The 54,810-nt window shown below is 62.2% G+C and carries 57 protein-coding genes and 1 tRNA gene (2 of these 58 only partly in view); 29 read left to right on the forward strand and 29 right to left on the reverse strand.

Going from position 1 to position 54,810, the window contains the following annotated elements:
- Positions 1–869, reverse strand: partial view of a GGDEF domain-containing protein gene (locus GEV02_RS10565; protein ID WP_008443834.1) — the 5' portion only. 175 nt of this gene lie to the left of the window's left edge; the window shows 869 of its 1,044 coding nt (coding positions 1–869); its start codon is at positions 867–869; its stop codon lies beyond the left edge, outside the window.
- Positions 870–1,334: 465 nt separating this feature from the next.
- Between GEV02_RS10565 and GEV02_RS10570 the strand changes: the two genes are divergently transcribed.
- The 11 genes from GEV02_RS10570 to GEV02_RS10620 all read left to right on the forward strand — a co-directional run bounded on the left by GEV02_RS10570 (position 1,335) and on the right by GEV02_RS10620 (position 11,404).
- Entirely contained in the window at positions 1,335–1,514 is a 180-nt protein-coding gene (locus GEV02_RS10570; RefSeq protein WP_152837937.1) for a Flp family type IVb pilin, read from the forward strand.
- Between the two features lie 56 nt (positions 1,515–1,570).
- Positions 1,571–2,101, forward strand: coding sequence for an A24 family peptidase (locus GEV02_RS10575; protein ID WP_152837938.1), 531 nt, complete (start codon positions 1,571–1,573; stop codon positions 2,099–2,101).
- 99 nt (positions 2,102–2,200) lie between these two features.
- A complete protein-coding gene (locus GEV02_RS10580) occupies positions 2,201–3,571 on the forward strand; it encodes an ATP-binding protein (protein WP_152837939.1) in 1,371 nt (456 codons plus the stop codon).
- On the forward strand, positions 3,568–4,410 hold the full coding sequence (gene cpaB, locus GEV02_RS10585; RefSeq protein WP_152837940.1) for a Flp pilus assembly protein CpaB: 843 nt from the start codon (positions 3,568–3,570) through the stop codon (positions 4,408–4,410). The genes GEV02_RS10580 and cpaB overlap by 4 nt, the downstream gene beginning before the upstream one ends.
- A 7-nt stretch (positions 4,411–4,417) precedes the next feature.
- Positions 4,418–5,893: a type II and III secretion system protein family protein gene (locus GEV02_RS10590; protein ID WP_152837941.1), complete on the forward strand. Its 1,476-nt coding sequence runs from the start codon at positions 4,418–4,420 to the stop codon at positions 5,891–5,893.
- Between the two features lie 13 nt (positions 5,894–5,906).
- A complete protein-coding gene (locus GEV02_RS10595; protein ID WP_152837942.1) occupies positions 5,907–6,194 on the forward strand; it encodes a hypothetical protein in 288 nt (95 codons plus the stop codon).
- A gap of 20 nt (positions 6,195–6,214) precedes the next feature.
- Complete coding sequence (locus tag GEV02_RS10600) at positions 6,215–7,387, forward strand: AAA family ATPase (protein WP_152837943.1); 1,173 nt, start codon at positions 6,215–6,217, stop codon at positions 7,385–7,387.
- 10 nt (positions 7,388–7,397) lie between these two features.
- Positions 7,398–8,744 (forward strand): CpaF family protein, encoded by a 1,347-nt coding sequence (locus GEV02_RS10605; protein ID WP_152837944.1) that lies wholly within the window; start codon positions 7,398–7,400, stop codon positions 8,742–8,744.
- A 4-nt stretch (positions 8,745–8,748) separates the two neighbouring features.
- Entirely contained in the window at positions 8,749–9,726 is a 978-nt protein-coding gene (locus GEV02_RS10610; protein ID WP_152837945.1) for a type II secretion system F family protein, read from the forward strand.
- A gap of 10 nt (positions 9,727–9,736) precedes the next feature.
- Entirely contained in the window at positions 9,737–10,672 is a 936-nt protein-coding gene (locus GEV02_RS10615) for a type II secretion system F family protein (protein ID WP_152837946.1), read from the forward strand.
- Between the two features lie 6 nt (positions 10,673–10,678).
- Positions 10,679–11,404, forward strand: a complete 726-nt coding sequence (locus GEV02_RS10620; protein WP_152837947.1) for a LytR C-terminal domain-containing protein — start codon at positions 10,679–10,681, stop codon at positions 11,402–11,404.
- Positions 11,405–11,486: 82 nt separating this feature from the next.
- Here GEV02_RS10620 and GEV02_RS10625 read toward each other — a convergent pair whose 3' ends face one another.
- The 3 genes from GEV02_RS10625 to GEV02_RS10635 all read right to left on the reverse strand — a co-directional run bounded on the left by GEV02_RS10625 (position 11,487) and on the right by GEV02_RS10635 (position 13,522).
- Positions 11,487–12,254, reverse strand: coding sequence for a GIN domain-containing protein (locus GEV02_RS10625; protein WP_152837948.1), 768 nt, complete (start codon positions 12,252–12,254; stop codon positions 11,487–11,489).
- A gap of 37 nt (positions 12,255–12,291) precedes the next feature.
- A complete protein-coding gene (locus GEV02_RS10630) occupies positions 12,292–12,495 on the reverse strand; it encodes a hypothetical protein (protein ID WP_008443885.1) in 204 nt (67 codons plus the stop codon).
- A gap of 124 nt (positions 12,496–12,619) precedes the next feature.
- Positions 12,620–13,522 (reverse strand): LysR family transcriptional regulator, encoded by a 903-nt coding sequence (locus tag GEV02_RS10635; protein WP_152837949.1) that lies wholly within the window; start codon positions 13,520–13,522, stop codon positions 12,620–12,622.
- Between the two features lie 314 nt (positions 13,523–13,836).
- Here GEV02_RS10635 and GEV02_RS10640 point away from each other — a divergent pair, with 314 nt between their 5' ends.
- On the forward strand, positions 13,837–14,832 hold the full coding sequence (locus GEV02_RS10640) for an alpha/beta fold hydrolase (RefSeq protein ID WP_152837950.1): 996 nt from the start codon (positions 13,837–13,839) through the stop codon (positions 14,830–14,832).
- A gap of 48 nt (positions 14,833–14,880) precedes the next feature.
- On the opposite strand, the gene GEV02_RS33535 is transcribed toward GEV02_RS10640, so the two are convergent.
- Together GEV02_RS33535 and GEV02_RS10645 are read right to left on the reverse strand one after the other, a co-directional pair.
- A complete protein-coding gene (locus GEV02_RS33535) occupies positions 14,881–15,012 on the reverse strand; it encodes a hypothetical protein (protein WP_268878626.1) in 132 nt (43 codons plus the stop codon).
- Positions 15,013–15,066: 54 nt separating this feature from the next.
- Positions 15,067–15,333: a hypothetical protein gene (locus GEV02_RS10645; protein ID WP_152837951.1), complete on the reverse strand. Its 267-nt coding sequence runs from the start codon at positions 15,331–15,333 to the stop codon at positions 15,067–15,069.
- A 63-nt stretch (positions 15,334–15,396) separates the two neighbouring features.
- Here GEV02_RS10645 and GEV02_RS10650 point away from each other — a divergent pair, with 63 nt between their 5' ends.
- Positions 15,397–16,140 (forward strand): substrate-binding periplasmic protein, encoded by a 744-nt coding sequence (locus GEV02_RS10650; RefSeq protein ID WP_152837952.1) that lies wholly within the window; start codon positions 15,397–15,399, stop codon positions 16,138–16,140.
- A gap of 13 nt (positions 16,141–16,153) precedes the next feature.
- Here GEV02_RS10650 and GEV02_RS10655 read toward each other — a convergent pair whose 3' ends face one another.
- Both GEV02_RS10655 and GEV02_RS10660 read right to left on the reverse strand, forming a co-directional pair.
- Positions 16,154–17,038 (reverse strand): dienelactone hydrolase family protein, encoded by an 885-nt coding sequence (locus GEV02_RS10655; protein ID WP_152837953.1) that lies wholly within the window; start codon positions 17,036–17,038, stop codon positions 16,154–16,156.
- Positions 17,039–17,152: 114 nt separating this feature from the next.
- Complete coding sequence (locus GEV02_RS10660) at positions 17,153–18,223, reverse strand: S41 family peptidase (RefSeq protein ID WP_152837954.1); 1,071 nt, start codon at positions 18,221–18,223, stop codon at positions 17,153–17,155.
- A 187-nt stretch (positions 18,224–18,410) separates the two neighbouring features.
- Between GEV02_RS10660 and GEV02_RS10665 the strand changes: the two genes are divergently transcribed.
- Together GEV02_RS10665 and GEV02_RS10670 are read left to right on the forward strand one after the other, a co-directional pair.
- The gene (locus GEV02_RS10665; RefSeq protein WP_174999041.1) at positions 18,411–20,633 is read left to right on the forward strand and encodes a TonB-dependent receptor; all 2,223 of its coding nucleotides are present in this window, start codon (positions 18,411–18,413) and stop codon (positions 20,631–20,633) included.
- 20 nt (positions 20,634–20,653) lie between these two features.
- Entirely contained in the window at positions 20,654–21,700 is a 1,047-nt protein-coding gene (locus tag GEV02_RS10670; protein WP_152837956.1) for an enolase C-terminal domain-like protein, read from the forward strand.
- On the opposite strand, the gene GEV02_RS10675 is transcribed toward GEV02_RS10670, so the two are convergent.
- Entirely contained in the window at positions 21,627–22,256 is a 630-nt protein-coding gene (locus tag GEV02_RS10675; protein WP_174999043.1) for a TetR/AcrR family transcriptional regulator, read from the reverse strand. The genes GEV02_RS10670 and GEV02_RS10675 overlap by 74 nt on opposite strands.
- 51 nt (positions 22,257–22,307) lie before the next feature.
- Here GEV02_RS10675 and GEV02_RS10680 point away from each other — a divergent pair, with 51 nt between their 5' ends.
- The 7 genes from GEV02_RS10680 to GEV02_RS10710 are packed head-to-tail and all read left to right on the forward strand — an operon-like array spanning position 22,308 to position 30,433.
- Positions 22,308–23,912, forward strand: a complete 1,605-nt coding sequence (locus GEV02_RS10680) for a serine hydrolase domain-containing protein (RefSeq protein ID WP_174999045.1) — start codon at positions 22,308–22,310, stop codon at positions 23,910–23,912.
- Positions 23,905–25,230, forward strand: a complete 1,326-nt coding sequence (locus GEV02_RS10685) for an MFS transporter (protein ID WP_152837959.1) — start codon at positions 23,905–23,907, stop codon at positions 25,228–25,230. The genes GEV02_RS10680 and GEV02_RS10685 overlap by 8 nt, the downstream gene beginning before the upstream one ends.
- The gene (locus GEV02_RS10690) at positions 25,227–26,687 is read left to right on the forward strand and encodes a M81 family metallopeptidase (RefSeq protein ID WP_152837960.1); all 1,461 of its coding nucleotides are present in this window, start codon (positions 25,227–25,229) and stop codon (positions 26,685–26,687) included. The genes GEV02_RS10685 and GEV02_RS10690 overlap by 4 nt, the downstream gene beginning before the upstream one ends.
- Positions 26,688–26,701: 14 nt before the next feature.
- Positions 26,702–27,955 carry a kynureninase gene (kynU, locus tag GEV02_RS10695; RefSeq protein WP_152838082.1) on the forward strand — a complete coding sequence of 418 codons (1,254 nt, stop codon included), beginning with the start codon at positions 26,702–26,704 and terminating at the stop codon, positions 27,953–27,955.
- Positions 27,952–28,791: a tryptophan 2,3-dioxygenase gene (kynA, locus tag GEV02_RS10700; protein ID WP_328595780.1), complete on the forward strand. Its 840-nt coding sequence runs from the start codon at positions 27,952–27,954 to the stop codon at positions 28,789–28,791. The genes kynU and kynA overlap by 4 nt, the downstream gene beginning before the upstream one ends.
- A 31-nt stretch (positions 28,792–28,822) precedes the next feature.
- Positions 28,823–29,182: a RidA family protein gene (locus GEV02_RS10705; RefSeq protein ID WP_152837961.1), complete on the forward strand. Its 360-nt coding sequence runs from the start codon at positions 28,823–28,825 to the stop codon at positions 29,180–29,182.
- Between the two features lie 9 nt (positions 29,183–29,191).
- Complete coding sequence (locus tag GEV02_RS10710; protein WP_152837962.1) at positions 29,192–30,433, forward strand: NAD(P)/FAD-dependent oxidoreductase; 1,242 nt, start codon at positions 29,192–29,194, stop codon at positions 30,431–30,433.
- Positions 30,434–30,545: 112 nt separating this feature from the next.
- On the opposite strand, the gene GEV02_RS10715 is transcribed toward GEV02_RS10710, so the two are convergent.
- Positions 30,546–31,346: a hypothetical protein gene (locus GEV02_RS10715; protein ID WP_152837963.1), complete on the reverse strand. Its 801-nt coding sequence runs from the start codon at positions 31,344–31,346 to the stop codon at positions 30,546–30,548.
- 62 nt (positions 31,347–31,408) lie between these two features.
- Positions 31,409–32,017, reverse strand: coding sequence for a hypothetical protein (locus tag GEV02_RS10720; protein ID WP_152837964.1), 609 nt, complete (start codon positions 32,015–32,017; stop codon positions 31,409–31,411).
- A gap of 437 nt (positions 32,018–32,454) precedes the next feature.
- Here GEV02_RS10720 and GEV02_RS10725 point away from each other — a divergent pair, with 437 nt between their 5' ends.
- On the forward strand, positions 32,455–33,816 hold the full coding sequence (locus GEV02_RS10725) for an integrase family protein (RefSeq protein ID WP_328595781.1): 1,362 nt from the start codon (positions 32,455–32,457) through the stop codon (positions 33,814–33,816).
- Between the two features lie 15 nt (positions 33,817–33,831).
- Here the strand turns inward: GEV02_RS10725 and GEV02_RS10730 are convergent, their stop codons facing one another.
- The 5 genes from GEV02_RS10730 to GEV02_RS10755 form a co-directional block, all read right to left on the reverse strand.
- Positions 33,832–36,756 (reverse strand): bifunctional DNA primase/polymerase, encoded by a 2,925-nt coding sequence (locus tag GEV02_RS10730; protein WP_174999047.1) that lies wholly within the window; start codon positions 36,754–36,756, stop codon positions 33,832–33,834.
- On the reverse strand, positions 36,753–37,109 hold the full coding sequence (locus GEV02_RS33670; protein ID WP_328595782.1) for a hypothetical protein: 357 nt from the start codon (positions 37,107–37,109) through the stop codon (positions 36,753–36,755). Before GEV02_RS33670 ends, GEV02_RS10730 begins: the two co-directional genes overlap by 4 nt.
- Positions 37,110–37,238: 129 nt before the next feature.
- The gene (locus GEV02_RS10740) at positions 37,239–37,985 is read right to left on the reverse strand and encodes a hypothetical protein (RefSeq protein WP_152837967.1); all 747 of its coding nucleotides are present in this window, start codon (positions 37,983–37,985) and stop codon (positions 37,239–37,241) included.
- A 509-nt stretch (positions 37,986–38,494) separates the two neighbouring features.
- The gene (locus GEV02_RS10745; protein WP_152837968.1) at positions 38,495–39,181 is read right to left on the reverse strand and encodes a hypothetical protein; all 687 of its coding nucleotides are present in this window, start codon (positions 39,179–39,181) and stop codon (positions 38,495–38,497) included.
- 620 nt (positions 39,182–39,801) lie between these two features.
- The gene (locus GEV02_RS10755; RefSeq protein WP_152837970.1) at positions 39,802–40,230 is read right to left on the reverse strand and encodes a hypothetical protein; all 429 of its coding nucleotides are present in this window, start codon (positions 40,228–40,230) and stop codon (positions 39,802–39,804) included.
- Positions 40,231–40,747: 517 nt separating this feature from the next.
- On the opposite strand from GEV02_RS10755, the gene GEV02_RS10760 reads away from it, so the two are divergent.
- Positions 40,748–41,659 carry a hypothetical protein gene (locus tag GEV02_RS10760; RefSeq protein WP_152837971.1) on the forward strand — a complete coding sequence of 304 codons (912 nt, stop codon included), beginning with the start codon at positions 40,748–40,750 and terminating at the stop codon, positions 41,657–41,659.
- A 131-nt stretch (positions 41,660–41,790) separates the two neighbouring features.
- Here GEV02_RS10760 and GEV02_RS10765 read toward each other — a convergent pair whose 3' ends face one another.
- Positions 41,791–42,600: a DUF5677 domain-containing protein gene (locus GEV02_RS10765; protein WP_152837972.1), complete on the reverse strand. Its 810-nt coding sequence runs from the start codon at positions 42,598–42,600 to the stop codon at positions 41,791–41,793.
- A 226-nt stretch (positions 42,601–42,826) separates the two neighbouring features.
- Between GEV02_RS10765 and GEV02_RS32825 the strand changes: the two genes are divergently transcribed.
- Entirely contained in the window at positions 42,827–42,967 is a 141-nt protein-coding gene (locus tag GEV02_RS32825) for a hypothetical protein (RefSeq protein WP_174999049.1), read from the forward strand.
- Between the two features lie 14 nt (positions 42,968–42,981).
- Here the strand turns inward: GEV02_RS32825 and GEV02_RS10770 are convergent, their stop codons facing one another.
- The 6 genes from GEV02_RS10770 to GEV02_RS10795 form a co-directional block, all read right to left on the reverse strand.
- Positions 42,982–44,058 (reverse strand): type VI immunity family protein, encoded by a 1,077-nt coding sequence (locus tag GEV02_RS10770; protein ID WP_152837973.1) that lies wholly within the window; start codon positions 44,056–44,058, stop codon positions 42,982–42,984.
- A gap of 13 nt (positions 44,059–44,071) precedes the next feature.
- Complete coding sequence (locus GEV02_RS10775; protein WP_152837974.1) at positions 44,072–44,797, reverse strand: VRR-NUC domain-containing protein; 726 nt, start codon at positions 44,795–44,797, stop codon at positions 44,072–44,074.
- Complete coding sequence (locus GEV02_RS10780) at positions 44,794–45,396, reverse strand: PAAR domain-containing protein (protein ID WP_235922731.1); 603 nt, start codon at positions 45,394–45,396, stop codon at positions 44,794–44,796. Before GEV02_RS10780 ends, GEV02_RS10775 begins: the two co-directional genes overlap by 4 nt.
- 173 nt (positions 45,397–45,569) lie before the next feature.
- The gene (locus GEV02_RS10785; protein ID WP_152837975.1) at positions 45,570–46,304 is read right to left on the reverse strand and encodes a hypothetical protein; all 735 of its coding nucleotides are present in this window, start codon (positions 46,302–46,304) and stop codon (positions 45,570–45,572) included.
- 41 nt (positions 46,305–46,345) lie between these two features.
- Entirely contained in the window at positions 46,346–47,125 is a 780-nt protein-coding gene (locus GEV02_RS10790; RefSeq protein WP_152837976.1) for a RepB family plasmid replication initiator protein, read from the reverse strand.
- A gap of 3 nt (positions 47,126–47,128) precedes the next feature.
- Positions 47,129–47,485 carry a hypothetical protein gene (locus GEV02_RS10795; protein ID WP_152837977.1) on the reverse strand — a complete coding sequence of 119 codons (357 nt, stop codon included), beginning with the start codon at positions 47,483–47,485 and terminating at the stop codon, positions 47,129–47,131.
- A gap of 112 nt (positions 47,486–47,597) precedes the next feature.
- Between GEV02_RS10795 and GEV02_RS10800 the strand changes: the two genes are divergently transcribed.
- Positions 47,598–47,906, forward strand: a complete 309-nt coding sequence (locus GEV02_RS10800; protein WP_152837978.1) for a helix-turn-helix domain-containing protein — start codon at positions 47,598–47,600, stop codon at positions 47,904–47,906.
- A 146-nt stretch (positions 47,907–48,052) separates the two neighbouring features.
- Here GEV02_RS10800 and GEV02_RS10805 read toward each other — a convergent pair.
- The 6 genes from GEV02_RS10805 to petA form a co-directional block, all read right to left on the reverse strand.
- A tRNA-Thr gene (locus GEV02_RS10805) sits at positions 48,053–48,128 on the reverse strand.
- A 26-nt stretch (positions 48,129–48,154) separates the two neighbouring features.
- Positions 48,155–48,634, reverse strand: a complete 480-nt coding sequence (locus tag GEV02_RS10810) for a ClpXP protease specificity-enhancing factor (protein ID WP_008443911.1) — start codon at positions 48,632–48,634, stop codon at positions 48,155–48,157.
- A 91-nt stretch (positions 48,635–48,725) separates the two neighbouring features.
- On the reverse strand, positions 48,726–49,337 hold the full coding sequence (locus GEV02_RS10815) for a glutathione S-transferase N-terminal domain-containing protein (protein WP_008443913.1): 612 nt from the start codon (positions 49,335–49,337) through the stop codon (positions 48,726–48,728).
- 114 nt (positions 49,338–49,451) lie between these two features.
- A complete protein-coding gene (locus tag GEV02_RS10820; protein ID WP_152837979.1) occupies positions 49,452–50,216 on the reverse strand; it encodes a cytochrome c1 in 765 nt (254 codons plus the stop codon).
- A 35-nt stretch (positions 50,217–50,251) separates the two neighbouring features.
- Positions 50,252–51,664 carry a cytochrome b gene (locus tag GEV02_RS10825; RefSeq protein ID WP_008443917.1) on the reverse strand — a complete coding sequence of 471 codons (1,413 nt, stop codon included), beginning with the start codon at positions 51,662–51,664 and terminating at the stop codon, positions 50,252–50,254.
- Positions 51,665–51,667: 3 nt separating this feature from the next.
- The gene (gene petA, locus GEV02_RS10830; protein ID WP_008443934.1) at positions 51,668–52,276 is read right to left on the reverse strand and encodes a ubiquinol-cytochrome c reductase iron-sulfur subunit; all 609 of its coding nucleotides are present in this window, start codon (positions 52,274–52,276) and stop codon (positions 51,668–51,670) included.
- Positions 52,277–52,638: 362 nt separating this feature from the next.
- Here petA and mscL point away from each other — a divergent pair, with 362 nt between their 5' ends.
- The 3 genes in view from mscL to GEV02_RS10845 are tightly spaced (at most 36 nt apart) and all read left to right on the forward strand, a layout consistent with a single transcriptional unit that may run on beyond the window.
- Positions 52,639–53,073 carry a large conductance mechanosensitive channel protein MscL gene (mscL, locus tag GEV02_RS10835; RefSeq protein ID WP_008443937.1) on the forward strand — a complete coding sequence of 145 codons (435 nt, stop codon included), beginning with the start codon at positions 52,639–52,641 and terminating at the stop codon, positions 53,071–53,073.
- 36 nt (positions 53,074–53,109) lie between these two features.
- Positions 53,110–54,279, forward strand: a complete 1,170-nt coding sequence (locus GEV02_RS10840) for a Do family serine endopeptidase (RefSeq protein WP_152837980.1) — start codon at positions 53,110–53,112, stop codon at positions 54,277–54,279.
- 10 nt (positions 54,280–54,289) lie between these two features.
- On the forward strand, positions 54,290–54,810 hold the 5' portion of the coding sequence (locus GEV02_RS10845) for a DUF2461 domain-containing protein (RefSeq protein WP_152837981.1). The gene runs 169 nt beyond the window's last position; only the first 521 of its 690 coding nucleotides appear in the window; it begins with the start codon at positions 54,290–54,292; the stop codon falls past the right edge of the window.

Raw genomic sequence — 54,810 nt, forward strand, 5'->3', positions numbered from 1 at the left:
ACACTCACCGTCACCTTGCCCACCTGCGGGAAATCGTGGGAAGCCACATTCGTCCGGAAGCGGTCGATGATTTTCTTGGCGTTGTCCAGGGTGGTCGAACGCAGCAGCACGACGAATTCCTCGCCGCCGAAACGGAACACGCGGTCTTGCGCGCGGAACGAGGAGGTCAGCAGGTTGGCGATCAGTATCAATACCTCATCGCCGTATAAATGGCCGAAACGGTCGTTAACATGCTTGAAATGGTCCACATCGACCACGGCCAGCCATTGTTTTTCTTCATCGTGGTGGCTGCGGCGCTCCGGTTCGCCCGGCAGCGTGATCGCATCCTGCTCGGTGCTGGCGGCCAGCATCTTGGCCAGCTGGTCGTCGAAGGTCTTGCGGTTGAGCAGGCCGGTCAGCGAGTCGCGTTCGCTGTAGTCCAGCAAGTTCTGGAAGTTGCGGTAGACGCTGACGATGCCGCCGATGACGTGGATGGTGTCGCTGGTGTAGGGCGTCGGGTTGACGATTTCCAGGCAGGTGTCGGCCTTGTCGCCCAGCCAGATCGGCAGCCACAGCGTGTGCTCGCCCGCCTCGTTGGCGACATCGGCGCCCGATTCGTGGTTGGCGATGCACTGGGCCAGGGCCGGGATGTTTTCGATCGGTTCGCCGGGATTGTGCAGGTCCGAGGTGTCGACCATGCGCGCCGCTTCGCCGGCGCAGATGATGGCGCGCGGTCGGACGAAAATTTTCCCCCTGACTGTCGCCAGCGTCAGCACGCGGGCCTGACTGGCGCGGGCAAGCTCCTGCACCGCCGAGATCACTGAGATGTCGAGCATCGTGTGATCGCGGTGGCCGGTCATGTCCACCATGTGTTTCAGTAGGGAATCCATTTTCTTCTCTGGAAAATAATCACACAACCTTGCGTCGAGCCACGTTTTGTTCACGCCTATCAAGCCAATATCTTTGATAGTCAGGCGCACAGTGAAGCTGCAACACGGGGCCTTTCCAAAGAACAGCTAAGCAGGATAATAGCTTTTTGCAATCAAGGCAATTCATGTGTGCGAAAAAAAACATTCCTTGCAACTTATGCGACCTTTTTCCGACAGCCGGACCATCCCGTTCCAGCTTAATGATCAGGAAACTGATGCAGTTTGACATAAGCCAGCCGCGATGTCTGTCCCGCACGAACATTTTCATCATACCCCTAAAATAATGCCGCACGGAAAACTTGCGTCGCGTCAACTCTCAGAAAACTCCGATCCGTATAGTTGGTCCTAATGGTGAAGCGAAGGCGATCCGGGCAGTCCGCCAAGCCGCGCCAGGGGTAGTTGTTCAACTTAATCCGGGAGTAAATCATGAACGCACTGATTGCAGCAGCAAAGGTGTTTGCGCACGACGAAGAGGGGATCACCGCCATTGAATATGGCTTGATCGCGGCAACGATGGTGGTGGCGGTCGGTACGGCCTTCGCCTTGTTGGGGCCGGCGCTGAGGACCGCTTTCACCACGATCGCGACCGCCATCACCACCCCGTAAGCACCAGGCTTTCCAGCCGCAGTCGGGCTGGAAAGCCTTTTGTTGGAGAGACCGTCATGCTGAATGCGATCGAACTGATATTGATCTGCCTGGTGGCGCAAGCGGCCGTGACTGACCTGGCCCTGCGCAAGATTCCGAATGTACTGATCCTCAGCGGCCTGTTGCTGGCGCTGATGTTGCACGTGCTGGGCGGACAGCACTGGGCGCCCTTGACGTACTGGCTGGCCGGCAGCTTGGCCGGCTTTTTTTTATTCTTGCCGCTGTATTTATTGCGCGGCATGGCCGCCGGCGACGTCAAGCTGATGGCCATGGTCGGCGCTTTCGTCGGCCCGCTGGCGGCGCTGCAGGTAGCCGCGCTGACCACGCTGATCGGTGGCGTGATGGCCTTGCTGATGCTGCTGTGGAGCGGCCGCTGGCGCGATGGCTGGCGCAACCTGTCCACGATCTGCCAGCCGCTGCTGTGGCGCTGCTTCGGCATACCGTTGCAAGCGGTGCCGCTGGAGCCCGGCACCAGCGTCGGCGGCATCCCCTACGGCCTGGCGATCGCGCTGGCAACGATGGCGGTTGTCGCGCTGGCGCATCGCTGACCTGCCGCTTGCCGCGCCTTTGCTGCGCGTCAATGTCCACAAAGTGCGGGCCGATAGACTTGATTCCTCAACGTAACTTATTCAACGCTGGAGAACGCCATGCTCGCAGTCGAATCGCCTTCCTCCGCCCATGATGCCGGCCTCGCCGGCGAGCTGCCGGCGCAGCCGAAATCGGTGCGCGACACCGGCTTGTCGCAGCAGCTGATCGTCGAGCTGATCGCCAAGGCCATCTTTGTCAACGGCAAAAGTCATCTGCCGGTGCTGACCACACGGCTGCACCTGTCGATCAATGTGCTGCGCGAGGTGCTGGAGCTCATGCTGGCCGAACACGTGGTCGAAGTGGCCTGGCGCGGCGAGTCGGACATCGACGTGCAGTACCAGCTGACGGCGGCGGGCCGCCTGCGCGCCAGCGCCTGGATGGACCGCTGCCCCTACGTCGGCCCGGCGCCGGTCACGCTGGAAGCCTACCGCGCCGTGGTCGAACGCCAGGCCGCCCAGGTGCCGCAGCTGTGCGCCGATGAACTGGCGGCCGAATTCGCCGACGACTTCCTCAGCGCCGCCGTGCAGCGCATGCTGGGCGCGGCCATGTACGCGGGCCGCACGGTGCTGCTGCATGGGCCGTCCGGCAGCGGCAAGTCGGTGCTGGCGCGCCGCCTGGGGAGCCTGCAGCAGGGCGTGATCGCGGTGCCGCATGCGCTGGTGGTGGGGCAGGAGATCGTCCAGGTCTACGACGCGCTGCTGCATCGCGCGCCCACGCCGCAGCACCTGCGCGCATTGCGGCCGGCGCAGGAACGCCGCAGCAGCGATCCGCGCTGGGTGCTGTGCCAGCGGCCCGTGGTGGCGCTCGACGCCGATCTCAGCGCCGACATGCTGGAGCTGCAGCCGGACAGCCATAGCGGCAGCTACCGCTCGCCGCCGCAGCTGAAGGCCAACAACGGCTTGCTGATCGTCGATGACCTGGGCCGGCAGCGCATGCCCGCCGCCGATCTGCTGAACCGCTTCTCGCAGGCGCGCGAACTGGAACGCAGCCAGCTGGCGCTGGCCGGCGGCTACCACTTCAGCGTGCCGTGCCACATGCAGCTGGTGTTCGCCACCAGCCTGTCGCCGGAGACGCTGCTCGACGCATCGGCGCTGCGCCGCATCGGCTACAAGATCCCGGTCGGCCCGCTGGACGGCGCCAGCTACCGCACCTTGTTTCGCCAGCAGTGCGTGACGATGGGCGTGGTGTTCGATGACGCGGCGCTGCGCCATCTGATCGATGTGCTGCATGCGGGTAGCGGCCTGCCGCTGCTGGCGTGCTACCCGCGCGCGATCATCGGCCGCATCAACGATTTCGCCGGCTTCCTGGGCGAGCCTGCGCGCCTCAGCGTGGCGGCGCTGGAGCAGGCCTGGATCAGCATGTTCGCCACCTGCGAACCTGCGGCGGCGGCCGGCGATGCGATCGATCAGCTGCAACGGCGCATAGCATGAACAACAAGCGCGCACTGCTGATGATGGCGCTGGCTGTCGTGCTGGGACTGGTGGCCGTGGGCCTGGCCTCGCGCTGGCTGCTGCGCCAGTCGCCGGCGTCGGCCAACAAGATCGTCGTCGCCGCCACCGATGTGAACCTGGGCCAGCGCCTGACGCCGGAGATGCTGATGACGATAGACTGGCCGGCCGAAAGCCTGCCGCACGGCGCCATTCGCGACGGCTCGCGGCTGGTCGGGCGCGTGCTGAAAACCAGCGTACTGCGCAACGAGCCGCTGAGCGAAGCCAAGCTGGCGCCGGCCGGCACGCTGGGCGGCTTGTCGGCGTTGATCTCGGAAGGCAAGCGGGCCATCACGGTGCGCGTGAACGATGTGGTGGGGGTGGCTGGTTTTGCGCTGCCGGGGAACTTCGTCGACATCATCGTCAACACGCAGGCCGCAGCTTCCGGCAACGACAACGCGATCTCCAAGATCGTGCTGGAACGGATACTGGTGCTGGCCGTGGCGCAGGAAGTGGGACGCGACGAGACCAAGCCGCGCGTGGTCAACGCCGTCACGCTGGAGGTGACGCCGGCGCAGGCCGAGAACATCGACCTGGCGCGCAGCGTCGGCAGCTTGTCGCTGGTGCTGCGCAACCAGGTCGATCCACGTCCCGGCGTGACGGATGGTGCGACCAAATTCAGCCTGCTCGGCATCGCCAGGGCGGCCGCGCCTGTCCCCGCTCCGGCCCCAACGCCAGCCGTTGCGGACAAGCCGCGCGCACAGCTGGCGCAGTCGGCGCTGCGCAGCCGTTCCTGTGTCGGCGTGATCGCCGGTGTGCAGCGCACGCAGGAATGCCTGTGAGCGCGCCATGAGGACGCTACGATACGTGCTGCTGTTGATCGTGGTGGCCAGCCAGGCGCAGGCCGTCGGCGGCGTCCCGGCCAGCGGTGCAGGTGCGGCCGCCGCCGCGCCGGAAGCGCCGCAGCCGCAGGCGAGCCGCGATGCCGTGGGCCTGCGCTGCGCCGGCCAGGCGGCGACGCCGGGCAACCTGACGCTCGCGCTGGGCAAGTCGACGCTGATGCGTATGCCAGAGGCGGTGCAGGCGCGCAGCGTCGGCAATCCGGCCGTGCTGCAGGCGATGCTGGTGGCACAGGATACGCTGTATGTGGTGGGCGTCGACATCGGCAGCAGCAATATGATCGTGCAGGGCCGCAGCGGCATGTGCAATGTGATCGAGGTGGTGGTCGGCGTCGATCCGGCCGCGCTGCAGAACGCGCTGGCCGCGTTGATGCCGGCGCAAAAAGACATACAGGTCAGCGCCGCCGGCGACACGCTGGTCATCAGCGGCACCGTCGACGATGCGCAAACGGCGGCGCGCGTGCTGGACCTGGCGGCCGCGTTCGTGCGGCGCCCGGCGCAGGCGCTGGAGGCGGCCAAGGGCGACAAGGGCGCCGCCGCATCGCCGGCTGCATCGGCGCCGTCCGCCGCCGGCGCAGGCGCGACGCGCATCGTCAACCTGCTCAACGTCGGCGCACCGCAGCAGGTGATGCTGGAAGTGAAAATCGCCGAGGTCTCCAAGACGCTGCTGGACAAACTGGAGAGCGGCCTGGCGCTGAGCTTCGGCGGCGGCAGCTGGACCACGGCGCTGGCGTCGGATTTCGTGTCCGGCACATTGAAAGGATTGCTCGGCATCGGCAAGACCGGCGGCAACCACGCCGGCATCTCCGCCGAAAAGCAGGATGGCCTGGTGCGCATCCTGGCCGAACCGACGGTGATGGCGATCAGCGGCCAGGAAGGCAGTTTTCTGGCAGGCGGAAAAATCTTCATTCCGGTCGCGCAGGACAACAACAAGATCACGCTGGCGGAAAAGGAGTTCGGCGTCGGCCTGCGCTTCACGCCCACGGTGCTGGCGGGCGGCCGCATCAACCTGCGCGTGGCGCCGGAAGTATCGGAGCTGTCGCGCGAGGGCATCGGCATCTCGGCCGCGGGCTTCTCCGGCGGCGCCATCCTGCCGCTGATTACCACGCGCCGCGCCTCCACCACGGTTGAACTGTTCGATGGCCAAAGCTTCGCCATCGGTGGCCTGATCCGCAACACCCAGACCACCAACATCCACGGCCTGCCGGTGCTGGGCGAACTGCCGGTGCTGGGGGCGCTGTTCCGCAGCACCGACTTCCAGCAGGACCGCACCGAGCTGCTGTTCGTGGTGACGCCGCATCTGGTCAAGCCGCTGCCGGCGAACTACAAGCTGCCGACCGACGATGTCACGACGCCGAGCCGCGCGCAGCTGTTCCTCGAAGGCCGCATGGAAGGGCCGCCGGCCCAGAGCACCGATCACAAATAACCGGGATACGACGATGCGATACCTACTTAGCCTGCCGATGGCATGCACGCTGGCCGCGTGCGCCCTGACTACCCCGTCCATCACGCCCACCACGCCGCAGTGGGACCGCAACTTCGGCGCCGCCGCCCGCGCCACGCTGGCGCTGCAGGTCATGCATGCGGACGCGGGCCGCAACGGCGATCCGGTCGCCGGCATGGATGGCCGCGCCGCGCACGCCGCCTACGAGCGGTATCAAAAGGCCGGCAGCGATCCGGCGCCGCAGCCGTCCGCATTCACCATTGGCGTCAGCGGCGCCAAGTAGCTGTGTCACGAGGAGCGATCATGAAAGCACTGATGATCAGCAGGGACAGCCTGCTGCACGCCGAAGTCGCCGCACAAGGTTCCGCGCGCATGCCGCCGATGCAGCTGGTGGCGTCGCGCAATGGCCTGCGCGATGGGGTCGAACGCCAGCTGCCGGAGATGCCGGACCTGGTGATCGTCGACGCCAGCGACGCCGCGCCGGACGAAACCGAACTGCTCGAACGCCTGGGCAAGCTGTATTCGTCGTCGTCCTTCATGCTGTTGACGCGCGAGCCGCAGCAGGACTTGCTGATCCGGGCCATGCGCGCCGGCATGCGCGAGGTGCTGCAACTGCCGCTGGCGCACAGCGCCTTCCACGAGGCGATGAGCCGCATCGAAGTGGCGACGGGCGTCAGCCAGACGCGCGACGGCAAGGTGCTGGCCTTCATCTCCTGCAAGGGCGGCAGCGGCGCGACGTTCCTGTCGACGAACTTCGGCTACGCGCTGGCCGCGCTGGCCGACAAGAAGGTGCTGCTGATCGACCTGCACGGCCAGTTCGGCGACGCCACGCTGTACGTATCGGACCAGAAGCCGGCGATGACGCTGTCCGACATCTGCGCGCAGATCAGCCGCATGGACGGCTCCTTCCTCGATTCCTGCCTGGTGCACGTGGCCTCCAACTTCGGCGTGCTGGCGGCGGCCGACGATCCCAATCACGCGGTCGACATGAAGCCCGAGCATATGGACGCCATCCTGCGCGTGGCGCGCCAGCACTACGACTTCATCGTGCTCGATGTCGGCCGCCAGATCGACGCCATCTCGCTGCGCGCGCTGGACCAGGCGGACACCATCCATCCGGTGCTGCAGCTGGCGCTGCCGGACATCCGCGACGGCCGCCGCCTGCTGGACATCTTCCGCTCGCTGGGCTACCCGAGCGAGCGCACGCGCCTGATCGTCAACCGCTACGAAAAGGGCGGCAAGCTGCGGCTGATGGACCTGGAGCAGGCGCTGGGCGCGGACGTGGTGCACACGGTGCCCAACGATTATCTGTCGGCCACGGATTCGGTCAACCAGGGCATACCGGTGCTGCAGCTGTCGCGCAGCAGCGCGGTGGCGCGCAGCCTGGCCGAACTGGTGGAGCTGGTGACGGCGCGCCGGGTCTCCGAAAGCAAAGGCCTGTTCGACCGCCTGTTCGGCCGCCACGACAACGATTGAGGAGGATGACATGAGCTTACGCGAACGGCTGGCGAGCGCCGACGACAACCGCCAGGGCATCAACGGGCCGCCGGGCCTGGCCGCTGCGGCCTATCTGGAGCTGAAGAAGAGCATGCACCAGACGATACTCGACCGCATCGATCTGGAGCGCCTGAAGCGCTTGACGCCGGAGCAGTTCAAGCACGAGCTGGCGCTGCTGGTCCAGCGCATCATCGAGGAAGAGCGCATCGTGCTCAATCAGCACGAGCGGCATAGCCTGGTGCTCGACATCCAGCACGAGATGCTGGGCTTCGGGCCGCTGGAACCGCTGCTGGCCGACCCCGGCGTGTCCGACATCCTGGTCAACACCTGCGCCAGGGTCTACGTCGAACGCGCTGGCCGGCTGGAGCTGACCGATGTGACCTTCAACGACAACGCCCACCTGATGAAGATCATCGAGAAGATCGTCTCGCGCGTGGGCCGCCGCGTGGACGAGTCGTCGCCGATGGTCGATGCGCGGCTGCCGGATGGCTCGCGTGTGAACGCCATCATTCCGCCGCTGGCGATCGATGGCCCCATCCTGTCGATACGGCGCTTCTCCGTCAATCCGCTGACGGTGCAGAACCTGCTCGACTACCGCAGCCTGACGCCGCCGATGATGGAGGTGCTGAAGGCGCTGGGCCAGGCCAAGGTCAACATCCTGATCTCCGGCGGCACCGGCAGCGGCAAGACTACCATGCTGAACGTGCTGTCCGGCTTCATTCCGGCGGCGGAGCGCATCGTCACCATCGAGGATGCGGCGGAGCTGCAAATGCGCCAGCCGCATGTGGTGCGGCTGGAGACGCGGCCGCCCAACATCGAGGGCAAGGGCGAGGTCAATCAGCGTTCGCTGGTGCGCAATGCGCTGCGCATGCGGCCCGACCGCATCATCCTCGGCGAGGTGCGCGGGCCGGAGGCGCTCGACATGCTGCAGGCGATGAACACCGGCCATGAAGGATCGCTGGCCACCATCCACTCGAACACGCCGCGCGATGCCTTGTCGCGGCTGGAGAACATGGTCGGCATGACCGGCTTGAACCTGACGCCGCGCGCCACGCGGCAGCAGATCTGTTCCGCCATCACGGTGGTGATGCAGGTGTCGCGGCTGACCGATGGCACGCGCAAGCTGGTCAGCCTGCAGGAGATCACCGGCATGGAGGGCGACGTGATCGCCATGCACGAGATATTCCGCTACGAGCAGAAAGGCGTGGACGCGAACGGCAAGGTGCAGGGCAGCTTCTCCGCCACCGGCGTGCGGCCGCGCTTCGCCGACCGCCTGCGCATGTTCGGCGTGCCGGTGGCGGATTCGGTGTTCGATCCCGACAAGATCTACGAGTAGCGATATGGACACGCTCTTCACGGCCTTCGCGGTGCTGCTGTTCGCCGCAGTGATCCTGATGATCGAAGGCGCCTGGCTGTGGTGGTCGAGCGCCCACGGCGGCGGTGCGCGGCGCATCGCCAAGCGCCTGCGCTTGATGGCGGCGCGCGGTGAGCGCGGCGGCGAACGGATCGACATCCTCAAGCAGCGCAGCTACAGCCGCAATCCGGCGCTGGAGCGTATCCTGCGCCGGGTCGATCGCCTGGCCCTGCTGGACCAGCTGCTGCTGCAGGCGGGCGTGCAGTGGTCGGTGTCGCAGTTCCTCTGCTGCACGCTGGCGATGCTGGCGTGCGGCCTGCTGGTCCTGTCGCTGCTGTCGATGCCCGCGATGGCGGCCACCGGACTGCTGGCGTTTTCGTTGTCGCTGCCCTGGCTGGTGTTGATGCGTGCGCGCCGCGCGCGCCTGCTCAAGCTGGAGGTGCAGTTGCCGGAGGCGGCGGACTTTCTCGGCAGGGCGCTGCGCGCGGGCCACTCCTTCGCCAACGTCATGCAGATGGTGGGCGAGGAGATGCCGGAGCCGATCGCCGGCGAATTCAAGTTCGCCTACGAGGAGATCAACTACGGCGTGCCGATGAACGAAGCCTTGCACAACCTGGCGATGCGCGTGCCGCTGACCGATCTGCGCTACCTGGTGATCGCGGTGCTGATCCAGCGCGAATCGGGCGGCAACCTGGCGGAAGTCCTCGGCAATATCAGCCGTCTGATACGCGCCCGTTTGCGCTTGCTGGCACAGGTGCGCGTGATGTCGGCCGAGGGCAGGATGTCGGCCTGGATATTGGGCCTGCTGCCGCTGGGCGTGCTGGCGATGATGGCGCTGGTCAATCGCGCCTACATTAGCGTGCTGTGGACCGATCCGGTGGGCATACGGTTGACGTGGTACGCCTGCGTGATGGCCTGCGGCGGTGTGCTGTGGATGCGCAGGCTGATACGCATACGGGTTTGAGGAGCGCGTCATGGACATCCGGCAGATTATCTTCCTCGTGATTGTCTTCGCGGTGGTGGTGTGCATTGCGCTGGTGGCGCTGCTGAGTTTTTCGTCGGTGCCGATACGCGAGCGGCTCGGTGATTTTATCGGCACGCCGGAATCCTCGTCGGCGGCCGACGGCGGCTGGGTGGAGAAGGTGGCGCAGGCGGCGCAGCCGTTCTCCCGCCTGTCGCTGCCGGAGGAGGGCTGGGAACGTTCGCCGCTGCGCACCCGTTTCATGAACGCCGGCTGGCGCCGCGCATCGGCGCCGTCGCTGTACTTCGCCGCCAAGACGGTGCTGGCGCTGGGATTGCCGGCCGTGGTGGCGCTGCTGGGCGCCACTGCGCTGCAGGGCGCGCTGAACAAAATCTATCTGCATCTGCTGCTGGTGACGGCGGCCATCGGCTACTACCTGCCGAACGCCGTGCTGTCGCACAAGGCGTCCGGCCGCAGCCGCGAGATTTTCGAAAACTTCCCCGATGCGCTGGATCTGCTGACCGTCTGCGTTGAGGCGGGCCTGAGCCTGGAGCGCGCGCTGGCCAAAGTGGCGGGCGAAATCCACATCAAGAGCGTGGCGCTGGCGCAGGAGCTGCAGCTGGTGCTGATGGAAATGCGCGCCGGCTTCAGCAAGGAGAAGGCCTTGCGCAACCTGGCCTTGCGCAGCGGTGTCGAGGATGTCGATACGCTGGTGGCGATGCTGATCCAGTCGGAGCGCTTCGGCACCAGCATGGGCGAGTCCTTGCGGGTGCACTCAGATAATCTGCGCAGCAAACGCAGCGTGATCGCCGAGGAGGCCGCGGCCAAGATCGCGTTGAAGCTGCTGTTCCCGCTGATCTTCTGCATCTTCCCGACGCTGATGCTGGTGCTGATGGGACCAGCGGGCATCCAGATTTACCGGATGCTGCCGGCCATGCTGGGCCAATAGGAGACGATGATGAGATATGTACTGGTCGCCGCATGCAGCGGCGCGATGCTGATGGCGTGCAGCGGCATCGCGCCCGCGCCCGCACCCACATCCGAGCCGGAGCCTGACACGCGGAGTGCCGCCCTGACGGCGCTGGAGCGGGCCTGTTTGCAGGCGCCGACCGAGGCGTCGAGCTGGGAGCAGCTGGGCGCTGCGCTGGAGGCCGGCGGAGAACGCGAGCGGGCGGCGGTCATGTTCAGGCAGGCGGCCACGCTGCGCGCGCATGACGTGCAGCGCGACTACGCGCTGTTGAAGGAAGGCGCGGCGCAGGCCAGGGCCGTCCTCGATGCATCGATGCCGCGCACGGAAGTGCGGCAGATCGGCGCGGCATTGGTGGAGGTGCTGCGCGTCGGCGCTGGCGCAGGTGTCGGCACCGTTGCCGATGCCGCCGCCGCACCCGCGCCGTCGGGTGTCCGGCTGGAGATCAGCAACGGCAACGGCATCACCGGCGCCGCCGCGCGGCTGGCGCGCACGCTGAACGCGGAGGGCATCAAGGCCACGCGCCTGACCAACGTCCGGCCTTTCGTGGTGCCGCTCAGCCGCATCGAGTATCAGCGCGACCAGCAGCTGCTGGCCCAAACGCTGGCGCAGCGACTGGGCTTGCCGCTACAGGCGCAGAGCGGAAAACCGGCCTACGCCGACATGCGCATCGTGCTGGGGCACGACGTGGTGCAGGCCCGTTATTTGAAGTAAAAAAAAACCGTCCGGGAGGGGGTGACCCTCGTGGACGGTAAAAACACACCCATGTGTTTCCTGCTGCGGACTACCGCATTCCTTACTGCCAGCTGATGCTGCCCATGCCGCGGGTGCTGGCGTTACGACTGGCCGGGTTGCCGTACACCTTGGCCGAACCCATGCCCGATAATTTCATGTTCGCGCTGTTCTTCGCGTACACCGACGCGCTGCCCAGGCCTGTCATGTCGACGTCCACCGCATCGGCGCGCAGCGCCTGTGCATCGAGTCCGCCCACGCCGCCGAGGGTGGCGTGCAGTTGCCTGGTCTGGCCCGTCATTTCGATATGGCCGGCGCCGTGCAGATTCAGATCGACGTTGTCGCTGTTGCCGGTGTTGACGGTCATGCTGCCGACGCCGCCCAACTTCACGTCGACGTTGCGATACTGGGCATTGACTTTCACCGAACCCGCGCCGTCCAGTCTCAGTTGCAGCTTGTCGCCGCTGAAGCCGGCGACTTCGGTCGAGCCGACGCCGCCCGACACCACCTGCTGCAGATTCGGCAGCGTCAGCTCCGCGCGCAGCGACTGCTTGTTGCCGAAGCTGAAGCTGCGGATCTTGCTTGTGCCGATGTGCAGCGTATCGCCCGTCTGCTCCACCGTCACTTTTTTCAGCGCGTCAGCCTCTCCGTATAGAGTCAGCGACGCGACTGGTCCTTGCTTGACCTTGAGGCTGATGACGCCATCAAGGTCGATGTTGACGGCACGCGCATCGACGCTGCGGTTCTCGCTGATCACATCGGCCGCCAGCGCGGCGCTGGCGCCGCTGCTCAGTACCGTGGCCAGCATTGCAGCCTGCAGATATTTTTTCATGATGCGCTCCGTCGTTGTTCGAGGGTTGCTGCGTGAATTACAGTGCTGCTTTTTCTGCGGCGGTCAGGCGTTTGGCGCTGACGGTGACTACCTGCATTTTGCTGGTGTCGGCCTTGGCGGCGACTGCTGCCACCGGGGCTGCGCTGTGCATGGCCGGTACGGCTGCGGTGGCGAACGAGGTGGCGCTGGCGACGACGATTGCTGCGACGAAGATGGCTTCCATGTTTTTGGCGATGTTCATTTTGAGCTCCTTGGGTTGTGTGGTTCACTGCGTTTTGTCTTGCGTTGAGTGAACTATAGACAAGGGGCCCCCGTACATCCATCGGGATGTGACGAACTGCAAAAACGAGGGGGCAGAATGCGGATTAGCGGTTTGAAACTGCGCCGCACAGCAGGTCTTGATTGCTGGCGTAGAGCTGCGTCAGCCAGGCGGAGACGGTTTTGAAGCGGGCGATGGAGCCGGCGTCGCGATGGCTGAGCAGCCAGATATCGCGCTGCACCTCGACGCCGCTGCCGATGCGTATCAGATCTTCCTGCTCGCCCAGCAGGCAGGGCAGCAACGCCATGCCGACGCCGGCGCGGCAGGCGCGCACCATCGTGCTCAGGCTGTTCACCTTCAGCACTTTGCGCGGTTGCGGGTCCATCTGCGCCAGCCACTGCATTTCGCCGGTGCCGGCCAGCGCGTCGTCGTAGGCGATCCACGGCTGGGTGCCCCAGCAGGCGCGCGGCGTGTCGGCGAAGCTGGCGTGGCCGTAGACGGCGAAGCCGAGATCGCCCAGCTTGCGCATCACCAGCGCCGCATCCTCGCCCGGCTTGCCCAGGCGCAGGGCGAAATCGGCCTCGCGGCGGGTGAAGGACAGGTTCTGGTTTTCCGCCTGCAGCGTCAACTGCAGATGCGGATGCTGCGCGTGCAGGGCGGGAACGTGGTCCAGCAGCCAGTAGTCGAACAGGAAGTCGATCGAGGTGATGTTAACCGGGCCGGCGGTGGCGTCAGCCTCCTGGGTAGAGGCTTGCAACATGCTCTGGACGTTGCCGTAGACCGCTTCGCCGTGCTGGACGAAGACCTGGCCGGCGTCGGTCAGCTGGTAGCCGGTGTTATCGCGGATGAACAGGCGCAGCTTCAGGGCTTTTTCGGCGGCGGCGATGCGGCGGCTGATGGTCGAGGCGTCCACGCCCAGCTGGCGGCCGGTGGCGCTCATGCTGCCGCTGCGCGCCAGCGTCAGGATCAGCGGGATGTCGTTCCAGTCGAATTCGGTATTTGAGGGCATGGAGGATGTCGTTTCATGGGGGAGGGCTGCATTTTTGCAAAGCCAGCTTGCAGGGCTGTCTGTTCCGCAAATGCGCCGGCTGGCCTAAGATTCAACCCATCGCAAGGCCAAACGTGCGAAGCACTGTAGCACAGGCCCTTGTAGCCAAGTATCAACTAAAAGGAAGAAGTTGCTGTAAAAGAATTGATTGAAATAGCTTGCTATTGAATAGCGTGCGATATATATTGGGCACGTGGGCAACACAAGAATCGCCAGTAAGAATGTAGAAATGTAGTTTCCTATTAAATCGTTAACTAACTAAAATGGAGTCCATCATGAGCAAAACTACCCAAGACCAAGCAGTGAACCCATCCCGCCGCTCCGCCATCTTCGGTGGCGCCGGCGCCGCAGTCGCCGCCGTGGCCGTGCCGCTGGCCGCGTTTGCCGGGGGCAGCGCACAGGCCGCGCCGGTCATTCATGGTGGCGCAGTCAGCAAAACGGGCAGCACCATCACCACCCGCGACGGCGTCGAGATCTACTACAAGGATTGGGGCCCGCGCACCGGCCAACCGGTGATCCTGAGCCACGGCTGGCCGCTGAACGCCGACAGCTGGGAATCGGCCGCCTTCCACCTGGCCAACAACGGCTTCCGCGTCATCACCCATGACCGCCGCGGCCACGGCCGTTCGAGCCAGCCTTGGGACGGCAACGACATGGACCACTACGCCGACGACCTGGCGCAGCTGATCGAAGCGCTGGACCTGAAAAACATCATCCTGGCCGGCTTCTCGACCGGCGGCGGCGAGGTGGCGCGTTACGTGGGCCGTCACGGCACCAAGCGCATCGCCAAGCTGGGCCTGATCTCCGCCGTGCCGCCGCTGATGCTGAAAACCGCCACCAACCCGGGCGGCCTGCCGATGGAAGTGTTCGACGGCATCCGCGCCGGCTCGGTCGCCAACCGCGCCCAGCTGTACCTGGACATCGCCTCCGGCCCGTTCTACGGCTACAACCGTCCGGGCGCCAAGCCTTCGCAGGGCATCATCCAGGCATGGTATGCGCAGGGCATGCAGGCCGGCCACAAGAATACCTATGACTCGATCAAGGCCTTCTCCGAGACCGACTTCCGCGAGGATTTGAAAAAGTTCGACAAGCCGACGCTGGTCATCCATGGCGACGACGACCAGATCGTGCCGATCGACGCCGCAGGCAAAGCCTCGGCCGCCATCGTCAAGCACGCCAAGCTGATCGTCTACCCGGGCGCGCCGCACGGCTTGACCGATACGCACAAGGACCGCTTCAACGCCGACTTCCTGGCCTTCGCCAAGTCTTAAAATGAAGAAAGGGCCCCGAGGGGCCCTTTCTTTACGTCAGCCTAACGCTTAGAAGCAGCAGGCCAGCATCTTGACGCAGCACTCCAGGCCGCCGCAGCAATCCATGGTGCTGGCGTAGGCGCCGGCGGATGCCAGCAGGATGGCCGTCACGGCCGTTGCTTTGATGATGATCGATTTCATGGTGTTTCCTTATAAAAGTAAAAGTTGTTTGCTTGATCGAAAACACTTTCACCGTCAGTCGGGAGGACACCACACTTTGGTCGGTGGGGGAGGCAGCATGGCGGGGGCGGGGCATTGCGCCGCCACGCTGGCGGGCGGCGTCGCCTGTTGCGCGATATCGCCCAGGGCGGCCGGCATCGCCGACGGCAGACAATCGGCCGCCACGCACTGCGTCACCGGGCAATCGGCGCTCTTGCAGCAGGCATGCGCGGGCGCGGCTGCCAGCACGGAGCTGTACAGCACGAAAACCACCGCGACAAAGAGGGCCAGGACGTTACGCATCCGAGCATTGTAGCAAGGTCAAGGTTAGGGCGAGCTTAAATCGGGCCATGCTATATTTCAACTATGAAAATGTCCCTGACGGCGCTGGCGATATTGTGCTTGGGCGTGCTCCACGGAGCGGCGCGGGGCGAGGTCGTCAACGTTTATACCAGCGCCCGTGTCGCACCACTGGTGATCGGCGACGGCGGCGGCATCTATTCTGACATGGTGGCGTACCTGAACCGCAAACAACTCGGCCAGCTGAGTTTTAAATTGATCTATCTGCCGCGCAAGCGCTTGCAGCTGCAAGTGGAGCGGGGCGAGTTGGACGGCATCGTCATCGGCATGATGCCGCACTGGTTTGACGACGCCGCGCAGAAAAAATACCTGTGGACCGCGCCGTTCGATACCGACCGCTACGTCATCGTGCTGCCTGCGGGGCAGGCTTTCAACATGTCCAAGCCCGGCGCGCTGGCCGGCCGCACGGTCGGCATGGTGCTTGGCTACAGCTATCCCGATCTGGAAGACTGGATGCACCAGCAAGGCCTGGTCCGCAGCGACGCCGCCAGCGACGACCACAACCTGGAAAAGCTGCGGCTGGGCCGTGTGGACAGCGTGGCCGCCGCCGGCGCGATCGTGCGCTACTACATGAAGGTGCACGCGATAGACGCGGGCAAGTTCCAACTGCAGGAGTTGCCCTCCCAGCTCACCGAGCGCCGTTTCCTGGTGCCTCATTCCAAAGTGTTGGTCTACGACAGGATCGCCCCCGTGATCCGGCAGCTCAAGGACGATCCCGAATGGCAGCGGTTGAAGGCCAAATACGAATAGGCCGCTGCCTGCCTCAAGCCAGCCGTGCGCGGAAGAAGTCGGTCGTGCGCTGCCAGGCCAGCTTGGCGGCGGCGGCGTCGTAGCGCGGTGTGGTGTCGTTGTTGAAGCCGTGCTCCACGCCCGGATACACGTGGTACTGATAGGTCGCCCCGGCATCCTTCAGTGCCTGCTCATAGGCAGGCCAGCCGGCGCGGATGCGCTCGTCGTTGCCGGCGTCATGGATCAGCAGATGCGCCTTGATGCGCGCCACGTCCGCCGCCGCCGGTTGTCCGCCGTAGAACGGCACGGCCGCCGCCAGTTCCGGCAACTGCGTGGCCAGGTAGTTGGAAATCCCCCCGCCGAAGCAGAAACCGACCACGCCCAGCTTGCCATTGCCTTCCGGTTGCTGTTGCAGCCAGCGCGCGGCGGCGACGAAGTCGGCGCGCGTCTTGGGCTGGTCCAGCTTGCCGAACAGGGCGCGCGCCTTGTCCTCGTCGCCGGGGTAGCCGCCCAGCGTGAACAAGGCGTCCGGCGCGAAGGCGATGAAGCCGTCCAGCGCCAGGCGGCGGGCGATGTCTTCGATGTGCGGGTTCAGGCCGCGATTCTCGTGCACCACCAGCACCAGTGGCAGCTTGCCCTTGGCGTCGGCGGGCGAGACCAGGTAGCCGCGCACGGTGCCGTTGCCCTGCGGCGAAGGCAGCTCGACGAAGCGGGCCTTGATGCGGCGGTCGTCCGCGTTGACGACCGGGGCGGCGAAGCTGGGGCTGAGCGTGGCGAGCAGGCCGGCGGCCGTGGTGCCGCCCACCGCATAGCGCGCCGACGACGACAGGAAATCACGGCGCGAGATGCCGCCATGTACGTACTGGTCGAACAGCTTCAATACTTCCGGGTCAAAATCGGCAGCGGTTTTGCGTGTCATGTCTCGATTCCTCAGGCAGGTGGGCGAGCGGCTAGTGTAGCGCGATGCCGTGCTAACGGCGCTGCGCGCGGGAGGAATATTTACGCATATTCAAGTGTGGTTTTTGGATCAGGCCTAGAGCTTGGTCTTCCCCTGTAGCGCCAGGTTGTGAGCGATGTTCTTGGGATCGCAGCGCAGGCATTCCACATCGGGACGCACGCCACGGTCTTGCCAGTTGCCGCCGGTGGTAGCGTCGATGGCGCGGGCCACCGGCACCCAGGCCTGGAAATGTTCGGACAAGGGGAAGCGGTCCGCCAGATGGGCGCTACCCATGGTGGGGCCGCCGACGATCGTGGCGCGTCCCGTCTTCTGCATCGCATAGGCCAGCGCCTCCGCCGTGCCGTGGGTGTTGCGCGTCGTTAGGATGTACACCGGCCGCTTGCTGCCGTAGCGCGGGCCGATCGGCTGGTCATCGGTCCAGTTCTGAACGGTCAGATTGTCTTTGCGGTAGTAGATATCGCCCAGATGCATGCGCTGGTCGTAGAAGTAGGTCGCGAAGGTATTGGCCGCCTCCGGCCAGCCACCGACATTCAGGCCGAAGTCGATGATGATGGCGCGCGTGTCCTTCAGCTTTTCCATCGCGCTGGCGTATTTGTCGCGGGCGTTGTAGAAGTGGTCGAACTTGAGAATCTGCAGAAAGCCGATATTCCCTTCAAGGATCTGCACGTTCCAGACGCCGCCGTCGCCCATGGCGCGCTGCGCGCCGGTAAGCCAGCTCTGCGGCCAGGATTCGACCGGCTCGATATCGCGCACGGTGCCCGGCGGCGTTTCGCCGGCGACCGGCAGCGGCAGATATTCCAGCTGCAGTTCGCGGTCCGATGCGGCCACTTGCATGTCTTCGGAGATGCTGTGGGCCAGGTCGCGGCCTTCGCCCAGTTCGTCGTACGTACCGTCCGTCGCGCGGCGCCGCAGCGCGGCTTCGACCAGCGGGGTTTTTTCCGGGATCACATAATTTTCACGCACGGAAAACAGCGTGCGGCCGACCAGCGCGCCACGCTCGTCCGGCGGCAGCGGCTCCGCCATTTTTTCACCGCTGCGCACGGCGTTGAACGTCATTGGCACGACCACCAGTCCGTGAAAAGCCAGCAGGGCGCCAAGGATGGCGATGCGCAGACTGCGGTCGATCAGGGTGTTTGCTGGGGCCAAGGAATTCTCCGTCGGTGGAAAGATATCTGCATGCTATTGCATTTTTTATCATCTGGAAAGCAAAGAACCGCGTCGAAAATATCGCTTGCACTGCTCGCAATAGCACGCGCATAATCGTTAAAAAAACGAATGTTCATTCATTATGGAGACGACGATGCGTACGTGTGACCGTGGTTCTGGCTCGAAATTGAAACTGACATATCTCCCCCTGGCGGTGGCGTGTGGCACGCTGCCGATTGCCGTCTGGGCCGAACCACCTGCCTCCGAGGCTGTCACCGCGCCGGCGGCGAGCGCCGACGGCGAGCCGATCGAGGTTGTGACCATCACCGCGCAGCGCCGCCGCGAACCGGCGCGGGAAGTGCCGTTGAGCGTGGACGTGGTCAAAGGCGAGGCGCTGGAGCGCGGCGGCTATCAGTCCTTGGGCGACCTGGCGGCACTGCTGCCGGGTGTCAATCTCAACCAGGCGGGCGGCGCCACGGGCCAGAGCCAGATCACCATGCGCGGCGTTACCACCGGCTCGCAGGTCGGCGCCACGGTCAGCATGTATATCGACGATGTGCCGTTCGGTTCCAGCTCCGCCTATGCCGGCGGCGGCTCCAGCGCACTCGATCTGGGCTTGTTCGACCTGGCCAATGTGGAGGTGCTGCGCGGACCGCAAGGCACGCTGTACGGTGCGGGCGCGATGGGTGGCTTGATCAAGTATGCCGCGGTCGAACCCGACACCGGCGAGTTCAGCGTGACAGCCACGGGCGAGCTGTCACGCAAGCAAGGCGGCGAATCCGGCCACGTGTTGCGCGCCGTGGTCAACACACCACTCAAACCGGGCGTGGCCGCGATGCGGGCCACGCTCTACCGGCGCGCGGACGGTGGTTTCATCCGCGACTTGAATCATCCTGGCGGCGCGTCCGATGGCTCGACCACCTCGGGCGGGCGGCTGGCCTTCCTGCTCACGCCGAATAAAGATCTGTCGCTGCGCGTCACCGCCTTAAGTCAACGCCAGCGCCACGATGGCACTACTGCCGAGGACATGAACCTGGCCACGATGCAGCCGGTCGATGGCGCGGATACCATACGGCGCTTTATCTCCGAGCCGGTCGATGTGGGCAACGATCTTGTTTCGCTGGCGATCAAGGCCGATCTGAAATGGGCCACGCTGGACGTCATCAGCGGCTGGCAGCGCTCCACCAACCACGGCCGGATGGACCCATCGGCCTTCTATGTGCCTTTGCTGGGCGCGGCCGGCATCAACGCCGCCGGCTACGCCCTGGGCTATTCGTTCTACAACCGCAAGCTGACCCAGGAAGTGCGCCTGACTTCACCGCGCAGCAAGATATTCGAGTGGCTGGCCGGGGCCTTCTACACCAGCGAGGATGGCTCCAAGAATCAGCACATGGATCCGCTGAACGCTGAGCGGCAGCCTGTCGCGCCGCTGCTGCTCGACGCCACGTTTCCCTCCACCTTCCGCGAGGCGGCGCTGTTCGGCACCGGCACGTACTACACCAGCCAGCAGACCGACCTGTCACTGGGCGTGCGCCGCAGCCAGAACCGCCAGCATCTCGACAATCAGCTCAGCGGACTGTTCGCGCCGGCGTCGCAGCCGGCGGCCGATTCGTCCGAAGGTGTGACCACCTGGATGCTGACCGCCCGCTGGCGGCCCGCCGCCAGGCAGGCCCTGTACGCGCGGGTGGCCAGCGGCTACCGTCCGGGCGGCCCCTTGCCTGTGATCCGCAATCCGCTGACCGGCGAGCCTCTGAACAAGCCCGCCTTCCGCTCCGACAGCCTGTGGAGTTACGAGCTGGGCTGGAAGGGCGATTTGCTGCCGAACCTGCTGGCATCGGAATTGGCGCTGTACCAGATCAACTGGAAAAACATGCAGGTGTTCAGCGGTGGCGGCGGCTTCGGCGGCATCAGCAACGCCGGCAGCGCCCGCTCACGGGGGCTGGAGTGGACCTTGCGCAGCGCGCCGATCGCCGGTTGGCGGTTGTCCTCCGCGCTCAGCGTCATCGACGCCAAGCTGCTCGACGCCAGCTCGGATCTGGGCGGCAAGGCCGGCGAACGCTTGCCCGACACGGCCCGTGTGTCGACCGCGCTGCAGGCCGACCGCGAATTCCAGCTCGGCGGCCGCGACGCCTATGTGGGCGCCACCGCGCGCTACACCGGCGAGCGCTTCAACACCTTCTCCGCCGCGCCCGGCATACCGCTGTATCGCATGCCGGGCTACGCCACCGTCGATCTGCGCGGCGGCATCGAGTTCGAACAATTCGCGCTGTCCGCCTTCATCCGCAACCTGGGCGACCGGCGCGGCCAGACCGCGGCCGATACCACCCTGAGTTCGCTGGGCGGCCCGGGCCGGATCAATCTGATCGCGCCGCGCACCTTCGGCCTGCAACTCAGCAAGTCCTTCAAGTGAGATACGGAGTTCATACCACCATGCACATCGAAACTTTTATCGACGAGGTATTGTTTAAGCAACCGCTGCGGATAGCCGGCCGCACGCTCACCGGTCAATCCGTGCTGCGCATCGCGGTACACCATGGGCCGAACGTGGCGCATGCCGAAGCGGCGGGTGTTTTCTACCGGGGCGATAGCGGCGCCAGCATGCGGCGCGAGATCGAGACATTGCTGCCGGACCTGCCCGCCGACTTGCTGGGCGTCTGGGGTGCGGTGCGCCGGATGGCGCCGGGAGGCGCGCGCAATGCGCTGGACTGGGCCTGCTGGCAACTGGCCGCCGCCGCGCGCGGCGAGCCGACCTACCGGCAAGCGTTCCTTGCCCGCGTGCGGCCGCTGGTCACGATGGTCACGCTGGGCGTCGCCGAGCCGCAGCTGATGGCGCAGGCGGCGCTGGCTCTGCCGTCTGCCCGGGCGCTCAAGCTGAAGCTCGATGGCGGCGAGCAGGACGCGGCCCGCGTGATCGCCGTCAGAAAGGTGCGGCCGGATGTCAGGCTGTCCATCGATGCCAACGAAGGCTGGTCGCTCGAACATCTCGACCGCATGATGGCGGTGCTGGTCGATAACGGCGTGGAGCTGATCGAGCAGCCATTGCCGGCCGACGCCGACAGCGCGCTGGAGCGGATGCGCGCGCCGATCCCGCTGGCCGCCGACGAATCCCTGCAAACCATGGCCGATCTGGATCGCGTCCAGGCGCGCTACCAGGTGGCCAACATCAAGCTCGACAAATGCGGGGGACTGAGCGAGGCGCTGGCGCTGGCGGCAGAAGCGCGGCGGCGCGGCCTGCGCGTGATGATCGGTTGCATGGGCGGCCGTTCGATGGCGCTGTTGCCGGCGTTTATCGCGGCCCAGGGCGCCGATCTGGTCGATCTCGACGCGCCCCTGTTCATGGCCAGCGACACCACGCCGGCCGCGCTGTATCACGGCGGTTGCATCAGCTACGCCGAGTCGGCGTTCAGTCCGAGCCCGTCGGCCGCAGCGGCGCCGTATAGCGTTTCACCCGCACCGGTGCCCCATGCAGTTGCGTAATCAACATGCGCGCCGCCTTCAGCTTGGCGTCGTTGCAGGAGGGGACGCCGATCAGCATCTGCGCCTGCGCCGACAACAGCAAGGACATCAGCGCCTCGCCGATGGCCTGCACATCCTGCGTGCCGCCGTCGCTGGCGACGCGCGCCGCCGCCCCCAGCACTGCATCGCGCAGGCGGGTGAAGTTGCGCACCACCACCGCCTGCACCTCGGCGTTGCGGCGCGCGATGGCGGCCACTTCCAGCGCGGTGCACGCCGCCTGGCTGGCGGAACCCGGCGCCTCCAGCGCCTGCAAGATGGCCTCGATCAGACCGAGCAACTCGCCTGCGGTGGCGCAGGCGTCGAACGGCTCGCCGTTGACGCCGGAATCGATCAGCTGCAACAGCACCTCCTCCTTGGAACGGAAGTGGACGTACAGGGAGCCGACCGACAGGCCGGCCTGGGTGCTGACGTCGCTCATCGTGGCCGCGTGCACGCCCTTTTTCTCGAAGACGATCTGGGCCGCAGTGAGTATCTGTTTGCGCATCGACGCCATGTGGCGCTCATCTCTTTTGGGCATGGCTGACATTAAAAATGAATGATTATTTATTTTACTTTGAAAGAGTATGCAATGGCTAACACTGAAATCGAAAAACTGGCAGCTGTAATGAATGAATTCGCCGGCGCCGGCGCCCCCGGCGCCATCGTCAGCGTGCGGCGCGGCGGCAAATCGCTGCTGCGCAGCGGCTTTGGACTGGCCAGCCTGGAATCGGGCCTGGTCAACACGCCGTCGACCAAGATGCGGATCGGCTCGACCACCAAGCACCTGGCTTGCACGCTGGCGCTGCTGCTGCGCGACCAGGGCAAGTTGTCGATCGACGAGCCGGTGTCGCGCTGGCTGCCGGAACTGCCGCCGTCCCAGGGCCGGCGCACGCTGCGGCAATTCATGAACCACACCGGCGGCACCCGCGACTACCTCGACCTGTCGCTGCTGTCGAACGGCATGGTGCTGGTGCCGGGCGAGGCGGCGTTCGACTACCAATGCCGCCAGCACGACGACAACTTCGCCGCCGGGGCCCAGTTCATCTACAACAACGGCGGCTATCGCATGCTGTCGATGGTCATCGAACGGGTGCTCGACATGCCGCTGGCGCAGGCCATGAGCGAGTACCTGTTCGAGCCGCTGGGCATGCACGACACCTCGCTGTGGAGCAGCGATCTCGATCCCCTGCCGGGCAGCGCGGCCACCCACATCGCACGGCCGGACGGCAGCTTTGGCAAGGGCATCTTCCCCTCGGTGATCCTGGGCGAGGGCGGGGTCGCCTCCACGCTGGACGACATGCAGCGCTGGCTGGCGCACCTGCTGGCGCCGACCTTGTGGCCGGCCTCGTTGTCGATGGAGATGCTGGCGCCAACCGAGCTGAACAATGGCTATGTCACCCCCTATGGTTTCGGCCTGATCCGTGAACAGTGGCGCGGCGTGACGCTGGTGCACCACGCCGGCGGCGTGGTCGGCGGCACCTGCCAGATGCTGGCGGCGCCGGAGCACGACATCCAGATCGTGGTCATCACCAACCGCAGCGACAAGGCGGCCCCGGCGCTGGCGGAACAGTTGCTGGCGGCCTTGCTGGACGAGACGCTGGAACCGGCCGCGACGCCGGCCGATCCGGCGCTGATCGACAGCTGCGGCGGCGATTATTACTGCCGCGCCAGCGGCCGCCACTACTCCATCGTGCTGCAGGAGGGCGTGCTGTGCCTGAAGGACTTCGGCATGCCGCTGCCGCTGCAGCAGGGCAGCGGCGATACCTTGCACATCAATCTGCTGTCGGTGATTGTGCTGGAGGTGGAGGCGCTGCGCGACGCGGCGGGGAAGGTCCACGCCATCGACGTCACCCAGCAGGGACGGCGCATGCGTTGCGAACGCGTCGCCGCCGAGGACCGGGCCGCGCTGACGCTGGCGCAGTTTGCGGGCAACTGGGTCAGCACGGAACTGGGCGCCGACATCGTCATCAAGTCCGAACCGGGCAGCATGCGGATCGCCGGCCTCTACGGCCGCAACACTTACAAGCTGGAGCCGCTGCTGGCCGACGTCTGCCTGCTCAGCTGCGATGATCCGGCGGTGCCGCTGGCGGGCACGCTGCGTCTGAGCGGCGCGGCGGGCGAGCGCCGCCGGCTGGTGCTGGATACCGCGCGCACCCGTGGCCTGAACCTGGACGAGGGGGGCGCTCATGGCTGAACCGCGTCCACCTGCGCGCCTGGTGGTGGCCGGCTTCGGCGCCGGCCCGCTCGGCTCGACGCTGGCCTCCGGCGTGGTGCCGCTGCTGTTCCTGTACTACCTGACGGAGTACGCGCAGGTGCCGGCCGGCGTCGCCGGCGTGCTGCTGGCGCTGCCGAAGTTCGCCGATCTGTTGCTCGACCCCTGGCTGGGCCGGCGCGCCGATGCCTGGGCGCGCGCACTGGGCAGCCGCAGCCTGCTGCTCATGCTGATCGCATGTGCCTTGCCAGTGCTGAGCGTGTTGATGTTCCTGCCAATGACCGACCTGGCGCTGCCGTTGCGGGTGGCGGCGTTTGGCGTGCTGCTGGTGCTGCAATCGCTGATGCTGACGGTGTTCGCGGTGACCCACACCGCCATCGCCAGCGACATCGCCGCCGATATGGCGGGCCGCAGCACGCTGATGTCGGCGCGCGCGCTGGGGCAGACGGTGGCGGGGCTGGCGGTGTCGGTGCTGGCGCCACAGCTGGTGTCGGGCTTTAAGACCTTCCACGGCGGCTACCTGGGCATGGCGCTGGTGCTGGGCCTGGCCTCGATTGCCGCCAGCGGCGCCTGCTGGCTGGTGGTGCGTCGCGTGCCGATGCGCGACGGACCGAGCGCGGAAGCATCGCTGTCCCTGCTGCCGGCGCTGCGGCGCACGCTGCGCAACCGGGCCTTTTATTGCGTCGTGATGCTGTTGATATTGCTGGGCGCCAGCAGCACGGCGCTGTTCGCGGCGCTGCCTTACGCCAACCAGCACCTGTTGCGCGCGCAACCGGACAATCTGTCGCTGCTGCTGACGCCGATCTTCTTGTCGGTGCTGGCCGGTGTGACGGCGGCGCCGTGGCTGACGCGGCGCGCGCCGCCGCAGACAGTGCTGGGCGGCGCGCTGCTGGTGGCGCTGGCCGGGGTGTCGTGGCTGACGGCCGGGGCGCGTGGCAACGGGCAAATGATCGCCGCGTCCGTCGTGTTCGGGCTGGCGTTCGGCGTGCTGACCGTGCTGATCTCGACGCTGGCGATGGAAGCCGCCACCAAATCCTCGGGCGAGGGCGAGAGCCTGGGCATGTATCTGGGCATATTGTTTTCGGCGGAAAAACTGGGCCAGTCCCTGGGCGGCATTGTGGTTGGATTCGGCCTGGACTGGGTCGGCGGACTCGGCGTGGACGCACCGCCTGCGGCGCTGTCGCGCCTGGTGGTGGTGTGGATCGGCGCGCCGGTGTTGCCGCTGGTTGCCGCGCTGCTGATGCTGTTGTTACTGACTTCGCGCCTGCGCGCGTTCTGGCATAAGGAAGCTGTTCAATGAAAATCTTCACCTCCGCGCTGGTCACCGAGACCAACACGTTTTCCACTTTTCCCACCACGATGGAGGCGTTCGAGGAGCTCGGCATCGTGCGCGGCCCCATTACTGCCGCCGCCTTGACCGAGACCGGCGCGATTGGCGGCCAATGGCGCCGTCTGGCGCAGCACTATGGCGACGAATTGCACGAGGGCTTGTACGCGATGGCACAACCGGCCGGCCGCGTGCCTGCGGCCACGTATGCCCAGTTGCGCGACGAACTCGTCGAGCGGGTCCGGCAGGCGATGCCGCTGGACATGGCGCTGCTGTTCCTGCACGGCGCCATGGCGGCCGAAGGCGTGGACGATTGCGAAGGCGACTTGTTGCGCGCGGTACGCGAGGTCGTCGGCGCCGGCTGCGTGATCGGGGTCGAACTGGACCCGCACTGCCATCTCAGCACCGCCATGACGACGCATGCCGATGCGATCGTGCTGATGCGCGAGTATCCGCATACCGATTTCGAGCAGCGGGCGATTGAATTGTTCGAGCTGTGCCGCGCTGCCGCCAGCGGTGCGACCAAGCCCGTCATGGCCGTGGTCGATTGCCGCATGGTTGGCTTTTATCCCACCACGTCGGAACCGATGCGCGGCCTGGTCGCCGCCCTGTACGAGGTGGAGCGTCGCCCCGGCATCCTGTCGGCCAGCCTGGTGCATGGCTTCCCCTGGGGGGATGTGGCCGACGCCGGCAGCAAGGTGCTGGTGGTGGCCGACGGCGACCGCTCGCTGGCCGCGAGCGTGGCCCAGGAGCTGGCGCAGCGCTTTTACCGCTTGCGTCACGCGTTGCGGCCTACCTTGCAGAGCATCGATCAGGCGCTGGCGGCGTTGCCCGCAGGCGCGGCGCCGTTGATCGTTGCCGATGCGGGCGACAATCCTGGCGGCGGCGCGCCATGCGACCATACGGTGTTGCTGGCGGCCCTGCTGCAGCGGTCCGAGCTGCGCAGCGCGGTGGGCATGCTGTGGGATCCTGAGGCGGTCGAGCTGTGCCACGCGGCCGGGGTGGGGGCGCGCTTGCATCTGCGCATAGGCGGCAAGGCTGGCCCTGTATCGGGCCAACCGCTGGAAGTGGAAGTCGTGGTGCGGGCGACCGCAGAGCGCCATACACAACAGACTGCCGGCATGAGCGACCCGCTGGGACGGGCGGCATGGGTGCGCGCCGGCGCCACGGACATCGTGCTGATCAGCCGGCGCCAGCAAACCCTGTCGCCGAGCGCGTTCACCGGACTCGGTGTGCCGCTGCATGAGGCACGGGTGATCGCTGTGAAATCCAGCCATCACTATTACGCCGAGTTCCAGGCGCTGTCCACCGACTGCCACATCGTTGAAACCGGGGCGGCGCTGTCGATGGATTTCGCGCATCTGCCGTACCGGACGCGCGGCCGCGATTATTTTCCCGCGGTCGAGAACCCGGCGCCGGAGCTAGCATGAGCGCCGCCGCTGCAATGACGACGCGGGAACAAGCGCAGGCATGGGATCGCGACGATGCACTGGCCGGCCACCGGGCGTTGTTCGATTTGCCGCCTGGCCTGATTTACCTCGATGGCAATTCGCTGGGCGCGTTACCCCGCGCCACGCCGGAGCGCGTGAGTCAGGTCGTGCGCGGCGAATGGGGACAGGGCTTGATACGCAGCTGGAACAAGGCGGGCTGGGTCGACCTGCCGCGCCGCGTGGGCGACAAGATCGCGCGTCTGGTGGGCGCCGGGGCCGGCGAACTGGTTGTGGCGGACTCGACTAGCGTGAACGTCTTCAAGACGCTGCATGCCGCGCTCGCCATCGCCAGGCAGGATCATCCGGGCCGCCGTCTGATCGTCTCGGAGCGGGATAACTTTCCCACCGATCTGTACATCGCCGACAGCCTGGCCCGCGAGCAGGGCTGCACGCTGTTGCTGGTTGACGCCGTCGAGCAGCTGGGACCGTTGCTGGACGATGGCGAAGTGGCGGTGCTGATGCTTACCCACGTCAACTATCGTACCGGCCGCATGCACGACATGGCGGAGCTCAACCGCCGCGCCCATGCGCAGGGCACGCTGGTGTTGTGGGATCTGGCGCATTCGGCGGGCGCGGTGCCGCTGGACCTGCATCGGGACGATGCTGATTTCGCGGTCGGCTGCGGCTACAAATATCTGAACGGCGGACCCGGCGCACCGGCCTTCGTGTGGGTCCATCCGCGCCACGCAGGGCGTTGCACGCAGCCGCTGTCGGGATGGTTCGGCCATGCGGCACCGTTCCAGTTCACGCCGACCTACACGCCGGCGCCGGGCGTGGGGCGCTACCTGTGCGGCACGCCCGCCGTACTGGGCATGGCGGCGCTGGAGTGTGGCGTCGACACGCTGCTGGCGGCCGGCGATATGCAGGCGCTGCGCGCCAAGTCGCTCGCCTTGACGCAGCTGTTTATCGAGCTGGTCGATCAACGTTGCGCCGGGCACGGTCTGAAGTTGGTCACGCCGCGCACGGTTCACTTGCGCGGCAGTCAGGTTTGCCTGTCGCACCCCACCGATGCCTACGCCATCATGCAGGCGCTGATTGCGCGTGATGTCATCGGCGATTTTCGCGCGCCCGACATTTTGCGTTTCGGCTTTACGCCGCTGTACACGCGCTTTGTCGACGTGTGGGACGCGGTGGATAGACTGGAGCAGGTGCTGTCGTCCGGCGCCGCGCACGAGACGCGCTTCCAGCAGCGCGAGGTGGTGACGTGAGGGCGACAGAACGCATCGTGCACGAGGAGCGGGCCCGGCTCGATTTCTCCAGGGAGATGAGCTACTCGGATTATCTGCATCTGGATCAGTTGCTGGACGCGCAGCGTCCCTTGTCGCCGGATCACAACGAGCTGCTGTTCATCATCCAGCACCAGACCAGCGAGCTGTGGATGAAGTTGTTGCTGCACGAGTTGCAGGCGGCCATAGGCTGCGTGGCGAACAATGAGCTGGACAGCGCGTTCAAGATGCTGGCCCGTGTGCGTCAGATTCTGCGACAACTGGTGGACGCCTGGAATGTGCTGGCGACGCTGACGCCACCCGAATACAGCGCCATCCGGCCCTATCTGTCCAACAGCTCAGGCTTTCAGAGTTGGCAGTATCGTTGTGTGGAATTTTTATTGGGGAACAAGAATGCCGCGATGCTCAAGCCGCACGCGCATCACGCCGGGCGTCTGCTCGATGTCGAGCTGACTTACCGTCAACCGTCGCTCTACGACGAGACCTTGATGTTGCTCGAACGCCGTGGCTTTGCCATTCCCACCGAGCATACGCAGCGCGACTGGACCGAGCCTCATGTGGCGAGCCCGGCTGTCGAGCAGGCCTGGCTGGAGGTGTATCGCAGTCCCGAACGGCACTGGGATCTGTACCAGTTGGCCGAAGCGCTGGTGGATGTCGAAGAGGCATTCCGGCTGTGGCGCTTCCGTCACGTCAGCACGGTCGAACGCGTGATTGGTTTCAAGCGTGGCACGGGCGGCACCTCGGGCGTTTCCTATCTGCGCAAGATGCTTGACGTGGTGCTGTTCCCGGAGCTGTGGACACTGCGCACTGTGATGTAATGAAATACCTTTCAAACCAAAGGAGTTTTCCATGTCGTTAAATACAAGCCTGCCGTTTTCCAAGATCCGGCGTGCGGGCGGTCTGGTGTTCCTGTCCGGCGAGTTGCCGCTGAACGCGGACGGTTCCATCCCCGAGGGAATCTCGGCACAAACCGACCTGACCTTGCAGCGCATCGGCGCCACGCTGGCGGACGCTGGCCTGACCTTGGCGGATGTGGTGCAAGTGACGGTGTACCTGAGCCATCAAGAAGACTTCGCCTCATTCAACGAGATCTATCGCCGGCATTTCAGTGCTCCCTTTCCGACGCGTACCACGGTGGTGGCCGCGCTGGTTGTGCCGTCGGCACGCGTCGAGCTGACGGTGGTCGCGGCCGAGCCAACCCCAAGCTGAGCGCGGCCGATGGCACAGGAGATATTGGTAGTGGGCGCCGGCATGGTCGGCGTCAGTGCCGCGTTGGAATTGACGCTGCGCGGTCATGCGGTAACGCTGGTGGACCGGCGCGCGCCTGGACAGGAAACCTCGTACGGCAACGCCGGCGTGATTCAGCGGGAAGCTGTGGAACCGTATGGCATGCCGCGCGATATAGGGACATTGCTGTCGGTCGCGTTGCGGCGCTCGTTGGACGTGCATTACCACGTCGGAGGATTGTTGTCGGTGCTGCCGCAGTTGTTCAGATACTGGCGCGCGTCGGCGCCGGAGCGGCATCGGCAAATCAGCCGCCAGTACGCCAGCCTGATCGCGCATGCGACCAGTGAGCATGAGCGCTACATGGCGTTGGCCGATGCGCAGGATCTGGTGCGCAAAGAGGGCCTGCGCCTGGTGTATCGCACGCCGCAGGCATTCGACCAGGCCTTGCTGGACTCGGAGCGCTTGCAGCGCGAGTACGGAATTGTGTTTGCGCCGATGGATGGCGATGCGCTGTCCGCAGCCGAGCCGGCTTTCCGTATCGCGCTGGCGGGTGCGGTGCACTGGCTGGACTCCTGGAGCGTCAGCGATCCCGGAGCGTTGGTGGAGCGGTATGCGGGGCTGTTTCAGCAGCAGGGCGGGCGCCTGCTTGTCGGGAATGCGGAGAGCCTGCGTGAAACCGCCTCTGGCTGGCAGATCGACACGACGCAAGGGACGGTCGACGCCGCGCATGCGGTGGTGGCGCTGGGCCCGTGGGCCGCGCAGTTGACGCGTCGCTTGGGCTATCGGCTGCCGCTGTTTGTCAAACGCGGCTATCACCGGCACTACACCGGCGGCGCCAGCGTCAAGCTGCCGATGCTGGATGCCGAGCGCGGCTACGTACTGTCGCCGCAACGACGCGGCCTGCGCCTGACCACCGGCGCTGAAATCGCCCACCAGGACGCCCGTCCGACCCCGCACCAGCTGACCGGCGCGGAAGCAGAAGCGCGAGGCTTGCTGGCGCTGGGCGAGCCGGTGGAGGCCGATCCTTGGCTAGGAAGCAGACCTTGTTGCGCCGACATGAAACCGGTGATCGGCCGGGCGCCGCTGCATAAGGGCTTGTGGTTCAATTTCGGCCATGGGCATCAGGGCTTTACGCTGGGGCCGGCCAGTGCTCGTTTGTTGGCCGATCTGATCGAGGACCGCGCACCTTACACCGACGCGCAACCGTTCTCGCCAGCCCGATTTGGTGCTTGATGCCATCGTGAGACTTAAAGGTTTCGTTTCGCTTCAACCGTCGCGGGCCTCGAATCTTCGAGGATGGAGCATGTTGTGGCTAGTTTAGTGCCCATCGAACCTCGGCGATATTCTAGCAAGTGCCGTCACCGCGCACCAACGTTGCCATGCATTGCACGATAGGTGCGTAGTCAACGGTGGCGGCGGTATGAGCGCGCGCGCCGGCATAGTTACGCAAGACTTCCTGCTCGTCGGCCCCATCCCTGGACAGATGAAACATGACCAGTGCAGCGATCTGTAGTGATTGGCGTTCGTCTGCCAAAGCGGCGCCCAAGCTGTCGTCGGAGCCTCTGAAGCTTGCATACATTTTGTTCTTGATACCAGCCTGGGCTGCGATCCGGCGTATAGTGGAAATCCGGATTTGTGCTGGGCCCAGCGATAGGTCCGGCAGGCGGCCGAAAAGCTGGAGGTAGGCGTGGGCATAGTGCCACTCCATCCAGCGATGTAAGCCAGTGCGGTTAAATTTTTCAACCGCCACCGCAGCGATGGCCAACTCCGCCGCATTTATCTTACGCTGCGCCACTTGCTTGCTATCCGTGTCTTCGGACGGTAGCTCTGCGGCGGCTGTGACTTCTTGGTTCATCTGCAAAAGATAGCGCTGTTCTGGCCATTCCCCAGGTTGTTTGCTGACGCTGGCGCCGGTCAGGTAGCCGGACTGCAGAAGAATATTGATGCCGATACGTTGTCGGATGTATTCGTCCTGTCCGGTTACTTTGACCGGCGGTACTGCACCTGCGGATTCCATCGGCGTGACTATCACCGGGATCGGGGTCGGCCCATCTTTTTGGGCCGCTAGATAATTGAGTTGCTGCGGTGTGATCAAAAACATCGCAAACAGCGCCAGTACGCCACCGGCTAGGGCCACGGTGAGCATCGAAGGTGGCAGCAGCAGCCTGCGGGCTCGCCGCGGGAGAGCCCGCAGGCTTCGGAGTAGCGTCATTTGGTGATCACTCCCATGATGGAAGTTGCGATGCCCGAATTAATCAACCACAGTGCGCCGACCCTTCCCAGCTCTTTTTTCGACACCATTTTCTCGTCAGCAGGGATTTCGTCCAGATGCTCACCGACGAAAACTGCAGCAAGTAAGCCCATCAATGTTATATACCCAAAGGCGAACATGTACAGTGCATATATGCCAAAGAAGGTGAGTTTCAGATGCCCTATTTCCGGGTTCGACAGCAGATCCCAGTAGACAATGATGGGCCAAGCTGACAGGAAAGCAGCGCTGAAGCCTGCCAAGAAAAAGGTAGGCATCCATTGGACTCTCAAGCGTTTGTAAAAACTATGGCAGGTGCTGGTGCCTCGACCGCCACCCCGCCGGTACAGCCAATAGCCACTGATGAAGCTGGCAAGTAACGGCGCTGACATCTTTAGAAGCAGCGACAGCACCACCGTGCGCGATGGCCGATCCGAAAACAACGACTGGAAGGTAAAGTAAAATTCAGTAGGGATGAGCAGTGACAGTAATCTGCCTAGCGCCATGATCAGGAAGACCATCAAGACCAAAGATGGCCCGTGGATCAGTGAGCGTACGCGACGTTTCATGAGCTAGCTCCATTCCGGCGATTGGATTACCTATTATAGATTTATTTACAATATGTAAGCTATCCAAGCATTACGGAATGTAGCGCGGGCGCACCCTGGCATTTCGCAAGCAAGTGCCGCTACCCTCCAAAAATTCACATGGCATCTACATGAGACCAGAAAGCAAAAAGCAAAAAGCCCAGCCGGTAAGGGCTGGGCTTTTTGCTGGATATTGCTGGTGCCGACTGCCGGTTTCGAACTGGCCACCTGATGATTACAAATCGCCAAAACAACCTATTCAGGAAGATTCGTGGGTGTTGATTTGTGTCGATATATTTCAATAAAAATCAATGACTTAGATGGAAATCGTTACTCCTTGTGTTGATTTTTGTTAATTGATATACTGCCATCCGTTGAGCCATTTGGGGTACAAATGGGGTACAAGGAATGAGGGAGCAGTGGCAAAGATTCGATTGACGGCAGCACGTATTGCAGCTTTCACCTGCGAGCCGGGCAAGGCCCAGGACTTTTTATGGTGCGAGGAAGCGCCGGGCCTAGCAGTCCGGGTAACGCCTACGCGCAAGGGTAAGACCGAGCCGACCAAGACATACATCTTTCAGGGGAAACTGAAACGTCAGGTGATACGCATTGCCATCGGCGACGTGGCCACCTACACCATCAAAGAAGCGCAGCGCATCGCCAACAAGTACCGGGCTGAGATCGATCACGGCCAAGACCCCCGTGCAGTGCGCCAGGATGCCTTGTCGGCGGAGCAGGCTGCGCGTGAGGCGCGGGAGCAAGAGGAAGCAGGCGCGAAGGCTGAAACCGCTGCTCAAGAACGCAGGGCGCGGATAACGGTGGGCATGGCTTGGGCCGATTATGTGCGGGAAAAGGAGGGTGGTTGGTCCGCGCATCACCTTCGCGCCCACGTCAAGCTGATCCAGGAAGGTGGTTTGCCACGGAAGCGCGGTACCAAAGAAACTAAGGCTGGCCCTCTAGCGGCGCTGTCGCCGTTGCCGTTGGCGACCTTGGACCATGATCGCGTCGAGGCGTGGGCGAAGGACGAAGCCACCACCCGCCCTGCCAGCGCACGCTTGGGCGTGAGGCTGTTGAAGGCTTTTTTGAACTGGTGCATGGAGCACAAGGACTACGCCGCGCTGGTCGCGGGGAACGCGGCCAGCAGCAAGAAAGTGACTAAGGCTGTAGGGAAACCGAAGGTCAAGAAAGATTTGCTGCAAAAAGAGCAATTGATGGTGTGGTTTGAGGCGGTGAGGGCAGTTGGAAATCCAGTCATAGCCGGGTACTTGCAGAGCCTGCTGTTGCTCGGATGCCGTCGCGAGGAACTGACGCATTTACGCTGGACCGATGTTGACTTCACTTGGTTGAGTCTGCGCCTGGGTGACAAGGTCGAGGACGAGCGGGTTGTACCACTTACGCCATACGTTGCTGGTCTGATCGAAGCGCTGCCGCGTCGGAATGAATGGGTGTTCAGCAGTCTGGCGGCGCAATCCGGCAGGCTGGCCGAGCCAAGATATGCCCACAACCAAGCGGTGAAGAACGCAGGCTTGCCACACCTGACGCTGCACGGTCTGCGCCGTTCGTTTGCGACCTTATCGGAGTGGATCGAGATGCCGGCTGGAATTTCGGCCCAGATTCAGGGCCACGCGCCGCAGGGTGTGCGGGAGCAGAACTATATCCGGCGCCCGCTCGACCTGCTGCGCATGTGGCACATCAAGATTGAGGAATGGATGTTGACGCAGGCCGGTGTGATGCCAGCCGCTGAGGATGACGCCGCGCCAGAGCTGGCGACGGCGGCGTAGGTGTCGCGCTGCTGATTAGCCGCGCGGAAGGTAGGCGCGGGAGCGGCCGTTCTTGATAGTGACTTTACCCTGTCCTTCCAGCGCCTTCATCGCCTGTTCGCGGTCTTTCAGCGCCGCCGCCCCGTAGACCTTGCAGCGATCAACCAGGATGCCTTCAGTGATCGGCTTGCCGTGCTTCTTGAAGTGCGCGACGATCTGCGTGTAGGCGAGCGTTTCGATCTTGGCATGCTTGCTGCCGAAAAGGTGGGAGCGGATGTCGGCCATGAAGGCGTTCGTGGCGTTGATGACGATTGCAAGCGCCGCTTTGAAGTGTTCAGCATCAACTTCTTCTGCCCATGGGGCGGTGGCCAGTGCCAGCGTCAGCGCTACACGGCTTGCGTTCTCGACGGTGCGGGTCAGCATGGTGCTCTCCAACTCGTCCACGCAGGCATTGCGGCGGTCAACGATGTGCAACTGGGCTTGGCGTACCAACCGCGCGGCGGCGGCGGAATAGGGCACCATAATTGGCTGGTATCGATGGGTTGCCGCACCAATCAGGTCGCCCTTCTCTTTGATCGCCTGCGCATGTTTCTCCACGCGGTCTTTGATTGCCGTCAGCCACGCGATCACGGACTCCGGGATCGGCTCGTTTGCGCGGTCGAAGTTGGGCATTGGGATCTTGTCTGGTGCGCGGAAATACAAGATGCGTGGCAGGAAACCGCTGCCGATCACGTCGTCCGACATACCCTTAAACAAGGTCACGGCGGTGGTGGCACCAAAGATTGACGGGCAAGGGCTGGACAAATCAGTGCGCTCGCGGCCGTTCACTTTCTTGCTGTCTTGAATACCGTACTCCGTACCGCGATAATTCTCGCCGCCCTTCGTGTACAAATCCATGAACGTCGTGCCGATACGGGCTTGGTAGCTCGCTGCGCTCGGGGCAAAGACGCTCTGCAGCACTTCGCCCAGCTCATCCATGACGAACGTGCTGGCCGGATTGCGCCCCATGACCGTCAGCACGGCAGTGTCGCTTGCCGGCTTGCCCGCTCGGCGAACCGGGTCGTATGCGTCGAGGATTTTGATTACCGTACTCAGCGCGTTCTCCTTGCCGCTTCCCGAAGGCCCAACCACGATCGTGTACGTATTGGTGTGCGAGCCGCTGCTGCCAATGAAGTCGCGGGCCAGCACGCTGGAACATGCGGCGAGGGCCGTGCACTGCTCGAACGCGGGCTGGACGGTGCGGGCGGTGCGCGCGCTCCAGGCCGCAATATCGCGCATCACACCGGGCAGTTCTACCTTCACCGTGGAATCGATTACGTTCGAAGCCATGTCTGCTTCAACAACCGCCTTTTCGGCCAATTCCAAGGCTTCATTGTCGAAATCAGCGTCGGACATGTGGCCAGCAGCTTCTTTTGCGCCATAGCTGTTCGTTGCCGCGCTCTTGGCGATGCGGTCTACTTCGTTCTCAGGCAGCGGCTGCTTGCAGCGGTGTTGATTCTCGATGTTGAGGGCGGCGCGGATGCTTTCTGGCAACAGACCGAGGCGGGCCATGTTGCCGCCCAGCTTGAACAGGGCGTTATTACGGCCGCCCTCTGGAATGCGGTAGCCCACGGGCGCCGCAGCAGGCTTTGCTGGCGAATTCATGGCGGCCTTCGTGACCAGCATGCTCTGCCACAAGGCCAGCACGGCGGGCGGCAGCTCTGGCAGGTTTTTGAAGTCGCCCGCGCCGGCCCATTCGTAGGGTTTGCCGGTGGTCGGGTGGATGGTCGGTGGGAGTACGTCTTGGCAGCCCTTGACGCTGGCGGAGCGGAATTCAATCAGCATCGAGCCGTCATGATTCTTGACTTGCACGATCTCCAGCGGCGCGATACCTCGCGGCAGGCGATATACCAATTTGCCACGGTTCGGTTGGCCGGATTTGATCTGAACGGCGTCGTCAGCTGCCAGCAAGGCGAGCAGGTCGATGTTGCGGGCCTCGAACCACGCCACTGCGCTCTCGAAGTTGTCCAAGTCGATGGCGCAGGTGCCCGACAGGGCGTGGATAAGGCCCAGTCCTTCGTGGGTGACTTGATCGAGCGTGATCGGGGAGTCTTGCCAGTTCTTGGTTTTTGGCCCTTTGGTGCCCGTGGCGATGCGGCACAGTTTGAAGCCGGCAGTCATGTATTCGGCTGCGATGGCACGGTTCACGGCAATACGCATGGTGACATCCTGCCCGATTGCCTGGAAATCGGTGCATGCGGCATCCGGCACGTAAGACGCAATGGCATCGTCTTCGATTGGTTTCTGTTCTTCTGCGCGGACGGCTGCCGACGTGTTGACCACCATCGCGGTAGCGGTCATCTTGGACGTCACGCTCAGATGGGCGCTACCCGCGATGACCGTGACTGCCGGCAGCGACTGACCTTCCCACTGATAGGTGGCACCCGACTGGTGCAGCGAGCCGGCGCCCATGACGCTGCCGTTTTTTGCGTGAATCTTGGCGTTCTGGATGCGGCCGAAGTTCAGATCCTGTTCGGCCGTCACCTCGATGTAGACGTGGCGCGTGCCGTTAGGGGTGAGTACCTGCCCGCAGGTGCGGAAGCTGCCATTGATCTTTGCTGCAACTTGCGCCATTGCCTCTTCACCCAGCAGACCGTCTGCGGGCACCTCAACCGCGACCAGTACGTAGTCGCTGCCTTCCTGTTTGCGGCCAGTCGCAACGGCGAAGTTCATGTTGGGCCACTTTTCAACCCAGCCGAGAATGATGGCTGGGTCGCACGTCGAAGTCAGGTGGGTGAAGTAGCTGCACGGATGTGCACCATTGTGAACGGCTGGGTGATCGTGGCCGCAATCGCATTTACCGTCAGTAATGCCATTGATTGGGTAGACTGACCAGCCACGTTTCGCGTAGGCCAGTGCGTAGTCCAGCACTGGATTGGCGGCGCGCAGGGGCGGTGGCAGTTTGATGGCTTCAGCGATCATTGAATGCCCTCCACGCCCATCAGGCGGCGGATCGCATCGACAGACCACGCCAGGCGGCCATTGATTCGGATGGGGCGGATCGGCCCGTCCTCGAAGCATGCCCAGCTGCGCAGCGTTTGCTGCTTGCGACCGAGCCAGTAGGCCGCGCAGGCGGTGCCGACGTGGGTACGCTTTTCGTCGCGCAGCGAGGGGTGGGCGAACGCGAAATGCTGGCGGACCGGCTTGTTGTCGTTGTTGCCGACGATGATCTGGTCTTGGGCGGAGTTGGTGGCGAACAGGAATTTGCCGTATGCCATTGCGGCGTTCGGCGCGACCCACTGGTGCGGGACGTACTGGTGAGACGAAGGGTGCATGATGACTCCTTGTTGTTATGGAGTCGCCAGCATTTCAGTGGTCGTGCTTTTCGACGCTATGTTGCTTCCTAACCGTTACCAACCCTTACCAACCCTTACCTGATTTCGGCTGGCTGAACGCGATAGGCGTTACTGGCCCGTGGATTTTCGATGCTTGACCAACCGCATTTTGAGTGCGTTCTTGCTCAGCGTCGTGGGTCGGTTTTTGTCGTCGGTGAAGTGTAGTAGCTCATCCTCCACCAGCCCCGTGAACGGCGGCGTGCTGTCTAGAGCCAGTTCACGGAGGTGAATCCAAACGGCGCCGCTGGACATCGTGCCCGCCCGCTTAATGGCAGCCTCGATTGGCCCGTCCATAGAATTGCGTTTGATATGGTGCTTGATGCCGACGATAGCCCTATGGCTGTGAGGCTGCTCTGCGGTTGGTGCTCCATTTGCCTGCAATTCCTCGATGGTCTCGGTCGGGACGCGGCAAGTTTCGTCAGTGACCGTCACCCACTGTGACAGCATGAACACCTCGGACTCGCCCATGAAGTCATCAGGGAGCCACCGTTCCCAATGCGGTCGTGCATCCAACTGCTCGACGGTATGCGGCTCATGCGCCAGTTCATGTGCTCGATGCAATCGGCGGGCCTTGATTTCCGGCCAGGTCATGTAATCCGGGTCGCCCGGTTCGAGCGCCACGCCGGTGGTGGTCGCCTCTCCGTGCATCGCCAGATTCATGGTCGTAGCCCGCGACAGCAGAGCGTGCCGTCGATACCCCAAAGGAGGAAAGTGAGCATCGCGCTGCTCCCCTATCGATTCAATCACTGGTTCGCAGCCAATGGGCGTGGTGGCGCGAAGCGGCAGCGAGTTGGCGATGACGGCGTTGAAGAACATGGCACGGGTCCAGGGCGTGCTTGTGGTCTGGGACAGGACTTGCAGCGCTTCGGGGAGCGTAGGCAGTAGATTGACGGTCATGGTGGCAGTAGGGGCTGCAATAGGTCGATGGGCGCAGCACTATACTGGGCGGCTAGATTGGCGGTCAACGCGGTCTGGCTGACCATCCACCAACATCCACCGAACATCCACCTGGTCTGATGGAATAAATCGCCCTGAAACCCGCATGGTTGCTTGTTCTTGCGAGCAGCGGCCTGAACATCCATCTTTTTGTGGCATCCACCTATATGGATACGGCGGAATCAATTTGATTGTTATATTTTCCGGAGGTAGGAGAGGGGAGAAGGAGAGAAGGTTATATATTATTTATATATATTCTTTAGTATCCATGCGGGTTTCAAGCCTTGTACGTCATGCGTGGAAGGCGGGCAGAAGGCTGGGGTTTTGGTGCACCGTTTGACTTTGGGCGATGTACGTCTTTTGGCCGGTGTAGGAATACCTTTATTGGGCTACACGCGCGTAGCGTTGTTTTCGGTAGTAGGGCTATCCCGCTCGGCGACGGGTATGGGTGTTCCTCCCATATTCTTGCGATGGCCGGGAATGGTTGGCGCCTCAGGCCATGCTATTTCCATGTCGAAGATATGCATGAAAAATCGCTTTATCTTTGATATTTTGACAATACTCTCAGGATTGCCATTCGATGTCGCCAACTGATTGTGGCAAACGGCGGTAAGCCCGCCCAAGGTCGGCGGTTCGCTGGCTTCGATGGCGAGTATCTTGGCTAGCCAAGTATTTAAGTCGGACTCCGTAAAGTCGCGCTTCCCCTTTGCCACAATTTCTGCCTCAACTGCTAAAAACTTCTGCGCCAACTCCCCATGTAAACGCGCGCGGTCATTCCACGCCATTACCAACCCCGGCATAGTGGAAGCGGCAACCACAACCCCTGCCCAAGCCTTCGCTTCAGCCGTGGGTAAAAGTGAACTGAATGCCGCCGTCCCAGCGATCAAAGATGCTGCTTTGGAGCAGCGATCACATAACGCAAAAAAACGTTCTCGCTTTCGATGGTACAGAGTGCTTAGCTCGGCTCTGTATTGTACATACAGGCGTTCACTCCAAAGGAAATCGTCCTCGGCGGCGTCGCCCTTGGCGAGTTCCCCAGGCTCGTTATGGCCAACGTTGTCGCCTTGGGTGATCACTTTTTAGGCGCTGGAGGGCGTGCAGTCTTGGCAGTTATTGGGGTGACTGGTTTCACCAAGCCGCCCTTATGTCGTTGAATTGCGCTGTCTTGCGCCATTCCACCGCTTTCGCTTTTATGCCGTACATGGCTATTGCCGGGTGTGTGTGATTTGTCTGAGGGCTTCGTCATGCCGTTGCTCCGCACTTGGGTTCGAGAATGATGTCTTTGGACAAGTGTACCATTGCCGAATTGCAGTATGTTGGACAAAAACTATCAATAATCGATTATTGGTAAATAAATTTGACGTACTTTTACTGTTGAAATAGGGGATTGCCATCCCATTGTTGAGGAGTTAGCAGAATTGTCTGTTAACTAACTAACGAAGGGATATCAAATGTCTTTAAAACCAGGCCAAAACTCGGGCAAAGACGGCGGGATCTACGAAGAAAAAGGCAGTCGCGGCGGCAAGACTGGCAACTTTTCGACAATTGCGGACAATAAGACCGCCCCACCGACCAGCAAGCCAGGCAATACTTGGGACCAAGTGAAGCGGACGCCTGACAGTAACAAGCGTTGAGCTTCATGCAAAAAGGGCGCCCATCCGGCGGCGCCCTTTTTTCCACGTCAGAAACCGAAATTCTAAGGGAGTAGCTGGATTTCGCCGTCAACGATTTCCCAGTCTTTGACGTACCAGCCGCGATATGGCATTCCCCCAACCTCGCCCGTCTGAACGTTGATTGATAGCCCCGCACCATTCGGAAACGCAGTCAAGCGCCAAAGTGCGCCGTCGGTCCAGAGAGCTACAGGGACGTCAGGACGCTCTTTTACCCAAGCGGAGGCGGCATGCGCAACGTGCAACTTTGCGCCGCCGATATACTGGAGGAAACCGGAGTCTGGAAAATAGTCCGTCTTACCTGCGTTCCGGCCTGACAGAAGCAAGATGCCGCGATCATTTGTGAACTGTATCGCCAAGGCTAGGCACATCTCATTTCCGTTCTCCACCAATAACAGCTCACCAGACTTGGTGCCATCTTCCGTAGGCTTTACAAAAACAGTTTCGATCTGCATCTGGACCCTTTACTTATGGTTATGGAACCTCATGGTACCTGATGTCGTCCTGCGCTTGATCCGCCAAAGGTCGCTCTCTGCGCGCGATATTGCTATTGTGATACTGCTGATGCGTTGAGGGGCAGAGTAGTCAGCAACACCGGCCGACATACGAAAGTTGCCCCTCGACACACCACGCTTAAGAACTGCCCTGCGGCAGTTCTTCGCCGTGACTACGCCAGCATAGTGTGCAGCCACCCGATGAACCCATCAAGCGTACTGTGCATGAAGTGAATGGTGTGGACAATCTCGACGAGGCGGAACGCTTTACGGCACAGGGAGTTCGGGGTGGTTTTAATATTGCTATTCATACAATCCTTTATGGAACCCGTGGACGACATTGCCCACGACGCCTTTTTGTATAGGCAAGGTATTTAGGGAAGTCAGAATGCGAATTGCCTCTGAAGCACGTTAATTATTAGACTTTTTTGTAATAAAAAAATGTTTTATTATTACTTTATGAAATAAGGTGCATCCGATGGACTTTTTATTACATTCGCTGACCAGTGCCGCCGTCGTTACCGCTCTACTGGCTGCCCTTGGCTGGCTTTTCCGGGCGTTTATCGGGACGCGACTAAAAGCGGCGGTAGAGCATGAGTTCGGTGCGAAGATGGCTGCGATGCAGGCCGAGCTAAGGCAAAGGGAAGAGCAGTTCAAGGACGAACTGCGAGGTAAAGCTGCTGTAATACAGGCACTGCAGGGCGGTGCGCTTGCGGCGCAAGCCAGCAGGCAAGGGGCTAACGACAAACGGCGCCTAGAGGCTATCGATCAACTGTGGGGTGGGGTTTCAGCTCTGCGCCCGGCGCGGATAACGCCGCAGATTTGGAAGACATTCGACTACAAAAAATGCCTGATGGAGGCAGCACGAAACAGTAAGTTCCGGGAGGCGTTCGTCACGTTTGGCGACGCTGGGGAGCAAGCCATCAAAGACATTCGCGGTGACGAGGCGCGTCCGCACGTTACCAAACTGGCCTGGGCCTATTTCGTGGCGTATCGTTCGATTCTTGCCTTCTATGTCGCCCGGCTTATTCAACTACAAAGTGGTGTCGCTGAAGACTTCACCGACCATAGATCCGTACAGAAGGTCGTTCTGGCTGCCTTACCACATCATGCAGACATGCTTTCGAATTTTGGGGTCGAAGCCCTATATCTCTACTTGGATGAGCTGGAAGACAGGCTCTTGGATGAGTTCGCGGTGATGTTGGCGGGCAAGGAAGGGGATGTCGAGAACGTGAGGCGCGCAGCAGAAATTCTAGAGGTCGTAAAGCAAGTGGAGCGCGCAAACAGCACGGAGGTCCATGCAGTCGCAACCGCACTCGAAGAGGGCGAATGTGGCGTTTCACTGGCGAACGCACCAGAGGCAAAGCCCGCTGTTGCCCAACCCCGATGACCGCGTACCAGATGAACAAATCGAACGCAATTCCTGCAGTTTTACACATTTTTTTACACATCTCGGCCGCCGGGCCGCATGGGTACTGGGATTGAGGATACCTATATTAGGAATCCCAGGTCAAAAGTCTGTCACTGATTATTTTCTGACCTATCAGAAAATGCTGCGCTCAGCGCTTGGTGGCGCATGTTGTAAAGCTCAATTGCGGGGGGTATATCGGATCGATTAAAAATCACGCCGACAGCCTGCCACGCGCCGAGTAGGGCAATAATCGCACAGCTCAGCATTTTTTCCATGCCCTCTCGTTGGGGCTGGAAAATCAGCTTCTCTATGCCACGATCTGCCCCTCTTACAATATGGCGTTCTGAGGATGCTACGCTGGGATGGGCTGCATCGCCTGACAACTGGCGGTAGACGACCTCATACAGCGCGCCCATTCCTACCTCTTTGGCTAGCTGCTGCATGATGATCCCGGAGGCTTTGTGTTCCTTGAGCGCCTCGTCGGCCAAATGACCTTTCAATTCCTCGACATCCGCAATATTCGTCTCCGTGGCAAAGTCAACCAGGGCACGCCCAAACTTAAAGTAGTGCTGATTGTTGGCCGCTGCCATGCGCGCAACGAAATTTTCGATTTGGGCCAAACCGCCAAGATAGATGGTGGTTTCGAGGATGCTGCGCGCAAGGGTGCCAGCATCAGCCAGCATGCCTCGATTGGCAAGTAAGATCGACGCTTCAAAAGTCTGTAGCGCGCGTGCGTACAGGGCAGCAGCGACGAGTTCGCGGTCGGAATTACGGCGTGGTGCCAGTGTAGGCAAGAGCGCAACCGCAGCTCTATTGATGTCCTGAATAAGCAGTGACCAGTCGGGGGCCGATTGTCGTGCCTCATCGCTCCATTGGTCTAAGATCGGGGACAGGAATCCGTCTACGGGTGGCTGCTTCACTGCGTATCTCCGTCACTGTTCATGAGTTACGAGGGTAGCATACGACCAGCATTTTGATGTGGCAGAGGTTGGGGGGAGGCCGAGCGCCACCCCCGCCTGTATTTAGTCCATCGGTCCATCCGTCAAAAATTTTCGCGCATAGAAAAAGTCAAAATTTTTCGGCGCCTGCGTCGGTCGAATTGATCCGGCGCATGGACAATATGACTTTGCCTACCGGACCAAGCCAATGCAGACGATTCTTGACATCATCACCTTTTTCAACGCTGCCATGTTCACCATGCTCGCGTTCAAGCTCGCAGGCACTGGCGAGCAAGCCCGGCAGCTCGAAGTGGCCATAGGCAAGGCGAAGGCGTTAATCGATGAATAGACTACGTGTGGGCGTCATAGTCGGTCTAGCAGTGTCGTAGTCTCAGTGAGCTTTGGTTCGTTCAACAGCTTGGCCTTGTAGGTTATTAGCTCGGCATCCTCAACGTCGAAGCGCTTGAGCCATTGCTCAGCGGCCCACCCATTCAGGCGCGGCTCACCCTCCTTGGAGCCGTAGTGCAGGCTGACCAGTGGCGCGCGCACTTCCTTGAGCAGCATGTTCGGCAACACCAACCGCGCAGGTCTGAGCTGGTCGGTCGGCGCGGCCTCCGGCGTTGGTCCCGCTTGGATTACAAGGCCCGCGTCGTAGTCATAAAGTGCGAACCAGTCCATGGGCAGCTCGGAGCGGATGACCGATAGCCCGCCCACCTTTTCCACCTTCTCGTAGTTGACGGCGGTCAGCCAAGAGACGGTCTTGATGCCTTCATGGGCATGGGTCGCGCCCGCAACTGGATTCCCCACGTCCAGCCCATTGAGCTTGTCGGCCAAGAATGCCTCAAAGGGCTGGTTGTCGCTCAAGCGGACAGCAGAAAGTACCAAGCCATGACCGCCATAGCCGTGGAGGGCGTTCAGCCGCTTTGCGAAACTCACGAACATTGCCTGAAACGCGGTCGGGTTTTCCTCAACGAATAACAATGGAACGCTAAAACGCAACGCGGACGTGCCCCGCACGATCATCTTTGCTTCCCAGCCGCGCATCCCAGAGACATCGAATTCCCAGTCGCCGGCGTCGTGCGGCTGCACACCACTGGTGTAGGTAAACGCGAACAGGTCGTTTTCTTTCATGCGCTTCACCATGGCACGCATCGGCGGTGCTTTGGCGTAAGCAAACTTATCGGCTCCCTCGGGCGGTTCCTCACGCCACAGCCAGGTCAGGTGGGCCTTGGCCACGGCTTCGTACTCGTCGAAGCAGGCGCATATGGCTTCGCGCACCTCGGGTAGGTGTGCATCCTTGAAGAACAGGGTGCCGGTGATGGCTGGGACGCAGCCAACGTAGTCTTGCGGCCCCTGCTTGGTCAGCAGGCCGCCGGGGACGCGCATCTTTTCTGGATGTTGGCGCATCAACTCGATTGGATCAAAAGGGAGTTCACTCATTGCATTTCCTTGCTTAATATGCCGGTATCCTACCCGGTGGCGGGCGCTTCGTCAGGATCATGTATAGCAGCCCCGCAGCAGCGGCGGCCTTGCTGAGCGCCTCGACCGGCACCTTGGCAGATTCAGGCTCAGGCTGGTCACAGTCGCAATCCTCCGGCCCCATCAGGACGAGCCTGTTTTCGTCGCCAGCGATTTGCGTATATGCGGCGTTTTGCCGCAGGTCTCGTTTGTCCGGCGGGAACTTGATCTCGACGACCTGCTTGATGTTGTCCTGAGTCGGCGGCTTGGCTGGATCGTTGACGATAACCACATCGGGACGGCGGATCATCCCCTCACCTGCTTGGAATGGCGGCCGTACAGCGCCTTGCTCGTCGGGTTTGCTCCAGTACTTCGTGATCCATCCGGGCAGCCAATCATGCCCCTTGGTCTCCACACCGCTGTCCATGATGGGTGCGGGCGGCTGCTTGGTCATGTCGTAATTGACTTCGGGCTTGTAGGGGCTGCGGTGATCGAGCACGCCGTCAAGCGCTTTGAGCCTTCCAGACACACATGACTGCTTGAGCGAACGACCGTCCTTGCCGATGCCAGGAGTGTCCTTGCATTTGCAGATGGCAGAGCACAGCACTTTCTTATCCTTGGGATCGAGGCGCGGGCGGGTAATCTTGACCTGCGTGGTGGTGCCGGCGGTGGACATGCCGCCAGTCGCTAAAGGGGTAGTTGGCTGCGTTGGGTCGGTCATGCCTGTCCTTGCTCCATCAAGTCAAACGCCAGCATCTCGCTGGCGTCACGCTCTACCCACTCGGTAAAACCTTGGCTGTCGGTGGTTCCAGTCAGATATTGACCTGCTGTAGACCTCACGCGCACAGGCTGCCCTGCCACCGGCTCCCCAGACGTGGAATCGATCACCTGGAAGCGGCCTTTGAAACGTTGACGCCCGTCGTCTACGGATGCGTCTTGATACCCGGCCATGAGGGTTGCGGCAATGACGCCCATGCCCTTCGTCGAGCCAGCATCGGTAGCGCTGCCGCCAGCGCCGCCAGACGGCTCAGTGGTGGTCATAATCTGGCTAGAGATCAGCATGGCGCCACAGGCCACCTTGCAGCCGTGGTAGGCCACTGCTTTCCCGTTGTCCGTAAAGCTATTGTCACCCTGGCTGATGGGGAACACGCCCTTGCAACGCGGGCACGCCACCATATCGCCTACCCGCGCCCAGCCCTTGCCCATCGTGTCGCAGGTAGGTGAACAACTTATTACCGTGCCGCCGTGGCTCGTCTTGTCGCCGATAACAATCAAAGGCAGGCCCATGAGAACTCCCAACTTCAGCTTCATAAATTGCATTTATAGCATGTATTTTAGCTATCATGCCGCACGATGGGCGTGCCGAGTGCACTTATGACCCGCCAGCCTTTTGGGGCGTGCATCGGTTGGAGCCGCAGGGTCTCAATTTACCTGCCGTGTAGCAGTCGACAGTTGCGGGAGATCAAGAGTGGCTTCGGAGGTCGTCCAGGTCTTCAGATGGCTTGTAGGTCGGCATTTCGAGCCAACGCCAGCCGTTCGATTTTGACCGCTTTGACCTCGGAATAGCCGTCTGGCTTGACGGCCTTGAGTGTCGCTACAGCCTCGTCAAAACGCTCCAACTGGCGCAGCAGTTCGCCACGCGCTACCTGGGCCTTGGGATCATGCTCGATCAGCTCTAGGAGGCGCTTCTTGTTTTCGCTGGCCGTGGCTGATGCCACGGTGGGTTGTGGCGCAATCGACGTTCCATCCGTGCCCAGGCGCTGGTGATCGCCAGATAGCCACCACAACCGCTGTCGCAGGTGCGCCTCGCGGGCCGGCGCATCAGGCGGTAATGCGGCCAAGGCTTCAACGAAGTCCTGGGCATCCTGCAGGGGATAGATGCGCTCCGCACCTTTGACCCCATTGGGCAGCGCGTTCCACTCACACTCCTCGCGCAGCCTTCCGCTACGGTCGCCGGTTATACGATGCCACCAACGGGCCACTACGCCGATTTCGGCGGGTTTGCTGTATGAGGGCATCACCTCCGTGGCGTCTTCGATCCAGACCGTTTTAGAGCACGCTGGACAGCGCCCGACCTGTCCACTTGAGCCAGCCCACCACTGGCCATTTTTGCCGTCCGACCACTCTGGCACGTCGTCATAGTAGTGCAAGGAAATCAGCGCGCAGCGCTTGAAGTAGCCGGCGCAGGCTGGGCACTGGTAGATGATGGGTGGCGAGAAGCGAGTCATGACGTGATCGTAGCGCAGTCCTGCATCCTTATAGGCACCTTCTAGAAGTCCATGAAGCCTGGCTTGTCTTTGTTCTTCATGATCCAGTCGTACAGACCCGCGATGTCGCGGTGGCTGTAGTCATGATACTTGCCGCGCAATTTGGCTTGCGGACTCCTGTGGTACGCGGCGTGGGCTACATCCTCGACCTCGTCGCGTGACATGTGTCTTTTCAGCCGTTTGCGGACCCTGCCGCTGAGTTGATCCCACTTCAGCGACTTGGGGCGCTTGGTGCGCGCCTTCAAGCGACTGATATGGACGATGGAAAGGTCTCCCGGCACCTTGGCGCCGCGCGCCACGAAGGCCGGTGCATTGATGGCCTCTGCGAACGAAAGCAGAGACCGACTTGCTCCAGCTCGAATGTCGCCTACGATCCACGCCAGATACCCGATGAAGGTCGAGGAGAAGCGCAATTCATAATAGTCTTCTGTGTAGGCGAGTTTCTCGGTCCAGCGGAAAATGGTCCCTTCGTCATGAAAGTGAATGCTAACGCTCCGCTCAAATAGGGCGTAGGCAGCCATGTCGAGGCGACGACGCGCCACCTTGAAGGTGATTCCGGCGTGAGCGGCGAACTCGGCCACGGGGAGCGTGACGAGCTTGCCAACGTGGCGGCTTGCGGTGCCTGGGTCTTGAGTGACCAGATTGACCAAGCGCCGGAGAACGTATCGCTCGTCAATCGATAGGTTGCGCGCGCTATCGACAAGCGCTTGCTGCCGTATCCGTTCGCGGTCCTCCTCGGATTGCACCGGCGGCAAAATCTCCATGGTCTCAGCCGACGTCATGATCTAATCCGCCTTCTTCACTTCAACAGTCACGTCGGCCTTCGGCTTGAGCTTCGGCCTCGCCAGCTCCGCGTCGCCGGTATTCAGGCACATGAACTGCACCTCGGCCTTGGGGTAGTTGCCGAACACGAAGGGCGGCTGCGCCTCTTGGGTGCTGACGACCTGCAAAGACTTGCCTCGACCCGCGCAGTAGGCATTCGCCTCTTGGAACGCCTCGGCCTTGAGACTGCCGGAGCCGCTGAAGCCGGTCGCGGCTTGGCGGCTGACCATGTAGGTGTCGGTGCCGATGGGAATGATGCCGGTGTTGCTGGCGCAGCCGGCCAGTGCGGCAACGGTGATAGCGGCGAAGCAGTATTTCATTGATATTTCCCCTTTTGGTTTCTGTGTGATTGCCTTGCCGTGGCGATACTAAGGAAACCTTAGTGTGACGTCAACGAAATACTCAGAATATCTTAGCCTTTAGGGGCTATGAATGTCGGTCTTTTCCAAGAGGTTGAAGGAGGCGCGCACCCGTGCCGGGCTATCGCAGGAGCGGCTGGGCGTACTGGCCGGCATCGATGAAATGTCATCGAGCGCGCGGATGAATCAGTACGAGAAGGCGAAGCATGAGCCGGACTTTACGATGGTCGAGCGTATCGCCAAGGCGCTGAACGTGCCGGAGTCCTACTTCTATGCCGCAGACGACGAGGCGGCATGGCTGTTGGTCGTTTTCCATCGCCTGCCAGCAGATGCGCGCGCCCGCGTGCTACAAGCTGCGCGGGATGTAGTCGGGCTGGAATGAGCCACCTGGCTCTACATTGCGCTGTCTAGCCCCAAGTGTTGAGTAAAGTGGGGTACAAGTGGGGTACAAAAGGTCTATCATCGTGACCTAAACAAAAAAGGGTTACACGCCGAAGCATGCAACCCTTTGATATTACTGCGTCTTTCTGGTGCCGACTGCCGGTTTCGAACTGGCCACCTGATGATTACAAATCAACTGCTCTACCAAATGAGCTAAGTCGGCGAAACTTGTACGGGGCGAATTATACGCTATTTAATTCGCGTAAGAGTAGGCCGGCCGCCCTTTTTTGGTGGCTCGTTATCGTCGTCCGGGGCGCTTGGCGCCTCGCTTTTGGCCTCGGCCGCAGGCGCAGGAACTGCCGCCAGCACCGGCGCCGGTGCGCTGGTTTCCTGCTCCGTCGGCGACTCGGCAAAGCCCAGTTGCGGTTCGAACGCCATCCCCTGGCCGTTCTCGTTGGCATAGATCGCCATCACGTTGTTGACCGGGACGTAGATCTCCCGCGACACGCCGCCGAAGCGCGCGTGGAAGCGGATGCTGTCGTTGTCCATCTTCAGGCCCGAGGTGGCGCCGAAGCTGATGTTGAGGACGATTTCGCCTTTTTTCACATATTCCATCGGCACCGTGGTCGAAGCATCGACCTTGACAGCGAGGTAGGGCGTATAGCCGCTGTCCGTGCACCACTCATAAATGGCGCGCAGCATGTAGGGCTTGGTTGAGATTTCAGACATGGTATTCCAGACTGCAGTAAAACCCGGCGCGCCGCCCGCTAAGGCAGGCAAACGCGCCGATGGACTTCAAGTAAAACGGCGTGCGTCCGAATTAACGGCGCATCACCTTTTCCGACGGCGTCAGCGCTTCGATGTAGGCAGGGCGCGAGAAGATGCGCTCGGCGTACTTCATCAGCGGCGCTGCGGTCTTCGACAGTTCGATGCCGTAGTGATCCAGACGCCACAGCAGCGGCGCTACCGCCACGTCCAGCATCGAGAACTCATCGCCCAGCATGTACTTGTTTTTCAGGAACAGCGGCGCGAGCGTGGTCAGGCGGTCGCGGATTTCTGCGCGGGCCTTGTCGTGGCTCTTGTCGTTGCTCTTGGCGCGTTCGCTTTCCAGCACGTGCACGTGGACGAACAATTCTTTTTCGAAGTTGAACAGCATCAGACGCGCACGGGCGCGCATCAGCGGGTCGGCCGGCATCAGCTGCGGATGCGGGAAGCGCTCGTCGATGTACTCATTGATGATATTCGATTCGTACAGGATCAATTCGCGTTCGACCAGGATAGGCACTTGACCATAGGGATTCATGGTCGAGATGTCTTCCGGCTTGTTGAACAGGTCGACATCGCGCACTTCGAAGTCCATGCCTTTTTCAAACAGGACCAGGCGGCAGCGTTGCGAGAATGGGCAGGTTGTACCCGAGTAGAGAACCATCATTTTTATAGTTCCTTAGAAGAACAAAGGGGGTGACGCCGCGAACGGATCACCCCGGATCGATCGCCCGCCAGCGCGGGCATCGCAAAACAAGCGCCGGCCAGCCGGCGCTCTCGATTATTTAACTTCTTTCCAGAACGACGCGTTCAAGCGCCATGCCAGGAAGGCGAACAGGGCCATGAACAGCACCACCGCTACGCCCAGTTTTTTGCGGGTCTGCGCTGCAGGCTCCGCCATCCACTCCATGTAACCGACCAGGTCGGCCACCGCAGTGTCATATTCCAGCTTCGACAGTTTGCCCGGCGTGACCACCTCGAAGCCGGCAAACTGATGAATCTTCTTGCCTTCCTCGTGCGGGTCGGCCACTTCTTCCATCTTGACCTTCTGTATGCCTTGCAGTTCCCACAGCACATGCGGCATCGCCACATTGTTGACCACCAGGTTGTTCCAGCCGGTCGGGCGGGTGTCGTCCTTGTAGAAGGTGCGCAGATAGGTGTACAGATAGTCGCTGCCGGTGCCGGCGCCCGACGCTTTCGCGCGCGAGATCACCGACAGGTCCGGCGGCACCACGCCGAACCATGCTTTCGCATCTTTCGGATTCATGGTGGTGGTCATCATTTCGCCGACCTTGTCGCCGGTGAACAGCAAGTTCGCCTTGATTTGCTCTTCCGTCAAGCCCAGGTCTCGCAGACGGTTGTAGCGCATCGAGGACGCATTATGGCAGTTCAGGCAGTAGTTGACGAACAGTTTGGCGCCATGCTGCAGCGCGGCCATGTTGTTCGAGCGGTCCGGCGCCTTGTCCAGCGCGATGCCGCCTTCGTTGGCCAGTGCCAGACCCGGCAGCAATGCCAGGATAGCGAGCAGTTTTTTAGGAAAATTCATGTAATGTCCTTTGTGTACTTTAGCCGAGTGGTCGATCAGTGCGCGTGGAACACTACGCGATCCGGAACCTTCTTGAACGTGCCCATGGCGCTCCACCATGGCATGAACAGGAAGAAGCTAAAGTAAAGCAGGGTGCATACTTGCGAGAACAGCGTGCGGCCTTCGGTCGGCGGCAGGGTACCCAGGTAGCCCAGCGACAGGAAGCAGAAGAAGAACACGCCGTACACGTATTTGTGCCAGCTTGGACGGTAGCGGATCGATTTGACCGGCGACTTGTCCAGCCAAGGCAGGAAGGCCAGGATCACCACCGAACCGCCGAAGAACACCACGCCCCAGAACTTGGCGTCCAGCACCTGCGGCAGCATGCCGATGATGGCCACCAGCGCGATCACGGCGATCGCCGTTTTCACGATGCTCGACAGGCGCGACTTCAGCCACACGAACACGACGTAGGCGGCGACGAAGAACATCAGCACCCACATGAAGTCGGCCGTGGTGGCGCGCAGCACCGAGTAGAACGCGGTGAAGTACCAGGTCGGCGCGATGTGCAGCGGGGTCTTCAGCGAATCGCCCGGCAGGAAGTTGTTATATTCCAGGAAGTAGCCGCCCATTTCCGGGGCGAAGAACACCACGGTGCTGAAGATCAGCAGGAATACCGATACGCCGAACAGGTCGTGCACGGTGTAGTAAGGGTGCGAAGGAATCGAATCGACCGGGTGGCCGTCGGCGCCCAGGTTTTCTTTCACTTCGATGCCGTCCGGGTTGCTCGAACCGACTTCGTGCAGCGCGATCAGGTGGGCAGCCACCAGACCCAGCAGAACCAGCGGGATCGCGATCACGTGGAAGGCGAAGAAGCGGTTCAGGGTGGCGTCGGACACCACGTAGTCGCCGCGGATCCACAGCGACAGGTCAGGGCCGATCAGCGGAATCGCGCCGAACAGGTTGACGATCACTTGGGCGCCCCAGTACGACATCTGGCCCCATGGCAGCAGGTAGCCGAAGAACGCTTCGGCCATCAGGCACAGGAAGATGGCGAAACCGAACAGCCAGATCAGTTCACGTGGCTTGCGGTACGAACCGTACAGCAGGCCGCGCGTCATGTGCAGGTAGACGATGATGAAGAAGGCCGAAGCGCCGGTCGAGTGCATATAACGCACCAGCCAGCCCCACGGTACTTCGCGCATGATGTATTCGACCGAACCGAAGGCCAGGTTGGCGTCCGGTTTGTAGTGCATGGTCAGGAAGATGCCGGTGACGATCTGCAGCACCAGCACCAGCATGGCCAGCGAGCCAAAGATGTACCAGAAGTTGAAGTTTTTCGGGGCGTAGTATTTGCCCCATTGGTCATTCCACAGCTTGGTGAGCGGGAAACGGTCGTCGACCCAGCCCAGTGCTTTTTGTGCGGCCGGAGCATCGGCCGGGAATTTTGTCTCTTTGAAAGCCGCCATGATTTACGCCTCGCCTTTCTCGTCTTTACCAATGACCAGCTTGGTGTCGCTCAGGAACATATGACGCGGGACTTGCAGATTGTCCGGCGCCGGCTTGTTCTTGAACACGCGGCCGGCCATGTCGAAGGTCGAGCCATGGCATGGGCACAGGAAGCCGCCTTCCCAGTCGTCCGGCAGCGAAGGCTGCGGGCCTGGGGTGAATTTCGACGAGGGCGAGCAGCCCAGATGGGTACAGATGCCGACCGCGACCAGCAGCTCGGGCTTGCGCGAGCGCCATTCGTTGCGGGCGTACTCGGGGGTGAATTCTTCCGGATTGCGCTTGGAATCGGCGTCGGCCACTTTGCCGTCGGTCTTTTTCAGCGAGGCCACCATTTCAGGGGTACGCTTGATGATCCAGACCGGCTTGCCGCGCCATTCTACGGTTTTCATTTCGCCTGGATTGAGGCTGGAAATATCCACTTCCACCGGCGCACCGGCGGCTTTTGCGCGCTCGGACGGTTGGAACGTGCTTACCAGTGCCCCGGCGGTTGCCAGGCCCACTACACCACCCGCCGCGCCTGTTGCGACGAGCAATCCGCGTCGGCCGGAATCGACCTGCTTTTCGATACTCATACAAACCCCAATCAGTCAAAGTGCGAACAAAATCCGAGAACCGAGAACAAAACCTGAAACTTGTTGAAGCACGAATATAGCTTCTAGCAACCTTAAATTATAAGGTAAGCGTGATACGAATTAAAGCAAAAACGTTGCCGTAACCCCAATTGGCGCGTTTTGCGCACCGTTTTGGACTTGATTTTTTGCGCCCCATGCCCTACTAGCGGAGCGCAAGCGATAGATATTGATGCAAGACAAATTTATAGCGTAATTTGGTGCCCAAATGCACATGCGGCTAGCGTGTTTGGAATCTAATTGAAAGAATAGTATGATTCAGACGCAGTTTTGTTCACAAATGACCACACAGCGAGGATAATAATATGGCAATGATGCAAGAATTCAAAGAATTCGCGATGAAGGGGAATGTGGTTGACCTGGCTGTCGGTGTCATCATCGGCGGCGCCTTCGGCAAGATCGTCGATTCCTTGGTGGCTGACATCATCATGCCGCCCATCGGCAAACTGTTCGGCGGCCTGGATTTCGCCAACTACTACATCGGCCTGAACGGACAGGATCCGCACCTGAGCCTGATCGAAGCGAAAAAGCTGGGCGCGGTATGGGCCTACGGTAATTTCGCCACCATCCTGCTGAACTTCGTCATTCTGGCTTTCGTGATCTTCCAGATGGTGCGCCTGATGAACAAGGCGCGCACGCTGAGCAGCAAGGAAGTGGCGGCGGCCGAAGCCGCGGCGCCGGCGCCGACGCCGGAAGACATCGTGCTGCTGCGCGAGATCCGCGACTCCCTCAAGAAATAACTAGGCAGCCGTCCACCGGGCGGCGGACTCAAGGCTATGCGACGACTCTGGTTATTGTTTGCGCAAACGGTGACTGTCGTACTGGCACTGTATTTTGTCTACACGGCCGTGGGGCCGGAGCGGCGGGCGCCGGTGCGCGCCCAACAGATCGGCAGCGCCGACCATCCGGCCGTGATGCTGGAGGCGGCGCCGGGCAAGGCGCCCGGCGTTGCGGTCGGCTCCTACCGGGCGGCGGCCGGGCGGGCCATGCCGGCCGTGGTCAACATCATCACCAGCAAGAAACCCAAGCGCGGCAAGCATCCGCTGTTGCGCGATCCCTTCTTCAAGAAATTCTTCGGCGACCGCGACCATGACGGCGAGGGCGACGACGATGAATCCAGCCTGGGCTCGGGCGTCATCGTGTCTGGCGAAGGCTATATCCTGACCAACAACCACGTGGTCGAGGCGGCCGATGAAATCGAGGTGGTGCTGGCCGATGGCCGCAAGGCCGCCGCCAAGGTGGTCGGCACCGATCCTGAGACCGACCTGGCCGTCATCAAGATCGCGCTCGACAAGCTGCCGGTGATCGTGCTGGGCCAGGCCGAGCAGGCGCAGGTGGGCGATGTGGTGCTGGCCATCGGCAACCCCTTCGGCGTCGGCCAGACGGTGACGATGGGCATCATCTCCGCGCTGGGGCGCAACAACCTGCACATCAACCATTTCGAGAACTTCATCCAGACCGACGCCGCGATCAACTTCGGCAACTCGGGCGGGGCGCTGGTCGACGCCAATGGCAACCTGCTGGGCATCAATTCGGCGATCTACTCGCAGTCGGGCGGCTCGGTTGGCATCGGCTTCGCGATCCCGGTCTCGACCGCCAAGTCGGTGATGGAAGCCATCATCAAGTCCGGCCACGTGGTGCGCGGCTGGATAGGCGTGGAGACGCAGGAGATCACGCCGGAACTGGCGTCGAGCTTCGGCCTGAAGCGGCAGAGCGGCGCCATCATCGCCGGCGTGGTGCGCAACGGCCCGGCCGACAAGGGCGGCATGAAGCCGGGCGACATCCTGCTGTCGGTGGACGACAAGCCGGTGGCCGACACCAATCAGATGCTGAATGTGATCGCCCAACTCGTTCCTGGCGGAAAAGCTAAAATGACGGTCTTGCGCAAGAGCCGCGAGACCACGCTGGACATCACGGTCGGCAAGCGTCCGGCCGGCGCCAAATAAGGAACCCCCAATGCATCTGCGCGACCTGACTCAATTCCTCAAGGAACTGGCGGACAATAACAACCGTCCCTGGTTCATCATGAACAAACCGCGCTACGACATCCTGCGCGAAGAATTCCTGCAAGTGGTGACGGACATGATTATCGAACTGGGCAAGTTCGATGCGGCCGTCAAGTTCTGCAACCCGAAGAAGGCGATGTTCCGCATCAACCGCGACGTGCGCTTCGCCCACGACAAGAGCCCGTACAAGACGCGCTTCTCGGCGGCCGTGGCGCCGAACGACCTGCGCCGTCCGAGCAAGGCCGGCGGGCCGACCTACTATATGCAGATCGACGGCAGCGGCAAGCTGCTGTTCGGCGCCGGCGAATACATGCCGCCGCCGTCGCGACTGAAAGCGCTGCGCCAGCATATGGTCGACGACGCGGCTGGCTTCAGCAAGGTATTGAAGAACAAGAAGTTGAAAGCCACCTTCGGCGACATCCAGAACGAAGGCAAGCTGATGCGCCCGCCCAAGGGTTTCGATGCCGAGCA

The organism is Rugamonas aquatica, from assembly GCF_009380215.1.
Taxonomy (GTDB): Bacteria; Pseudomonadota; Gammaproteobacteria; order Burkholderiales; family Burkholderiaceae_D; genus Rugamonas; species Rugamonas aquatica_B.

What these genes read in the sequence shown, in the direction of transcription:
- GEV02_RS33670 (WP_328595782.1), bottom strand. Translation starts at nt 37,109, where the DNA reads ATGCACCCTTCGTCTCACCAGTACGTCCCGCACCAGTGGGTCGCGCCG.
- GEV02_RS33535 (WP_268878626.1), bottom strand. Translation starts at nt 15,012, where the DNA reads ATGAAATCGATCATCATCAAAGCAACGGCCGTGACGGCCATCCTGCTG.
- GEV02_RS10670 (WP_152837956.1), top strand. Translation starts at nt 20,654, where the DNA reads ATGCACATCGAAACTTTTATCGACGAGGTATTGTTTAAGCAACCGCTG.
- GEV02_RS10740 (WP_152837967.1), bottom strand. Translation starts at nt 37,985, where the DNA reads ATGTTCTTCAACGCCGTCATCGCCAACTCGCTGCCGCTTCGCGCCACC.
- GEV02_RS10755 (WP_152837970.1), bottom strand. Translation starts at nt 40,230, where the DNA reads ATGCAGATCGAAACTGTTTTTGTAAAGCCTACGGAAGATGGCACCAAG.
- GEV02_RS10595 (WP_152837942.1), top strand. Translation starts at nt 5,907, where the DNA reads ATGCGATACCTACTTAGCCTGCCGATGGCATGCACGCTGGCCGCGTGC.
- GEV02_RS10650 (WP_152837952.1), top strand. Translation starts at nt 15,397, where the DNA reads ATGAAAATGTCCCTGACGGCGCTGGCGATATTGTGCTTGGGCGTGCTC.
- GEV02_RS10785 (WP_152837975.1), bottom strand. Translation starts at nt 46,304, where the DNA reads ATGACTCGCTTCTCGCCACCCATCATCTACCAGTGCCCAGCCTGCGCC.
- GEV02_RS10840 (WP_152837980.1), top strand. Translation starts at nt 53,110, where the DNA reads ATGCGACGACTCTGGTTATTGTTTGCGCAAACGGTGACTGTCGTACTG.
- GEV02_RS10630 (WP_008443885.1), bottom strand. Translation starts at nt 12,495, where the DNA reads ATGAACATCGCCAAAAACATGGAAGCCATCTTCGTCGCAGCAATCGTC.
- GEV02_RS10800 (WP_152837978.1), top strand. Translation starts at nt 47,598, where the DNA reads ATGTCGGTCTTTTCCAAGAGGTTGAAGGAGGCGCGCACCCGTGCCGGG.
- GEV02_RS10770 (WP_152837973.1), bottom strand. Translation starts at nt 44,058, where the DNA reads ATGAGTGAACTCCCTTTTGATCCAATCGAGTTGATGCGCCAACATCCA.
- GEV02_RS10715 (WP_152837963.1), bottom strand. Translation starts at nt 31,346, where the DNA reads ATGCTCACCGTGGCCCTAGCCGGTGGCGTACTGGCGCTGTTTGCGATG.
- GEV02_RS10675 (WP_174999043.1), bottom strand. Translation starts at nt 22,256, where the DNA reads ATGCCCAAAAGAGATGAGCGCCACATGGCGTCGATGCGCAAACAGATA.
- GEV02_RS10605 (WP_152837944.1), top strand. Translation starts at nt 7,398, where the DNA reads ATGAGCTTACGCGAACGGCTGGCGAGCGCCGACGACAACCGCCAGGGC.
- GEV02_RS10590 (WP_152837941.1), top strand. Translation starts at nt 4,418, where the DNA reads ATGAGGACGCTACGATACGTGCTGCTGTTGATCGTGGTGGCCAGCCAG.
- GEV02_RS10705 (WP_152837961.1), top strand. Translation starts at nt 28,823, where the DNA reads ATGTCGTTAAATACAAGCCTGCCGTTTTCCAAGATCCGGCGTGCGGGC.
- GEV02_RS10680 (WP_174999045.1), top strand. Translation starts at nt 22,308, where the DNA reads ATGGCTAACACTGAAATCGAAAAACTGGCAGCTGTAATGAATGAATTC.
- GEV02_RS10620 (WP_152837947.1), top strand. Translation starts at nt 10,679, where the DNA reads ATGATGAGATATGTACTGGTCGCCGCATGCAGCGGCGCGATGCTGATG.
- GEV02_RS10600 (WP_152837943.1), top strand. Translation starts at nt 6,215, where the DNA reads ATGAAAGCACTGATGATCAGCAGGGACAGCCTGCTGCACGCCGAAGTC.
- GEV02_RS10720 (WP_152837964.1), bottom strand. Translation starts at nt 32,017, where the DNA reads ATGAAACGTCGCGTACGCTCACTGATCCACGGGCCATCTTTGGTCTTG.
- GEV02_RS10645 (WP_152837951.1), bottom strand. Translation starts at nt 15,333, where the DNA reads ATGCGTAACGTCCTGGCCCTCTTTGTCGCGGTGGTTTTCGTGCTGTAC.
- GEV02_RS10575 (WP_152837938.1), top strand. Translation starts at nt 1,571, where the DNA reads ATGCTGAATGCGATCGAACTGATATTGATCTGCCTGGTGGCGCAAGCG.
- GEV02_RS10610 (WP_152837945.1), top strand. Translation starts at nt 8,749, where the DNA reads ATGGACACGCTCTTCACGGCCTTCGCGGTGCTGCTGTTCGCCGCAGTG.
- cpaB (WP_152837940.1), top strand. Translation starts at nt 3,568, where the DNA reads ATGAACAACAAGCGCGCACTGCTGATGATGGCGCTGGCTGTCGTGCTG.
- kynU (WP_152838082.1), top strand. Translation starts at nt 26,702, where the DNA reads ATGACGACGCGGGAACAAGCGCAGGCATGGGATCGCGACGATGCACTG.
- GEV02_RS10635 (WP_152837949.1), bottom strand. Translation starts at nt 13,522, where the DNA reads ATGCCCTCAAATACCGAATTCGACTGGAACGACATCCCGCTGATCCTG.
- petA (WP_008443934.1), bottom strand. Translation starts at nt 52,276, where the DNA reads ATGAGTATCGAAAAGCAGGTCGATTCCGGCCGACGCGGATTGCTCGTC.
- GEV02_RS10810 (WP_008443911.1), bottom strand. Translation starts at nt 48,634, where the DNA reads ATGTCTGAAATCTCAACCAAGCCCTACATGCTGCGCGCCATTTATGAG.
- GEV02_RS10820 (WP_152837979.1), bottom strand. Translation starts at nt 50,216, where the DNA reads ATGAATTTTCCTAAAAAACTGCTCGCTATCCTGGCATTGCTGCCGGGT.
- GEV02_RS10625 (WP_152837948.1), bottom strand. Translation starts at nt 12,254, where the DNA reads ATGAAAAAATATCTGCAGGCTGCAATGCTGGCCACGGTACTGAGCAGC.
- GEV02_RS10710 (WP_152837962.1), top strand. Translation starts at nt 29,192, where the DNA reads ATGGCACAGGAGATATTGGTAGTGGGCGCCGGCATGGTCGGCGTCAGT.
- GEV02_RS10795 (WP_152837977.1), bottom strand. Translation starts at nt 47,485, where the DNA reads ATGAAATACTGCTTCGCCGCTATCACCGTTGCCGCACTGGCCGGCTGC.
- GEV02_RS10570 (WP_152837937.1), top strand. Translation starts at nt 1,335, where the DNA reads ATGAACGCACTGATTGCAGCAGCAAAGGTGTTTGCGCACGACGAAGAG.
- GEV02_RS32825 (WP_174999049.1), top strand. Translation starts at nt 42,827, where the DNA reads ATGCAGACGATTCTTGACATCATCACCTTTTTCAACGCTGCCATGTTC.
- GEV02_RS10775 (WP_152837974.1), bottom strand. Translation starts at nt 44,797, where the DNA reads ATGACCGACCCAACGCAGCCAACTACCCCTTTAGCGACTGGCGGCATG.
- GEV02_RS10655 (WP_152837953.1), bottom strand. Translation starts at nt 17,038, where the DNA reads ATGACACGCAAAACCGCTGCCGATTTTGACCCGGAAGTATTGAAGCTG.
- GEV02_RS10580 (WP_152837939.1), top strand. Translation starts at nt 2,201, where the DNA reads ATGCTCGCAGTCGAATCGCCTTCCTCCGCCCATGATGCCGGCCTCGCC.
- GEV02_RS10640 (WP_152837950.1), top strand. Translation starts at nt 13,837, where the DNA reads ATGAGCAAAACTACCCAAGACCAAGCAGTGAACCCATCCCGCCGCTCC.
- GEV02_RS10815 (WP_008443913.1), bottom strand. Translation starts at nt 49,337, where the DNA reads ATGATGGTTCTCTACTCGGGTACAACCTGCCCATTCTCGCAACGCTGC.
- mscL (WP_008443937.1), top strand. Translation starts at nt 52,639, where the DNA reads ATGGCAATGATGCAAGAATTCAAAGAATTCGCGATGAAGGGGAATGTG.
- GEV02_RS10690 (WP_152837960.1), top strand. Translation starts at nt 25,227, where the DNA reads ATGAAAATCTTCACCTCCGCGCTGGTCACCGAGACCAACACGTTTTCC.
- GEV02_RS10615 (WP_152837946.1), top strand. Translation starts at nt 9,737, where the DNA reads ATGGACATCCGGCAGATTATCTTCCTCGTGATTGTCTTCGCGGTGGTG.
- GEV02_RS10760 (WP_152837971.1), top strand. Translation starts at nt 40,748, where the DNA reads ATGGACTTTTTATTACATTCGCTGACCAGTGCCGCCGTCGTTACCGCT.
- GEV02_RS10685 (WP_152837959.1), top strand. Translation starts at nt 23,905, where the DNA reads ATGGCTGAACCGCGTCCACCTGCGCGCCTGGTGGTGGCCGGCTTCGGC.
- GEV02_RS10825 (WP_008443917.1), bottom strand. Translation starts at nt 51,664, where the DNA reads ATGGCGGCTTTCAAAGAGACAAAATTCCCGGCCGATGCTCCGGCCGCA.
- GEV02_RS10730 (WP_174999047.1), bottom strand. Translation starts at nt 36,756, where the DNA reads ATGATCGCTGAAGCCATCAAACTGCCACCGCCCCTGCGCGCCGCCAAT.
- GEV02_RS10790 (WP_152837976.1), bottom strand. Translation starts at nt 47,125, where the DNA reads ATGACGTCGGCTGAGACCATGGAGATTTTGCCGCCGGTGCAATCCGAG.
- GEV02_RS10780 (WP_235922731.1), bottom strand. Translation starts at nt 45,396, where the DNA reads ATGCAATTTATGAAGCTGAAGTTGGGAGTTCTCATGGGCCTGCCTTTG.